Origin of the sequence: Streptomyces sp. NPDC048411 (assembly GCF_040704695.1) — a bacterium.
In the GTDB taxonomy this organism is placed as follows: domain Bacteria; phylum Actinomycetota; class Actinomycetes; order Streptomycetales; family Streptomycetaceae; genus Streptomyces.
The window spans coordinates 1-56,723 of sequence record NZ_JBEZKL010000014.1 but is presented as its reverse complement, the minus strand read 5'-3'; the positions used below and the strand labels follow the sequence as shown (position 1 = coordinate 56,723).

The 56,723-nt window shown below is 69.3% G+C and carries 51 protein-coding genes (1 of these 51 running past the window's edge); 14 read left to right on the top strand and 37 right to left on the bottom strand.

The window, feature by feature from the left end:
- The 11 genes from AB0915_RS08195 to AB0915_RS08145 all read right to left on the bottom strand — a co-directional run.
- Positions 1-12 carry the beginning of a diacylglycerol kinase gene (locus AB0915_RS08195; RefSeq protein WP_366690293.1) on the bottom strand. Its footprint begins 879 nt before the window's first position, so the window shows 12 of its 891 coding nt (coding positions 1-12); its start codon is at positions 10-12; its stop codon lies beyond the left edge, outside the window.
- Positions 13-30: 18 nt separating this feature from the next.
- A complete protein-coding gene (gene tatC, locus AB0915_RS08190) occupies positions 31-981 on the bottom strand; it encodes a twin-arginine translocase subunit TatC (protein ID WP_366690292.1) in 951 nt (316 codons plus the stop codon).
- 61 nt (positions 982-1,042) lie between these two features.
- Positions 1,043-1,333 carry a Sec-independent protein translocase subunit TatA gene (gene tatA / locus AB0915_RS08185; RefSeq protein WP_266987647.1) on the bottom strand — a complete coding sequence of 97 codons (291 nt, stop codon included), beginning with the start codon at positions 1,331-1,333 and terminating at the stop codon, positions 1,043-1,045.
- A gap of 248 nt (positions 1,334-1,581) precedes the next feature.
- A complete protein-coding gene (locus AB0915_RS08180; protein ID WP_037700534.1) occupies positions 1,582-1,779 on the bottom strand; it encodes a hypothetical protein in 198 nt (65 codons plus the stop codon).
- A gap of 51 nt (positions 1,780-1,830) precedes the next feature.
- Positions 1,831-2,109 carry a hypothetical protein gene (locus AB0915_RS08175; RefSeq protein ID WP_366690291.1) on the bottom strand — a complete coding sequence of 93 codons (279 nt, stop codon included), beginning with the start codon at positions 2,107-2,109 and terminating at the stop codon, positions 1,831-1,833.
- Between the two features lie 6 nt (positions 2,110-2,115).
- Entirely contained in the window at positions 2,116-3,084 is a 969-nt protein-coding gene (locus AB0915_RS08170) for a WYL domain-containing protein (RefSeq protein ID WP_366690290.1), read from the bottom strand.
- 15 nt (positions 3,085-3,099) lie between these two features.
- Entirely contained in the window at positions 3,100-4,053 is a 954-nt protein-coding gene (locus AB0915_RS08165; protein ID WP_366690289.1) for a WYL domain-containing protein, read from the bottom strand.
- 197 nt (positions 4,054-4,250) lie between these two features.
- Positions 4,251-4,622 carry an FKBP-type peptidyl-prolyl cis-trans isomerase gene (locus AB0915_RS08160; protein ID WP_345513039.1) on the bottom strand — a complete coding sequence of 124 codons (372 nt, stop codon included), beginning with the start codon at positions 4,620-4,622 and terminating at the stop codon, positions 4,251-4,253.
- A 43-nt stretch (positions 4,623-4,665) separates the two neighbouring features.
- Positions 4,666-5,613, bottom strand: coding sequence for an FKBP-type peptidyl-prolyl cis-trans isomerase (locus AB0915_RS08155; RefSeq protein WP_366690288.1), 948 nt, complete (start codon positions 5,611-5,613; stop codon positions 4,666-4,668).
- Positions 5,614-5,739: 126 nt separating this feature from the next.
- Entirely contained in the window at positions 5,740-7,101 is a 1,362-nt protein-coding gene (gene pafA / locus AB0915_RS08150) for a Pup--protein ligase (protein WP_366690287.1), read from the bottom strand.
- A gap of 9 nt (positions 7,102-7,110) precedes the next feature.
- On the bottom strand, positions 7,111-8,370 hold the full coding sequence (locus tag AB0915_RS08145; protein WP_366690286.1) for an MFS transporter: 1,260 nt from the start codon (positions 8,368-8,370) through the stop codon (positions 7,111-7,113).
- Between the two features lie 141 nt (positions 8,371-8,511).
- Here AB0915_RS08145 and AB0915_RS08140 point away from each other — a divergent pair, with 141 nt between their 5' ends.
- Complete coding sequence (locus AB0915_RS08140; protein WP_366690285.1) at positions 8,512-9,543, top strand: LacI family DNA-binding transcriptional regulator; 1,032 nt, start codon at positions 8,512-8,514, stop codon at positions 9,541-9,543.
- Between the two features lie 55 nt (positions 9,544-9,598).
- Here AB0915_RS08140 and prcA read toward each other — a convergent pair whose 3' ends face one another.
- The 6 genes from prcA to arc form a co-directional block, all read right to left on the bottom strand.
- Positions 9,599-10,426 (bottom strand): proteasome subunit alpha, encoded by an 828-nt coding sequence (gene prcA, locus AB0915_RS08135; RefSeq protein WP_366690284.1) that lies wholly within the window; start codon positions 10,424-10,426, stop codon positions 9,599-9,601.
- Between the two features lie 58 nt (positions 10,427-10,484).
- On the bottom strand, positions 10,485-11,330 hold the full coding sequence (gene prcB, locus AB0915_RS08130; protein ID WP_366690283.1) for a proteasome subunit beta: 846 nt from the start codon (positions 11,328-11,330) through the stop codon (positions 10,485-10,487).
- On the bottom strand, positions 11,282-11,875 hold the full coding sequence (locus AB0915_RS08125) for an endonuclease VII domain-containing protein (protein ID WP_366690282.1): 594 nt from the start codon (positions 11,873-11,875) through the stop codon (positions 11,282-11,284). Before AB0915_RS08125 ends, prcB begins: the two co-directional genes overlap by 49 nt.
- Complete coding sequence (locus AB0915_RS08120; protein ID WP_037701567.1) at positions 11,875-12,093, bottom strand: ubiquitin-like protein Pup; 219 nt, start codon at positions 12,091-12,093, stop codon at positions 11,875-11,877. Before AB0915_RS08120 ends, AB0915_RS08125 begins: the two co-directional genes overlap by 1 nt.
- A gap of 121 nt (positions 12,094-12,214) precedes the next feature.
- A complete protein-coding gene (dop, locus tag AB0915_RS08115) occupies positions 12,215-13,726 on the bottom strand; it encodes a depupylase/deamidase Dop (protein WP_366690281.1) in 1,512 nt (503 codons plus the stop codon).
- Between the two features lie 235 nt (positions 13,727-13,961).
- Positions 13,962-15,728 carry a proteasome ATPase gene (gene arc / locus AB0915_RS08110; protein WP_366690280.1) on the bottom strand — a complete coding sequence of 589 codons (1,767 nt, stop codon included), beginning with the start codon at positions 15,726-15,728 and terminating at the stop codon, positions 13,962-13,964.
- A gap of 241 nt (positions 15,729-15,969) precedes the next feature.
- Here arc and AB0915_RS08105 point away from each other — a divergent pair, with 241 nt between their 5' ends.
- Positions 15,970-16,281, top strand: a complete 312-nt coding sequence (locus AB0915_RS08105) for a ferredoxin (protein ID WP_327247296.1) — start codon at positions 15,970-15,972, stop codon at positions 16,279-16,281.
- Positions 16,282-16,320: 39 nt separating this feature from the next.
- On the opposite strand, the gene AB0915_RS08100 is transcribed toward AB0915_RS08105, so the two are convergent.
- The 3 genes from AB0915_RS08100 to AB0915_RS08090 form a co-directional block, all read right to left on the bottom strand.
- Positions 16,321-16,902: a hypothetical protein gene (locus AB0915_RS08100; RefSeq protein ID WP_366690279.1), complete on the bottom strand. Its 582-nt coding sequence runs from the start codon at positions 16,900-16,902 to the stop codon at positions 16,321-16,323.
- A gap of 244 nt (positions 16,903-17,146) precedes the next feature.
- Entirely contained in the window at positions 17,147-18,055 is a 909-nt protein-coding gene (locus AB0915_RS08095; RefSeq protein ID WP_037700492.1) for a tRNA (adenine-N1)-methyltransferase, read from the bottom strand.
- A 113-nt stretch (positions 18,056-18,168) separates the two neighbouring features.
- The gene (locus tag AB0915_RS08090) at positions 18,169-19,416 is read right to left on the bottom strand and encodes a site-2 protease family protein (protein ID WP_366690323.1); all 1,248 of its coding nucleotides are present in this window, start codon (positions 19,414-19,416) and stop codon (positions 18,169-18,171) included.
- 203 nt (positions 19,417-19,619) lie between these two features.
- Between AB0915_RS08090 and AB0915_RS08085 the strand changes: the two genes are divergently transcribed.
- Both AB0915_RS08085 and AB0915_RS08080 read left to right on the top strand, forming a co-directional pair.
- Positions 19,620-20,465 carry a PD-(D/E)XK nuclease family protein gene (locus tag AB0915_RS08085; RefSeq protein WP_366690322.1) on the top strand — a complete coding sequence of 282 codons (846 nt, stop codon included), beginning with the start codon at positions 19,620-19,622 and terminating at the stop codon, positions 20,463-20,465.
- Positions 20,466-20,474: 9 nt separating this feature from the next.
- Positions 20,475-21,146, top strand: a complete 672-nt coding sequence (locus AB0915_RS08080; RefSeq protein WP_148833656.1) for a response regulator transcription factor — start codon at positions 20,475-20,477, stop codon at positions 21,144-21,146.
- A gap of 46 nt (positions 21,147-21,192) precedes the next feature.
- Here AB0915_RS08080 and AB0915_RS08075 read toward each other — a convergent pair whose 3' ends face one another.
- From AB0915_RS08075 to metH, 3 genes are all read right to left on the bottom strand, one after another.
- Positions 21,193-22,794 carry an ABC transporter substrate-binding protein gene (locus tag AB0915_RS08075; RefSeq protein ID WP_366690278.1) on the bottom strand — a complete coding sequence of 534 codons (1,602 nt, stop codon included), beginning with the start codon at positions 22,792-22,794 and terminating at the stop codon, positions 21,193-21,195.
- A gap of 361 nt (positions 22,795-23,155) precedes the next feature.
- Complete coding sequence (locus AB0915_RS08070; protein ID WP_366690277.1) at positions 23,156-23,857, bottom strand: HAD family phosphatase; 702 nt, start codon at positions 23,855-23,857, stop codon at positions 23,156-23,158.
- Between the two features lie 119 nt (positions 23,858-23,976).
- Entirely contained in the window at positions 23,977-27,489 is a 3,513-nt protein-coding gene (metH, locus tag AB0915_RS08065) for a methionine synthase (RefSeq protein WP_366690276.1), read from the bottom strand.
- 239 nt (positions 27,490-27,728) lie between these two features.
- Here metH and AB0915_RS08060 point away from each other — a divergent pair, with 239 nt between their 5' ends.
- From AB0915_RS08060 to AB0915_RS08040, 5 genes are all read left to right on the top strand, one after another.
- Positions 27,729-28,493 (top strand): IclR family transcriptional regulator, encoded by a 765-nt coding sequence (locus tag AB0915_RS08060; RefSeq protein ID WP_366690275.1) that lies wholly within the window; start codon positions 27,729-27,731, stop codon positions 28,491-28,493.
- 231 nt (positions 28,494-28,724) lie between these two features.
- Positions 28,725-29,516 carry an MIP/aquaporin family protein gene (locus AB0915_RS08055; RefSeq protein WP_366690274.1) on the top strand — a complete coding sequence of 264 codons (792 nt, stop codon included), beginning with the start codon at positions 28,725-28,727 and terminating at the stop codon, positions 29,514-29,516.
- 55 nt (positions 29,517-29,571) lie between these two features.
- Complete coding sequence (glpK, locus tag AB0915_RS08050) at positions 29,572-31,107, top strand: glycerol kinase GlpK (protein WP_366690273.1); 1,536 nt, start codon at positions 29,572-29,574, stop codon at positions 31,105-31,107.
- Positions 31,108-31,112: 5 nt separating this feature from the next.
- Positions 31,113-32,723, top strand: a complete 1,611-nt coding sequence (locus AB0915_RS08045; protein WP_366690272.1) for a glycerol-3-phosphate dehydrogenase/oxidase — start codon at positions 31,113-31,115, stop codon at positions 32,721-32,723.
- Between the two features lie 347 nt (positions 32,724-33,070).
- The gene (locus AB0915_RS08040; protein ID WP_037700470.1) at positions 33,071-33,742 is read left to right on the top strand and encodes a FadR/GntR family transcriptional regulator; all 672 of its coding nucleotides are present in this window, start codon (positions 33,071-33,073) and stop codon (positions 33,740-33,742) included.
- Positions 33,743-33,799: 57 nt separating this feature from the next.
- Here the strand turns inward: AB0915_RS08040 and AB0915_RS08035 are convergent, their stop codons facing one another.
- The 5 genes from AB0915_RS08035 to AB0915_RS08015 form a co-directional block, all read right to left on the bottom strand.
- Positions 33,800-34,852, bottom strand: a complete 1,053-nt coding sequence (locus AB0915_RS08035) for an ABC transporter permease (protein ID WP_366690271.1) — start codon at positions 34,850-34,852, stop codon at positions 33,800-33,802.
- Positions 34,849-36,372 (bottom strand): sugar ABC transporter ATP-binding protein, encoded by a 1,524-nt coding sequence (locus tag AB0915_RS08030; RefSeq protein WP_366690270.1) that lies wholly within the window; start codon positions 36,370-36,372, stop codon positions 34,849-34,851. The genes AB0915_RS08035 and AB0915_RS08030 overlap by 4 nt, the downstream gene beginning before the upstream one ends.
- Before the next feature lie 2 nt (positions 36,373-36,374).
- A complete protein-coding gene (locus tag AB0915_RS08025; RefSeq protein ID WP_366690269.1) occupies positions 36,375-37,415 on the bottom strand; it encodes a sugar ABC transporter substrate-binding protein in 1,041 nt (346 codons plus the stop codon).
- Between the two features lie 73 nt (positions 37,416-37,488).
- Entirely contained in the window at positions 37,489-38,268 is a 780-nt protein-coding gene (locus AB0915_RS08020; protein WP_366690268.1) for an SDR family oxidoreductase, read from the bottom strand.
- The gene (locus tag AB0915_RS08015; RefSeq protein ID WP_366690267.1) at positions 38,268-39,611 is read right to left on the bottom strand and encodes an L-fuconate dehydratase; all 1,344 of its coding nucleotides are present in this window, start codon (positions 39,609-39,611) and stop codon (positions 38,268-38,270) included. The genes AB0915_RS08020 and AB0915_RS08015 overlap by 1 nt, the downstream gene beginning before the upstream one ends.
- 420 nt (positions 39,612-40,031) lie before the next feature.
- Here AB0915_RS08015 and AB0915_RS08010 point away from each other — a divergent pair, with 420 nt between their 5' ends.
- Positions 40,032-41,081 carry a PAC2 family protein gene (locus AB0915_RS08010; RefSeq protein WP_366690266.1) on the top strand — a complete coding sequence of 350 codons (1,050 nt, stop codon included), beginning with the start codon at positions 40,032-40,034 and terminating at the stop codon, positions 41,079-41,081.
- Positions 41,082-41,139: 58 nt separating this feature from the next.
- Here AB0915_RS08010 and AB0915_RS08005 read toward each other — a convergent pair whose 3' ends face one another.
- The 5 genes from AB0915_RS08005 to AB0915_RS07985 all read right to left on the bottom strand — a co-directional run bounded on the left by AB0915_RS08005 (position 41,140) and on the right by AB0915_RS07985 (position 47,948).
- On the bottom strand, positions 41,140-44,184 hold the full coding sequence (locus AB0915_RS08005; protein WP_366690265.1) for an NPCBM/NEW2 domain-containing protein: 3,045 nt from the start codon (positions 44,182-44,184) through the stop codon (positions 41,140-41,142).
- A gap of 109 nt (positions 44,185-44,293) precedes the next feature.
- Positions 44,294-45,523, bottom strand: coding sequence for a cysteine--1-D-myo-inosityl 2-amino-2-deoxy-alpha-D-glucopyranoside ligase (gene mshC / locus AB0915_RS08000; protein ID WP_366690264.1), 1,230 nt, complete (start codon positions 45,521-45,523; stop codon positions 44,294-44,296).
- Positions 45,524-45,731: 208 nt separating this feature from the next.
- Positions 45,732-46,577: an SCO1664 family protein gene (locus AB0915_RS07995; protein ID WP_366690263.1), complete on the bottom strand. Its 846-nt coding sequence runs from the start codon at positions 46,575-46,577 to the stop codon at positions 45,732-45,734.
- Positions 46,541-47,131, bottom strand: a complete 591-nt coding sequence (locus tag AB0915_RS07990; protein ID WP_030918365.1) for a DUF3090 domain-containing protein — start codon at positions 47,129-47,131, stop codon at positions 46,541-46,543. Before AB0915_RS07990 ends, AB0915_RS07995 begins: the two co-directional genes overlap by 37 nt.
- A gap of 106 nt (positions 47,132-47,237) precedes the next feature.
- The gene (locus AB0915_RS07985; RefSeq protein WP_366690262.1) at positions 47,238-47,948 is read right to left on the bottom strand and encodes a histidine phosphatase family protein; all 711 of its coding nucleotides are present in this window, start codon (positions 47,946-47,948) and stop codon (positions 47,238-47,240) included.
- Between the two features lie 59 nt (positions 47,949-48,007).
- On the opposite strand from AB0915_RS07985, the gene corA reads away from it, so the two are divergent.
- Positions 48,008-49,003, top strand: coding sequence for a magnesium/cobalt transporter CorA (corA, locus tag AB0915_RS07980; protein WP_366690261.1), 996 nt, complete (start codon positions 48,008-48,010; stop codon positions 49,001-49,003).
- 188 nt (positions 49,004-49,191) lie between these two features.
- Here the strand turns inward: corA and AB0915_RS07975 are convergent, their stop codons facing one another.
- Positions 49,192-49,980, bottom strand: a complete 789-nt coding sequence (locus AB0915_RS07975) for a ferritin-like domain-containing protein (RefSeq protein ID WP_366690260.1) — start codon at positions 49,978-49,980, stop codon at positions 49,192-49,194.
- Positions 49,981-50,176: 196 nt separating this feature from the next.
- Complete coding sequence (locus AB0915_RS07970) at positions 50,177-51,226, bottom strand: LLM class F420-dependent oxidoreductase (protein ID WP_366690259.1); 1,050 nt, start codon at positions 51,224-51,226, stop codon at positions 50,177-50,179.
- 140 nt (positions 51,227-51,366) lie between these two features.
- On the opposite strand from AB0915_RS07970, the gene AB0915_RS07965 reads away from it, so the two are divergent.
- Together AB0915_RS07965 and AB0915_RS07960 are read left to right on the top strand one after the other, a co-directional pair.
- The gene (locus tag AB0915_RS07965; protein WP_366690258.1) at positions 51,367-52,350 is read left to right on the top strand and encodes an aldo/keto reductase; all 984 of its coding nucleotides are present in this window, start codon (positions 51,367-51,369) and stop codon (positions 52,348-52,350) included.
- On the top strand, positions 52,347-54,590 hold the full coding sequence (locus tag AB0915_RS07960; RefSeq protein WP_366690257.1) for an ATP-dependent RecD-like DNA helicase: 2,244 nt from the start codon (positions 52,347-52,349) through the stop codon (positions 54,588-54,590). Before AB0915_RS07965 ends, AB0915_RS07960 begins: the two co-directional genes overlap by 4 nt.
- A 233-nt stretch (positions 54,591-54,823) precedes the next feature.
- On the opposite strand, the gene AB0915_RS07955 is transcribed toward AB0915_RS07960, so the two are convergent.
- Positions 54,824-55,483 carry a hypothetical protein gene (locus AB0915_RS07955; protein ID WP_366690256.1) on the bottom strand — a complete coding sequence of 220 codons (660 nt, stop codon included), beginning with the start codon at positions 55,481-55,483 and terminating at the stop codon, positions 54,824-54,826.
- A 47-nt stretch (positions 55,484-55,530) separates the two neighbouring features.
- Here AB0915_RS07955 and AB0915_RS07950 point away from each other — a divergent pair, with 47 nt between their 5' ends.
- Positions 55,531-55,719 carry a DUF5703 family protein gene (locus tag AB0915_RS07950; RefSeq protein ID WP_358863119.1) on the top strand — a complete coding sequence of 63 codons (189 nt, stop codon included), beginning with the start codon at positions 55,531-55,533 and terminating at the stop codon, positions 55,717-55,719.
- Between the two features lie 70 nt (positions 55,720-55,789).
- Here AB0915_RS07950 and AB0915_RS07945 read toward each other — a convergent pair whose 3' ends face one another.
- The gene (locus AB0915_RS07945) at positions 55,790-56,557 is read right to left on the bottom strand and encodes a chaplin (RefSeq protein ID WP_366690255.1); all 768 of its coding nucleotides are present in this window, start codon (positions 56,555-56,557) and stop codon (positions 55,790-55,792) included.
- Positions 56,558-56,723: the final 166 nt, after the last annotated feature.

Here is a 56,723-nt window from a genome sequence, read left to right as displayed (position 1 = left end):
CTCGCTGGTCACCCGGGGGACCTTACAAGGTCAGGTGATGTCGTCGTAACCGTTCACCCGGTCACGGTCCGGCCCCGCTTGTGCGGGCAGCGACCCGCCCGACGACACCGACTCGACCTCACCGATGTCCTCGGGGGTCAGGTCCAGCTCCGACGCCTCGTCATCGGCGGGTCCCGCCGCCGCGCGCAGTGCCTTGCGGCGGTCGTTGAGGAGCGAGACCGCCGTGGCGCAGAAGTACAGGACCCAGATCGGCCCGGCGAGGGCCAGCATGGTGAGCGGGTCCGTACTGGGCGTGGCCACGGCGGCGAAGACCGTGATTCCCATGATCATCCCGCGCCACCAGCCGAGCATCCGCTTGCCGGTGATGACCCCGCCGAGGTTCAGCATGACGAGCAGCAGGGGCAGCTCGAAGGAAAGTCCGAAGACCACCACCATGCGCGTGATCAGGTCCAGCAGGTCATCGAGCGGCAGCTGGTTGTCCAGGCCGGCCGGCGAGAAGTCCAGCAGGACCTTGGCCATCGTGGGCAGCGTCTTGTACGCGAAGAAGCCACCGGCGAGGAAGAGCGGGAAGCCCGCGCCGACGAAGGCGAGCGAGTACTTCTTCTCGTGCTTGTGCAGACCGGGGGCGATGAACGCCCACAGCTGGTAGAGCCAGATCGGCGACGAAAGGACGAGACCCGCCATGAGGGAGACCTTGAGCGCAAGGGTGAACGGCGTCAGCAGACCGTTCAGGACGATGCGCGCGCAGGTTCCGTCCTCCTGCTTCGCGAGTTCGGCGAAGCTCGACTGGCAACCGACCGCCTTGAGCACCGGGTCGGTGAAGAACTCGATGATCCCCTTGTAGAAGAACGCGGCGACGATCGTGACGGCGACGATCGCCAGCAGAGCCTTCGCCAGCCTGTTACGCAGCTCACGCAGGTGCTCCACCAGGGGCATGCGGCCCTCTGGGTCCGTCTCCTGCTTGCGGGCAGACTTGAGCAACCCACGTCCTCATCTCGTGCAGCAGGCCGTCACCATGACGGCGCCTGCGTCGGCCCGGTTGTCAGCGGTTGGTCGAGTCGGTCGGCTCGGCAACCGGACGTGAGCTCGTCACATCGCCGGGCGCGGCCTTGATGGTGCGCGGGGCGGCCTGGTCCTGGGCGGCGTCGTTCGGCGGGTCCGCAGGGGTGGCCGTCGCGGCACCCTCGGACTTCATGGCCTTGGCCTCGCTCTTGAGGATGCGGGCCGACTTGCCGAGCGAGCGAGCCATGTCAGGAAGCTTCTTCGCGCCGAACAGCAGAACAATGACGACGAGGATCAGGATGATCTCGGGAGCGCCGAGCCTTCCGAACATATGCGTGTACCTTCTCACCGAGGCAGCAGGGGTGGGGCTGATCGAGCGTCGGACAGACGTCCGATCTTCGTACTGTCAGCGATCGTATCCCGCAGGAGTAAACGCAGGGCAATACCCATGCATCCTTGCGATTACGGCCCATGCCTCGCTCTCAGGGCCGCCACCAGCAGCGTACCCTCCGAACCCGAGAAACAAGAGGCCCCGCCCGCCCCGGTCGACCGGTCCAGCGCACAGCTCCCTCGTCCGTGTCAGCGCAACGCCTCGCCGGTGGCGGCGAGATCGGTTGCGGCCCGTTCGAGATCCTCGGCCGCCCGGTTGATGCGCCGAGTGGTATGGGTCACCTGTCGCCCCAGGCGCTGGGCCTCGACGAACACCTTGATGGCCAGTACGCCGAGGACGGCGATCCCGAGGAATCCCAGGGCGATGGCGAGCATGGGCCAGAACATGCGCAGAGCCTCGATGTTGTCTAGGTGTCGCAGGAGCCGGGTGTCGGTGTGTCAGGAGTTCTGAAAGCTGGTGTGGAGGCGCAGCGTCCGCACGCCCCCACCCGTGAGGAGTTCCACTATCCGCTCCCCGGCGGGCTTACGGACGGCGGCACCGCACTCGGGGCAGGTGAACGAGTAGAACGTGGTGCGACGGCTGGAGCCGATGGCGAGGCGCAGGGCACCCGCCGCGAGCTCGAAGCGCCCGCGGCAGTCCGGGCAGGCCGCCTTGAACCGTACGGACTCCGGTACCAGCACAGTTGAGATACCCGACATCACAGACATGTTGCTCATATCTCCTCAGGTATTCGTGCAGGCAGGGCCGTCGTAGGCGGCGAGCGCTGCCCGCGCCGCCTGCTGCGCGCTCCGCGCCAGCTCCGGTGGGGCGACGATGCGCCCTTCCCCGCCGAGCCGCAGCGCAAGCCTGCGCAGCGACGCCGGATCGGGCGTGCGCAAGGTGATCCGCAGTCCGCCGTCGGCCAGTTCCTCCGCACTGTCGTGCGGGTAGTACTCGGCGACCCACCGGCCGCCGGGCCCGACCTCGATCACCACCTCGGGGTCCTCGGCCGCCGGCTGCACCAGCCCCTCGGACAGGTCCCGCAGTTCCAGCTCCGGCGGTGCGGACGGCTCGTCCAGCAGCCGGATCTCGGCGACCCGGTCGAGCCGGAACGTACGCCGGTCCTCGGAGGACCTGCACCAGGCCTCCATGTACGTATGCCCCACGGCGAACAGCCGGATCGGGTCCACCTCGCGCTCGGTGAGCTCGTCGCGCGCGGGTGAGTAGTACCGCAGCCAGAGCCGGCGCCGCTCCGAGATCGCCCGGTCGACATCGGCGAAGACGCCGCCCTCGGACTCGAAAGTGACCGAGAGCCGGGAGCTCGCCGCCCCGACCTCACCGGCCGCCGTCTCCAGCTTGGCGGTGGCCCGCAGCAGCGCCTGCCGGTCGCTCTCCCGCAGCCCCGGCAGCGTCGCCACGGCGCGCGCCGCGACCAGCAGGGCCGTCGCCTCGTCCGCCGCGAGCCGCAGCGGCTCCGCCACGTCGTCCGGGTTGTGCCACCAGATCCGGTCGCCGTCGGTGTCGATGTCCAGCAGATCGCCGCCCCGGAAGCTCGTCCCGCACATGGGCAGGACGTCGAGGTCCGAGATCAGCTCGTCCTCGGTGATCCCGAATGCCCGGGCCACGTCCTGCACATGGGCGCCGGGGCGCTCCCTCAGATACGTCACGAGGGACAGCATCCGGCGCGTCTGGTCGATCGCGTTCGTCGCCATGAATACGGTCCCTCCTCAGTCCTTGGCCACGGCGCGCAGCCGGTCCACCACATCGGCCCGCAGATCCGCGGGTTCCTGCACGACGACGTCCGGGCCGAACTCGACGAGCCAGGCGTCGAGACCGTGTCCGTACGGAATCTCCAACTCGTCCCAGCCGTCGCCGAGTTCCCGCACCGATATCGCCCGCGAGCGCAGCGGGTATCCGGAGCCGGACCGCAACCGGATCAGCGCGGTCCGGGTCGCCGTCTCCCCCGCCCAGCTCTCGACGGTCTCCCGGACGGTCACCACGTCGGGCACCTCGGCGGTGAAAACCCCGGCCCGCGAACGGACCCGGCCGGTGATCCTGGAGAGGCGGAACACCCGCTCGGCACGACGGTCCCGGTCCCAGCCGGCCAGATACCAGTGACCGCGCCAGCACTCGAGCGTCCAGGGCTCGACCTGGCGCTGCTCCGGGCGGGCGGCGTTGGCCTTGCGGTAGTCGAAGGTGACCGGACGGCGGTCCCGGCACGCCAGCATCAACGGCTCGAACGCTGCCTCATGGACCGGGATACGCGGTTCGAGGGCGCTGTGCACCTCGTACGCGTCCTCGGCCTCCGGCATCCCGGCGGCCCGAAGCTTCTGCAGCGCGCCACTGGCCGCGCCCGCGAGCCGGGCCTGCTGCCACACCTTTGCCGCCAGGCCGAGCGCCGCGGCCTCCTCGGCGTCCAGCGTGATCGGCGGCAGCCGGTTGCTGTCCCGGCGGGCCAGATAGCCGATGTCGCCGTCCAGGTTCTCCACGGTCTCGATGACCAGACCGAGCTCGCGCAGATCATCCTTGTCCCGCTCGAACATCCGGTTGAAGGCGTCGTCGGAGCCCGCTTCCAGATAGGCCTCGATGGACCCGCGCAGCTCGCGCTTGCTGAGCGGGCGCCGGGTCCCCAGCAGGCACAGCGCCAGGTTCATCAGCCGCTCGGCCTTGGCAATCGCCATCGGCGCCCTTTCTCTACGTGCTCTACGACCCTCGACCGTACCGCTCCGGAGTGTCCGGACAAAAGCGAGGAGGGTGCCGGAGATCTCGGCGCCGCGGAAGCGGCCAAGATCTTCAGCACCCTCCTGGAGTCCACGCTCCACGGAACGAGGGCCCGTGCGGTCCCGCACGGGCCCTCGTGATGTGTCCGCGGGACGGATCAGACGGCGATCAGATCACAGACGAAGATCAGCGTCTCGCCGGGGGCGATACGGCCGCCGGCGCCGCGGTCACCGTACGCAAGGTGCGCGGGGATGGTCAGCTGGCGACGGCCGCCGACCTTCATGCCCTGCACGCCCTGGTCCCAGCCGGAGATGACCTGACCGACACCGAGCTGGAACTGCAGCGGGGTGCCGCGGTTCCACGAGGCGTCGAACTCCTCGCCGGTGGAAAAGGCCACGCCCACGTAGTGGACCTTGACCATGTCGCCGGCCTTGGCGACCGCACCGTCGCCCTCCCAGATGTCCTTGATCTCCAGGTCGGCCGGCGGCTCGCCGCCCGGGAAGTCGATCTCGGGCTTCTCGATGCTCACTGAACTGCTCCTCCACATGAATAACTGGGCAACCGGGACAGTCTTACATCTTTGCCAGCAGGTCCACGGCGAAGACCAGCGTGGAGTTGGCGGGGATGGACTGCTGAGCCTTGCCGCCGAAGGCCTGGTCCGGCGGGATGACCAGCAGGACACGGCTGCCGATCTTCTTGCCGATCAGCCCGTTCTTCAGACCCTTGAGGGTCACCTGGGCCAGCGGGAAGGTCTGGGTCTTGCCCGTGGCGTACGTGCTGTCGAACGTCTTTCCGTCCTTCCACAGCAGGCCCACATAATTCACGACGACGCTGTCGGTCTCCTTGATGACCTCACCCTTGGACTCCAGGATGTAGTTGGAGACCAGCTTCGTCGGCGGGTCGGTCTTCTCCGGGATCTTGACCGTCGGAGCCTTGCCGTCGGTGTTGGTACCCACCTTCGGCAGGTCGGCGTTGTCCTGGGCGACCGCGGTGCCCTTGGCGGACGCCGGGATCGTCGTCGCCTTCAGGATGTCCACGACGAAGACGAGAGTGGCGTTCGGCTTGATGTCGCCCTGGCCCTGCGCGCCATAACCGAGGTCCGGCGGAATGACGAGCTGGACGCGGCTGCCGACCTTCTTCCCGAGAAGCCCCTGGTCCCAGCCCTTGATGACCATGCCGGCACCGAGGGTCAGATCGAACGGCTGCTTACGGTCGAAGCTGTTGTCGAACGGCTTCGTGGAGTCCCACGCCTGCCCCAGGTAGTTGACCTGGATCGCGTCGCCGTTCTTCAGCGCCGCGCCCTTTCCCTCACTGACGACACGCGTCTTCAGATCCTTGGGAGGATCGCCTTCTCCCTTGGACAGAGTGGGCTTCTCACCGAACTTCGCACCCGCGGTGATCGCGGGAAATGCGTTATTCGAGGCGGAGGCTGAAGCGGAGGCGGATCCCTTGCCGTTGCCGCCACACGCCGCTGTCAACAGCAGCAGGGGGACAACGAGAAGGCCGGCAAGTCGGCGCACTGGTTCCTCAGATCTCAGACGGCACAGTTGATTGGGTCCCCGACACTCTAGGGCGTGCACAGGGCCCCGCACGAGGAACGTACGGGGCCCGAGTCGCACAGCAGCCGAGGCGCGTCCTGCGCCTGGTCACATACCCGCGATCAGCTTCTCCACTCGATCGTCCACGGAACGGAACGGGTCCTTGCACAACACCGTGCGCTGCGCCTGGTCGTTGAGCTTGAGGTGGACCCAGTCGACGGTGAAGTCCCGCCGCTGCTCCTGGGCCCTTCGGATGAAGTCACCGCGCAGCCGCGCCCGGGTGGTCTGCGGGGGCACGGACTTGCCCTCGAAGATCTTCAGGTCGTTGCAGATGCGGGCGGCCTGCCCCTTCCGCTCCAGCAGGTAGTACAGCCCGCGGCGCCGGTGGATGTCGTGGTAGGCGAGGTCTATCTGGGCGACCCGCGGATGCGACATCGTCATGTTGTGCTTGGCCCGGTACCGCTCGATGAGCTTGTACTTCATCACCCAGTCGATCTCGGTCCCGACCCGGTCGAGGTCCTCGGTCTCGACCGCGTCGAGCGTACGGCCCCACAGCTCCAGGACCTGTTCGACGGTGCCGGTGCGGATGCCGCGGCGGTCGACGAAGTCCACGGCCTTCTCGTAGTACTCCCGCTGCACCTCGATGGCGGACGCCTCGCGGCCGCTGGCGAGGCGCACCTTGCGCTGCCCGGTGATGTCGTGACTGACCTCACGGATCGCCCGGATCGGGTTCTCCAGCGTCAGATCACGCATCACCGTGCCCGCTTCGATCATGCGGAGTACCAGGTCCGTCGCGCCGACCTTGAGCAGCATCGTCGTCTCGGACATGTTGGAGTCACCGACGATGACATGGAGGCGGCGGTACCGCTCCGCGTCCGCGTGCGGTTCGTCACGGGTGTTGATGATCGGACGAGAGCGCGTCGTCGCGGAACTGACGCCCTCCCAGATGTGCTCGGCACGCTGGCTGACGCAGTAGACCGCGCCGCGCGGGGTCTGCAGCACCTTGCCCGCACCACAGATCAGCTGCCTCGTGACGAGGAAGGGAATGAGGATGTCCGCGAGCCGGGAGAATTCTCCGTGCCGCGCCACGAGGTAGTTCTCGTGGCACCCGTAGGAGTTTCCCGCCGAATCGGTGTTGTTCTTGAAGAGGTAGACGTCGCCCGCGATTCCCTCCTCGTGCAGGCGGCGTTCGGCGTCGACAAGCAGGCCTTCGAGAATGCGCTCGCCGGCCTTGTCGTGGGTGACCAGCTCGGTCAGATTGTCGCATTCGGGGGTTGCATATTCCGGATGCGATCCCACGTCGAGGTAGAGGCGGGCGCCGTTCCGCAGAAAGACATTGCTGCTGCGGCCCCATGACACGACACGGCGGAAGAGGTAGCGCGCCACTTCGTCAGGAGACAGTCGGCGCTGTCCCCTGAACGTGCACGTGACGCCGTACTCGTTCTCCAGCCCGAAAATGCGGCGGTCCATGACTGAACATTACGCCTGATGGCCCGAGCTGAAACCGGGTTGGACAGCACCGTTTCGATCGTTTTCCGATCGCTGCGCGGAAACGTCCGTACGCCCGGGAACTGCGAGGACCCTTCCCGTCGCCAGCAGAACCATCAGTGCGGCCACTCCACCGGCCCCCGCGACGGCGAAGCTCCACGCCGTACCGCCCAGCTCGACGGCCGGGCCCGCCAGGGCCGTTCCCGCCGCCGCGCCCACCCCGAACGTCGTCACGAGCCAGGAGAATGCCTCCGTCACCGTGCCCCGCGGAGCATGCCGGTCCACCACGATGAACGAACACGCGATCGCCGGCGCCAGGAACACCCCGGCGAGCGCGGCCAGGGCGGTCATCGCCACCACATCCGGTGTCAGCATCAGCGGCAGATAGCCGAGGGCCAGCAGCGCGACGATGACCCGCAGCCGGCGCTCCGGCGCTCCGGCCCACTGACGTGCCCCGTACGCCGCCCCGCCGATCAGCGCGCCGAGACCGAGCGCGGCCATCAGCCAGCCGTAGACCGCCTCCCGGCCGTGGTCGTCGGCGTACGCGACGCCCGCCACCGTGATCGAGCCCAGCGCGACCCCGACGAAGAAGAAGGAACCGAGAAGCGCCAGCAGCCCCGGCGAGCGGAGCGCACCCAGCCAGTGCGCCTCGCGGGGCGCCGAGCGCCAGGTACGGGAGGGCTCCGACACCACCACGGAGAGCGCGCCCAGCACTCCTATCGTGTTGATGACGAGCAGCGCGGCGGCGGGCGACCAGAGCGAGACCAGCACCGTCACCAGCAGCGGGCCCACGGTGAACATGACCTCCTGGGCCACGGCGTCCATGGCGTACGCCCGGTGCACCCGGTCCTCCCTCCCCAGGACCGTCGGCCACAGCGCCCGCAGACCGCCCTCCAGCGGCGGCGTGAACACCCCTGCCACGATCACGGCCCCGTACGCCAGCGGAAGCGATCCGAGGCCCACCAGAGCCAGCAGGGACATGCCCAGCGCGGAGACGGCGGACGCGGGGAGCTGGACGCGCGGCTGGCCGTACAGGTCCACCGCCCGGCCCAGCAGGGGCTGCCCGACCGCCGTGGCGAGGCCGTACACCGCCGCGAGCGCCCCCGCGAGGGTGTAGCTGCCGCCCTCGGCCCGGGTGAACAGGACGATCGCGATGTGGGCGGTGCCGCTCGGCAGGCGTCCCACCAGCGTGCCGATCAGCAGCCGCGCGGCATGCCGCGCCCGGAGGATGTCCAGATATCCCGCGGCCATGTCCGCCCCTCTCCGCCGGGCGCCTTCCGGACACCTGAGGTTTTACGTATAACGTCGAGGCTCATACGTACCATGTGCTCTGTCCTCAGGTCCACCTCACCGCCCGCACCAGCACCGCACCCGCCCAGTCCGGAGGCCCCCGTGACCAGCGCATCCCAGCCCGCCCCGGCCCGGCCCACCAGCCGCGACGTCGCGCGGGCCGCAGGCGTCTCCCAGGCCACCGTCTCGCTCGTCCTCGGCGGCAAATGGCGCGGCAGGGTCTCCGAGGCGACCGCCGCGCGCGTCCGCGCCGCCACCCAGGACCTCGGCTACCGGCCCAATCTCGCCGCCCGCAGCCTCCGCCTCGGCCGCACCAGGACCGCGCTGCTGGTCGTCCCGGCGCTCACCAACGAATTCTTCGCGCGGGTCTACACCGGCGCCGCCGCCGTCGCCGCCGCACACGACTTCGGGGTCGTCCTCTACCCCTCCCCCGACGGCACCGGTCCGGCCAGGGACCCCTTCGCCTCCGCCCGCGCCGCCCTCGACGGGGTCATCGCCTCGTCCATGGCCGCCGACGCCCTCGACGCCCTGCGCGGCGCCGGCCTGCCTCTGGTCATGCTGGACAGCGACCCCGCGGACACCGGCGTCGCGGCCCGGGTCAACCTCGACATCGCCGACGGCATGCGGCAGGTGACGGACCATCTCCTCACCCTCGGCCACCGCCGCTTCCTGCACCTGGCGTCGGCCATCGACTCCTGGACCTTCGCCGTTCGCGCCGGGGCCGTCCGCGACACCCTGCGAGGCGTGCCCGGCACCTCCGTACGGACCGTCCCGGCAGCGCTCGACGTACGGGCCGGCCGGGAAGCCACGGAACACGCTCTGGCCGCCCCCGGCCCCCGGCCGACCGCGATCATCTGCGACGATGACATCCTCGCCGCGGGCGCCTGCAAGGCCGCCCGCCGGCTCGGCCTGCGGGTCCCCGACGACCTCTCCGTCACCGGCTTCGACGACCTGGCTCTGGCGACCGCCGTCGAACCCGAACTCACCACCGTTCAGCTCCCCGCCGAGCAGGTCGGCGAGCGCGGCATGACCGCCCTCCTGTCCGTGCTCGACGGCTGCCCGGCCGAATCAGGCAGCCTGCCGGTGCAGCTGGTCGTCCGCGGCTCCTCCGGGCCCCCACCGTCCCGTTCATGACGATGCCCCGGCCCACCGCGAACGGTGGACCGGGGCACGGGAACATCCGGCAGGGCTACTCCTCGGACGACTCCGGGGACGCCGGCGGCTCCGCGGACTCGGCAGCCCCCGCCGACTTCGTGACATCGGTGGGAGCCTCGCCGTCCTCCAGGTCCGACGGGGCATCCGTCGGCGTGGCCCCGCCGTCGGCCTCCAGCAGCCGCGCCAGCTGCCGCCCGACGATCCGCTTGAACTTCCGCTGCTGAGGCCGCGTCCGGTCCAGGACCGCCACCTCGAGCCGCTCCGCGGGAATCTCCCGCTCGCTCCCGTTGGGATCACGGGACAGTGCCTGCACAGCCAGCTTGAGCGCCTCCGCCAGCGTCATTCCGTCACGGTGACGCTGGTCCAGGAACGTGCTGATCTGTTCCGCATTGCCGCCCACCGCGACCGAACCGTGCTCGTCCACGATCGAGCCGTCGTGCGGCAGCCGGTAGATCTGATCGCCCTCGGGCTCGACGCCCACCTCGGCGACCACCAACTCCACCTCGTACGGCTTCTCCGCCGCACTGGAGAAAATGGTGCCCAGGGTCTGCGCATAGACGTTGGCCAGCCCACGGGCCGTCACATCATCGCGGTCGTAGGTATATCCGCGAAGATCGGCGTAACGGACGCCGCCGATACGCAGATTCTCGTACTCGTTGTACTTACCGGCGGCAGCGAAACCGATCCGGTCATAGATCTCGCTGAACTTGTGCAGCGCACGGGACGGATTCTCGCCGACGAACACAATGCCGTCGGCGTACTGCAGCACAACCAGGCTGCGACCACGAGCAATGCCCTTCCGGGCGTATTCCGCCCGGTCGGCCATGGCCTGCTGAGGTGAGACATAGAACGGCGTCGACACCGGCTATCCGTCCCTTTCTGTCAGTGACGAGTGCATCGAAGAAGCCCCGGGATCCGGATCAGAGCAGCGCGGCGCGCGGGCCGTCGGGCTGTTCCATCCGGCGCTCCAGGATCGACCGCGCGATGTCGGAGGAATCCGCGTCGGTGAGCCTCCGGAAGCCCTCGTCGGTGATGACGGTGACAATCGGATAGATCCGCCGGGCCACATCGGGGCCGCCGGTCGCCGAGTCGTCGTCCGCGGCGTCGTACAGCGCCTGCACGACCAGGGTGAGCGCCTCCTGCTCCGTCAGGTCCTCGCGGTAGAGCTTCTTCATCGACCCGCGGGCAAAGATCGACCCGGAGCCGGTGGACGCGTAGCCCTGCTCCTCGGAACGGCCACCGGTGACGTCGTACGTGAAGATCCGGCCCTTCTCGCGGTCGACGTCGAAGCCGGCGAAGAGCGGAACCACGGCGAGACCCTGCATGGCCATGGCCAGATTGCTGCGGATCATCGTGGAGAGCCGGTTCGCCTTGCCCTCCAGGGAGAGCTGGGCCCCCTCGACCTTCTCGAAGTGCTCCAGTTCCAGCTGGAAGAGCTTGACCATCTCCACGGCGAGCCCGGCCGTACCGGCGATGCCCACCGCCGAGTACTCGTCGGCCGGGAAGACCTTCTCGATGTCGCGCTGCGCGATCATGTTGCCCATGGTCGCCCGCCGGTCACCGGCGAGCACCACACCACCGGCGAACGTCGCGGCGACGATGGTCGTCCCGTGCGGCGCCTCGATCACCCCCTGCAGGGGCGGCAGCTGCCGTTTGCCCGGGAGCATCTCGGGAGAATGGTCGGACAGGAAGTCCATGAACGAAGAGGATCCCGGCGTCAGGAAGGCAGCTGGTAGACGCCCGGTGCTACGAGTGTTGGCTTCCACGCGTTTCCCTCCAGGTATGCGATGGCCCTGCGCAAGGTGTCAGGATCATCCCCCATCTTGCCGATGGCCGAATTGCAGTTGAAGCACAGTACGCCCCGGACCCTACCCGTCTCGTGACAGTGATCAACATGCACGGCGGGGGCAGCCAGACAGATCGTGCAGATGCCCATCTGCGACGAGATCATCTCATCGCGCTCGGCTTCGGTCATGCCGTACTGACGCTTCAGGTGGCCCGCACGCGCCTGAACGGCCCTGCACGCTTTGCAGCGCGTCGACAGGCCGTCGGAGGCGGATTCATTGCGGTGCCACCCGCTGCGGGGCTTCACCTCACCACAGGTCCTGCAATGCTTGTGCCCGTCCGGCACATCCACCTTGACGCGGACCGTCTTACCGTGTGCCTCCTGGCGGCGCTTGTAGTAGTCGGCAGCGCATTCGCGGCAAGTCGTCTGCAGCCCGTCGGCCCGAGACTTGTTTGCCGCGAATGCGCTGGCAGGGCGTTCCTGCTGGCATGTCGAGCACTTCTTACAGATGTCCAACTTGGACATCATTGCCCGCCTTTTTGCACAAATGACCGCACGAAGTCCTCGGCGTTCTCCTCCAAGACGTCGTCGATTTCGTCCAGAACCGAGTCGACATCGTCGCTCAGCTTCTCCTGCCGCTCCTTGAGGTCGTCGGCAGCCTGCGCGTCCTGCGCCTGCTCCTCGACCTCCTCGGTGGAGCGTGTCGCCTTCTGCTGTCCGCCGCCGGTGTCCTTGGTCGCCATGTAGCTCACCCCGCTCGGTTCGAAGCACTTGATCAGACCCTACCCACGAGGTCCGACATTGGCCCGGTAGTTCCCTACAACGCCCGGGGACCATCTCGATGATTCCCAGTCGGCGGCTGTTTCAGCCGCCCGAGAGCACTCGGACCAGCTCCTCCGCCGTGCGACAGCGGTCCAGGAGCTCCTTGACGTGGTTACGGGTCCCCCGGAGCGGTTCCAGGGTGGGGACCCGCTGCAGCGAGTCATGGCCCGGCAGATCGAAGATGACCGAGTCCCAGGAGGCCGCGGCGACGTCGTCCGCGTACTGCTCCAGGCAGCGACCGCGGAAGTACGCCCTGGTGTCCTCAGGGGGCTTCGTACGGGCCTCCTCGACTTCGCGCTCGTCCAGCAGGCGTTTCATCTTCCCGCGGGCCGCGAGACGGTTGTAGAGGCCCTTCTCGGGCCTCACATCGGCGTACTGGAGGTCCACCAGGTGCAGCCGGGCCGCGTCCCAGTCCAGGCCGTCGCGGCGGCGGTAGCCCTCCATGAGCTCCCGCTTGGCGATCCAGTCGAGCTCGCCCGACAGGCTCATCGGATCGTTCTCCAGGCGGTTGAGGGTGTCCTCCCAGCGGATCAGGATGTCCTTGGTCTGCTCGTCGGCGTCCGCCCCGTACCGCTCCTCGACGTATTTGCGGCCCAGCTCGAAGTACTCCATCTGGAGCTGTACCGCGGTGAGTGTCCGGCCACTACGGAGCGTGATCGGATGCTGCAGGGTCGGGTCGTGGGAGACCTGGTGCAGGGTGCGCACCGGCTGGTCGACGGCGAGATCGACGTTGATGAAGCCGTCCTCGATCATGGACAGGACGAGCGCCGTGGTGCCGAGCTTGAGATAGGTGGAGATCTCCGACAGATTCGCATCGCCGATGATCACATGGAGTCGGCGGTACTTCTCGGCGTCGGAGTGGGGTTCGTCGCGGGTGTTGATGATGGGGCGCTTGAGGGTCGTTTCGAGACCGACCTCGACTTCGAAGTAGTCCGCCCGTTGGCTGATCTGGAAGCCGTGCTCGTGGCCGTCCTGGCCGATTCCCACGCGGCCCGCGCCGGTGACGACCTGGCGGGAGACGAAGAACGGGGTCAGGTGGCGCACGATGTCGGAGAACGGGGTCTCCCGCTTCATCAGGTAGTTCTCGTGCGTGCCGTACGAGGCACCCTTGTTGTCGGTGTTGTTCTTGTAGAGGTGGATGGGCTGGGCGCCGGGGAGCTGGGCCGCGCGCTCGGCGGCCTCGGCCATGACGCGTTCGCCGGCCTTGTCCCAGAGGACGGCGTCCCGCGGGTTGGTGACCTCCGGCGAGCTGTACTCGGGGTGTGCATGGTCGACGTAGAGCCGGGCACCGTTGGTGAGGATGACATTGGCGAGGCCGATGTCCTCGTCGGTGAGCTGGCTGGAGTCGGCGGTTTCGCGGGCGAGGTCGAAGCCTCGCGCGTCGCGCAGCGGATTCTCCTCCTCGAAGTCCCAGCGGGCGCGTCGCGCCCGGTGCATCGCCGCCGCGTACGCGTTGACGATCTGGGACGAGGTGAGCATGGCATTGGCGTTGGGGTGCCCGGGCACGGAGATGCCGTACTCCGTCTCGATGCCCATTACTCGCCGTACGGTCATGCGGCCCTCCTTGCCCGGCGGCGTTCCCTTCCGGGATCGGCGCTCAAGTACCGCTGCTTGTCCGGTGCGTGTGCGGTGCCCGTCCCCGCACTGCGCGACTGGCGGTACGGAAGAGCCTAGAGCGCCTCTGCGCTGGTGGGGAGATCAATTACGTCATTGCTCCGGTGTCGTGGGAGCTGTCCGGAAAGCAACCGGCTGCGGATGCCCGGCCGGGCATCCGCAGCGGGTCTGCGTTCTACAGGTACTGCCCGGTGTTTGCCACCGTGTCGATGGAGCGACCGGTGTCTGCGCCCTGCTTTCCGGTGACAAGGGTACGGATGAAGACGATCCGCTCGCCCTTCTTGCCGGAGATCCTGGCCCAGTCGTCGGGGTTGGTGGTGTTGGGAAGGTCCTCGTTCTCCTTGAACTCGTCCACACACGCCTGGAGGAGATGGGAGACGCGAAGGCCCTTCTGGCCTTGGTCGAGGAAGGCCTTGATGGCCATCTTCTTGGCCCGGTCGACGATGTTCTGGATCATCGCGCCGGAATTGAAGTCCTTGAAGTACAGGACTTCCTTGTCGCCGTTGGCGTACGTGACTTCGAGGAAGCGGTTCTCCTCGGACTCGGTGTACATCCGCTCGACGACGGACTGGATCATGGCGTGAGCTGCGGCTTCCTTGGAACCCGCGTGCTCGGCGAGATCGTCGGCGTGCAGCGGCAGAGAAGGCGTGAGGTACTTCCCGAAGATGTCCTTCGCTGCCTCCGCGTCCGGACGCTCGATCTTGATCTTCACATCGAGACGGCCGGGCCGCAGGATCGCGGGGTCGATCATGTCCTCGCGGTTGGAGGCGCCGATCACGATGACGTTCTCCAGGCCCTCCACTCCGTCGATCTCGGCGAGCAGCTGGGGGACGATGGTGTTCTCCACGTCCGAGCTGACACCGGATCCGCGGGTGCGGAAGAGGGATTCCATCTCGTCGAAGAAGACGATGACGGGGGTACCCTCGCCGGCCTTTTCGCGGGCCCGCTGGAAGACGAGACGGATGTGCCGCTCGGTCTCACCGACATATTTGTTGAGGAGCTCCGGACCCTTGATGTTGAGGAAGTAGCTCTTTCCGGCTGGCTGGCCGGTGACTTCCGCGACCTTCTTGGCCAGGGAGTTGGCGACGGCCTTGGCGATGAGTGTCTTGCCGCAGCCGGGCGGACCGTAGAGCAGGATGCCCTTCGGCGGCCGCAGTTCGTGCTCCTTGAAGAGGTCGGGGTGGAGGTAGGGCAGCTCGACTGCGTCCCGGATCAGCTCGATCTGCTCGCCCAGGCCGCCGATCTTGCCGTAGTCGATGTCCGGAACCTCTTCGAGGACGAGCTCCTCGACCTCGCTCTTCGGGACCACTTCGTAGACGTAACCGGACCTGGGTTCGAGCAGGAGCGCATCGCCGGGCCGGATGTTGATGTCGAGGAGCGGTTCGGCGAGCCGTACCACTCGTTCCTCGTCGGTGTGCCCGATGACCAGGGCGCGCTCGCCGTCCTCGAGGATCTCCTTGAGGGTGACGATGTCCCCGGCCCGCTCGAATTCCATGGCCTCGACCACGTTGAGCGCTTCGTTGAGCATGACTTCCTGGCCGCGCCGGAGGTCGTCGATCTCGACACTGGGACTGACGTTCACCCGGAGCTTGCGGCCCCCGGTGAAGATGTCGCAGGTGCCGTCCTCGTTGCCCTGCAGGAAGACTCCGAAGCCGGCCGGCGGCTGTGCGAGCCGGTCGACTTCCTCCTTGAGGGCCACGATCTGGTCGCGGGCCTCGCGCAGGGTGTTGGCGAGCCGTTCGTTCTGTGCGGACACGCCTGCGAGGTTCGTCTGCAACTCGACGATCCGCTCTTCGAGAATCCTCGTATGGCGCGGAGAGTCGGCGAGCTTACGTCGCAGGACGGCGATTTCCTGCTCAAGATAGGCGACCTGGCCGGCTGGGTCTTCGGACCCCCGCCCGGGCCGGATGCCGCGGTTGATGTCGTCGTCGTGGGCTGCCACGGTCCTCACCTCCTCCAAGGGGAGCTGGACGCTTCCTGACCCTACCTGGGTGGGTGATGATTGAAACCCCTAGATCACAAAGACTGCGGGGTGTGTCCGATCTTCACCCTTGCGCTCTCCCTCACGCCAGGGGAATACCCACCGTTCAACATCGGAAAGCGGCCGGTTGTATCGTCGAACCGGTCAACACCCGTCAGGGCTGGCTATTTTTGGTTCGGATACGCAGGGAACGGCAGGAAAAATGACCGTGCAGCAGGACGCTCCCACCGGAAGCGACACGCAGGACCTGGAGGTCTGGATCGACCAGGACCTCTGCACGGGAGACGGGATCTGCGTCCAGTACGCGCCCGAGGTCTTCGAGCTGGACATCGACGGTCTGGCGTACGTGAAGAGCGGCGACGACGAGCTGCTGCAGGACAAGGGGGCGACGACGCCCGTTCCGCTTCCGCTGCTTCAGGACGTGGTCGATTCGGCCAAGGAGTGCCCGGGCGACTGCATTCATGTACGTCGTGTTTCGGACAGGGTCGAGGTCTACGGCCCCGACGCAGCCTGATCCGCCGGCTCCGGCCCGCCGGGTACGGGGAGTGACCGGTCAGGCGCTGTTCGCTTCGCTCTCCGCGGCGCGGACGAAGGCGCCGTTGCGCCACTGCCAGGTCACCTTTTCCTGCTGGTCGGGACAGCAGCGCGGGATCTCGGGCGAGGAGTAGCCGAGGAGTGTGGCGGAGATGATTCCGTCACGCACGGTGAAGTCGCCGATGCTCATCTTCTGGGCGGGGTCCACCAGGGTCGCAACGACCCGGGGTGCGGCCCCGCTTCCCTGTGTGAGGACATAGACGCCGCTCGGCGGGGTGCCGGATCCGGCCGCGCAGTGGACCACGGCGACGGTTTCCGGCCGGTCGTCGCCGTCGAGGTCACCGGGAACCTGCTTGGCGACGGTGCTTCCCACCGTCCCGCAGTCCAGCGGGAAGGTCGCCCGGGCCGGATCGGGGGCGGCCGCGGGCGCGGTGCCGTGCTGCGTGGCGGTGCGGTTCGGGGGCGAGGCCGAGGCGGTGGTGGCATCGGGCTGGAGCATGCCCGCTGCCGCGACGACGGCGGCCATGGCGGTCGCGGTCACGAGCCACTGCATCGGCCTGGTGTCGGTGTGCGCGAGGTCCGGGAGCTCGGAGGTCTGCACGCGGGATGTCTCCTGTGGTTCCTGTGGTGCGGCGATGCCGGGAAGGCGGGCGTCAGCCGTGGCGTGGGGGTGGCCAGCATCGTGCCACACCTCACAGGGTGGTGGAACGGTGGGGTCGGTACGGAATCGGATTCCGTGCGCAGCCCCGTGCCGGCAGCCTCCGCACGGGCAACGAATGGGCGCCGCCGCGGAGTTCCCGGGTCGGTCCGGGAACTCCGCGGCGGCGCCGGTGCGTTGTGCGGGGTCAGCCGCGGGAGGAGGAGCCGCTCTGGCTGCCGGGACCGTCGTAGTCCTCACCGTACGCGCCCTTGGCGGGCCGGCGGCGGCGCAGCGGGGCCTCCACACCGTCGGCCAGGCGGCGCGCGGTGACGAGGAAGCCGGTGTGGCCGATCATGCGGTGGTCCGGGCGGACCGCGAGACCCTCGACGTGCCAGTTGCGGATCATCGATTCCCAGGGCTGTGGTTCGGCGAAGCAGCCGATCTCACGGATGGACTCGACGGTCCGGGCGAGCTGGGTGGTGGTCGCGACGTAGGCGCAGAGGATGCCGCCGGGGACGAGCGCCTTGGAGACGGCCTCCAGGCATTCCCAGGGGGCGAGCATGTCGAGGATGACCCGGTCGACATCGGTGTCGGAGAGGTTGTCCTGGAGGTCGCCGACGGTGAGCTGCCACGCGGGGTGCGGCTCGCCGAAGTAGCGCTCGACGTTTTGCTGGGCGATCTCCGCGAAGTCCTCGCGGCGCTCGTACGAGTGCAGCATGCCCTGGTCGCCGATGGCGCGGAGCAGGAAGGTGGAGAGCGAGCCGGAGCCGACGCCGGCTTCCACGACGCGGGCGCCGGGGAAGATGTCGGCGAACGCCAGGATCTGCCCCGCGTCCTTGGGGTAGACCACGGCGGCGCCGCGGGGCATGGACAGGACGTAGTCGGGGAGCAGGGGGCGCAGCGCGAGGTAGGCGACGTTTCCCGTGGTTCGGACCACACTGCCCTCGGGAGCACCGATCAGCTCGTCGTGCGGGAAAGAACCCTTGTGGGTGTGGAAGTTCTTTCCGGCTTCGAGCGTGAAGGTGTAGTGGCGTCCCTTGGGGTCGGTGAGCTGGACCTGGTCCCCGACCTTGAAGGGCCCGCGTCGGCGGGCGGCACCGGTCGGTTCAGACATGTGACCAGCGTACCGGTGTTTCCAGGGGCTCCGACCGCGCAGGAGAGCCCGGCCAGCCCGGCCGGACAGTCAGTCCTCACGACCTCCCCCACGATGGGGAGTGGGGGAGGCCGTCAGGCGGCGGGGCGGGCCATGGCGGCGACGAAGGCGCGTTCGACGTCGGCGGTGGAGAGGACTCCGTAGATCTCGCCGGTCTCTTCGAGAACCAGGTATTCGGTGGCGGGGTTGGCCTTCAGGGTGTCGAGGAGTTCTTCGCCGGTGAGTTCGGCGGAGACCATCATTCCGGCGGTCAGATCCTGGGCGAGGGCGCTGACGGCGACCCAGGGGCGGCGGTGTTCGGGGATGGAGACGATGGCGGCCTCGCGGACGACGGCCTTCGGGTCGCCGTGTCCGTCGACGACGACGAGGGCGCGGGCACCTGCCTCGTTGGCGCGGCGGAGCGCTTCGGAGAGGGGGGTGGCGGCTTCCACGGGGACGGCGCGGCGGGTGAGGGTTCGGGCGCGCAGGTCGGGGAGGTGTTCGCGCAGGCGGGCCATGCGGAGGCTGTTGCCCGCTCCGGTCCAGATGATGGCGGCGAGGATCGCGGCGAGCAGGGCGTTGGTGACGGTGTCCATGCCGCTGACGTCGTCGGGGTTGTTCCCGAGCCCGCCGATGCGGGTGAGGACCGGGAGCCCGATGAGGACGGCGACGGCGAGAGCGCGCCCGACCCAGGCGGCGGCGACGGTGCCGCTCATGGCGCGGCCGGTGATCTTCCAGACGACGGCACGGAGCATCCGGCCGCCGTCGAGCGGGAGGCCGGGCAGCAGGTTGAAGGCGGCGACGATGAGGTTGGAGATCATCAGTCCGGCGAGCAGGACGCCGGGGACGGTGCCGGGTTCGACGAACTTCATGGCGACATAGAAGACGCCGGCGAGTACCAGGGAGAGCAGGGGACCGACGAAGGCGAGTACGAATTCGCGGCCGGGAGTCTCGGACTCCCTCTCGATCTCGGAGACGCCGCCGAAGAACTGCAGCTGGATGCGGCGCACGGGGAGCTTGTAGCGGAGCGCGGCGACCGTGTGCGCGAGTTCGTGGACGAGCACGGAGGCGTAGAAGGCGATCGCGAAGAAGAGGGAGACCAGATAGCGGACCGCGCCGAGTTCCGGCAGGACGCGCTCGAGCTGGCCGCCGAAGACCCAGGTGATGAGCGCCGCGACAAGGAACCAGCTGGGCGCGACGTATACCGGCACGCCGAAGGGGCGGCCCATCAGGATCCCGCCGCCCGGCTCCCGGGGACGTTGCGGTTTGCCGTTCTCGGGCGCGGCGGGGTCCGTTCCGCCGGCGCCGGGCTGCGGCTGCCCGCTGTCGCCGCTCTCGTCCACGGGGTCCCTTCGGTCGGTGCCTTTCGGCACGATCATGCAGTGTGCGAGGGTCTGTCGTCGATGGTATGCCGCCTATGGCTTCCCGCCCTATCGCGGGGAGGCCGCGAGTGTCAGTGGCGGGTCGTAGGGTCTTCGTCATGACTTCCGTGCCCCGGCCGCCGCAGCCGCCTTCGTCCCTGTCGCCGTCGCGGGCGAGCGATTTCATGCAGTGTCCGCTGCTGTACCGGTTCCGGGTGATCGACAGGCTGCCGGAGAAACCCAGTGAGGCGGCTACCCGGGGCACGCTGGTGCACGCGGTGCTGGAGCGGCTCTTCGACGCACCGGCGGCGGAGCGTACGGCCGGCCGGGCGACGGCGATGGTTCCCGGCCAGTGGGACCGGCTGCTGGAGTCGAAGCCGGAGCTGTCGGAGCTGTTCGCGGAGGATGCGGAGGGCGTGCGGCTGGCGCGCTGGCTGTCGGAGGCGGAGAGCCTGGTGGAGCGGTGGTTCTCGCTGGAGGATCCGACGCGCCTGGAGCCGGCCGAGCGGGAGATGTTCGTCGAGACGGAGCTGGAGTCGGGGCTGCGGCTGCGCGGGGTGATCGACCGGATCGATGTGGCACCGACGGGTGAGGTCCGGATCGTCGACTACAAGACGGGGAAGGCGCCGCGGCCGGAGTATGCGGAGGGCGCGTTGTTCCAGATGAAGTTCTACGCCCTGGTGATCTGGCGGCTGAAGGGTGTGGTGCCGCGCCGGCTGCAACTGGTCTATCTGGGCAGCGGCGACGTCATGACGTACGACCCGGTCGTGGCGGATCTGGAGCGGGTGGAGCGGAAGCTGCTCGCGCTGTGGGACGCGATCCGGCTGGCCACGGAGACGGGCGAGTGGCGGCCGCGGCCGACGAAGCTGTGCGGCTGGTGCGACCACCAGGCGGTCTGTCCGGAATTCGGCGGGACTCCCCCGGTCTATCCGCTGCCGGTCCGCCCGGCCGTTCCGGTCCAGGGTGTGCAGGGCAGAATGGACCCGGTCCAGGCCGAGGCCGCCCGGCCGGCGGCCGTTGAAGGAGCTTGAGGAGATCTGGTGGCAATCCGCGTCCTACTGGTCGACGACCAGCCGCTGCTGCGCACGGGCTTCCGGATGATTCTTGAGGCGGAGGGGGATCTGGCGGTCGTGGGCGAGGCCGGTGACGGTCTCCAGGCTCTCGATCAGGTGCGGGCACTGCAGCCCGATGTGGTGCTGATGGACATCCGCATGCCGCGGATGGACGGGGTCGAGGCGACGCGTCAGATCACCGGGCCGGGACGGGACGGCCCGGCGAAGGTGCTGGTACTGACCACGTTCGATCTCGACGAGTACGTGGTGGAGGCGTTGCGCGCCGGCGCCAGTGGCTTCCTGCTGAAGGACGCTCCGGCCAATGAGCTGGTGCAGGCGATCCGGGTGGTCGCGGCAGGCGAGGCGATGCTGGCCCCGAGCATCACGCGCAGGCTGCTGGACAAGTACGCGGATCATCTGCCGTCGGGCGAGGATCCCGTGCCGGACACCCTGCACACGCTGACGGATCGTGAGGTGGAGGTGCTGAAGCTGGTGGCGCGCGGTCTGTCGAATGCGGAGATCGCCGCCGATCTGTTCGTCAGCGAGACGACGGTCAAGACGCATGTGGGCCACGTGCTGACGAAGCTGGGGCTGCGCGACCGGGTGCAGGCCGCGGTGTACGCGTACGAGAGCGGACTGGTGCGCCCCGGCGCCCAGTGACCCGGCACGGTTCGGCCGGGACCGGGCACCGGAGCGGCGCCGTGGTTCAGGCGGCGCTGCGGCCGAGCTCCCAGAACTGGAGGTCGGCGGAGGAGTTGACGGACCACTCGACGCCGGTGAGGCCGTCGCGGGAGGCAATGTACTGCTTCCCCTGCCAGACCGGGAGCACAGGAACGTCGGTGGCGACGAGGTCCTGGAGCTTCTGGAAGGTCTTGGAGGCGGCGGCGCGGTCGGCGGCACGGCGGGACTGCGGGATCAGTGTGTTCTGGGCCAGCGCGGACTTGTAGGGCGAGTTGAGGAAGTTGTCCTTGTCGAGGAACGGCGCCGTGTAGTTGTCCGGGTCCGGGAAGTCAGGGAGCCAGCCCAGGCCGTAGACGGCGTAGTCGCCGCGCTTCTGTGCCGCTCGGTACTTCGCCCAGGGGGTGCCCCGGGTGGTGACGTCGAACAGCCCGGTGTCGTTCAGCTGCTTCTTCAGCGTCTTGAACTCGTCGGCGGTGGCCGGACCGTAGTAGTCGGTCGTGTAGTGCAGGGTGAACTTCACCGGGGTCTTGATGCCGGCGGCCCGCAGAAGGGCGGCGGCCTTGCCGGTGCTGGGCTCGCCGTACTTGTTGTAGAACGAGCTGGTGTGCCCGGTGATGCTGGACGGGATCAGCGAGTAGAGCGGCTCGGCGGTGGTGCCGTAGACCTGGCCGGCGATCTGGCCGCGGTCGATGACCTGGGCGATGGCCTGGCGGACGGCCTTGTTCTGCACCGCGGGGTCGGTGGTGTCGAAGCCCAGGTAGCTGATGGCGAGGCCGGGCATCTCGGTGAGTTTGATGCCGTCCTTCGGCTTCTCCAGCATCTGCTTGACCTGGCCGGGCGACATGGCGCGGGTCATCATGTCGATCTTCTTGTCGTCGAGTGCCTTGCCCATCGCCGTGGCGTCGGGGAAGAGGTCGAGTTCGACCTTGTCGTTGAGGACCTTCAGATCGCCCTTGTACTTCGGGTTCCTGGTGAAGACGACCTTGTCGACCCGGTTGTTCCTGACTTCCGGCTTCATCGTGTAGGGGCCGGAGCCATCGACCTGGAAGCCTTCACGCGGGGACTTCGCCGGGTACTTGCTCTTCGGCACGATGCCGGCGGCCGGGGTGGCGAGCTTGTAGGGGAAGGTCGCGTCCGGCGCCTTCAGGTGGAAGATGACTTCGTTCTCGTCGCGGGTCTCGATCGTGTCGATGTTGGCGAGCAGGCCGACGGGTCCGTTGTCGGAGTCGATGCCGATGACCCGGTTGATGGAGTACTTGACGTCCTCGGCGGTGACGGGCTTGCCGCTCGCGAAGGTAAGACCGCTGCGCAGCCTGCAGCGGTAGCTCTCGTTCTGCCGGTCGGTGAACGTACAGCTCTCGGCGGCCTCGGGGACGGGCTCGCCGCCGCCGCGCGGGACGTGGGTCAGCGTCTGCACGGTCTGCCGCAGGACGTTCCAGACGCCTGCTTCGTAGCCGATGGCGGGGTCGAGCGGCGCGGGGTTGTCCTCGGTGGCGACGAACTGGTCCGTGGTGCCGACAACGATGGCGGCGTTGCCATCGCTCCCGCCGTCCGTCGCGCCGCAGGCGGCGAGTACGGGGGCGAGCAGGCCGACGACGGCCGGCAGCACCAGAGTCTTGCGGTTCATCTTGGACGTTCTCCCTCATCCGGCCATGGAGAAAACGACATTAGTAGGCGCCGCGGGTAATCCCTGACCGGCGGCGCCCCATGCGTAATCGAATGGTGAAGGAATTGTCGCCGAGCTGATTTCCCGGGCGGGGAAGGTTCCGTGCAGGACCCCACGAATCAGGACAGTGGGGCGGATCAAAACGGACAGCTCGGGCGATCTCGAGAGAGACCATAAGTCTTCGAGGTGACAGAGCTCACCCCTGAGTCATTCTCCGCCTTGGCATGCACCCAATTTTTCCCTACGCATGCGTGACGAAACGCATACACGGCCACGCCGAGAGCTTTTCTATTCATTCACAGAAATACTCTCGGTACGGGGATCAATGCGTTCCCGTGACCAGGCCGCGGAGAAATGCGAGATCGACTTCTTCGAGGGAGCCCACCACGACCCGGCCCGACGCGGGTGTGATCGGCGCGACGGACGGTACGGCGACGACCCAGCAGCCGGCGGCCTCTGCCGCGGCGACACCGGTCGCGGTGTCCTCGATGACCGCACAGCGCTCGGGGGCCGCCCCGAAGCCGGAGGCGGCGGTGAGGTAGGGCTCCGGGTGCGGCTTCGTCCGGGCGACCTCGTCACCTGCGACGGTGAGCGAGAAGTGGTGGTGGCCGACCGAGTCCAGCACCCGGTCGATGATGCGCCGGTGCGAGGCGGAGACCAGGGCGGTCGGGACCTCGTGCGCCACCAGTTCGGCGAGCAGCCGTGCGGCGCCCGGCATCAGTGGCACACCGCGGTCGATGCGCTCCTCGAAGCGGTCGTTGAGCAGCACGGTGAGCTCCGGGAGGGTGATGTCCGCACCGGTGACGTCGATGAGATACCCGGCGCTGCGGGTCATCGGCCCGCCGACGACCACGTCCTTCCACGCCTCGTCCAGCCGGTATCCGAGGTCGGCGAAGACCGCCACCTCGGCCTCCCACCAGAAACCCTCGGTATCGACCAGGGTGCCGTCCATGTCCAGGAAGACTGCCTGCAGGGCGGCGCCTTCAGCCGTACGGATCAAGGACGCGGGGACCGTACTGGTCATGCGGCACACCTTCCATGAGGGACGAGAAGGCCGGCCGCCATTTCCAGGGAAAGGGCGGCCGGCCTGCACTGGACCGACCAGTGTACGACTCGTCCCGCTACGGCGCGTCGGACATTTCCTTACCGCGCGTTGAAGTACTTCGCCTCCGGGTGGTGGATGACGATCGCGTCCGTGGACTGCTCCGGGTGGAGCTGGAACTCCTCGGAGAGGTGGACACCGATCCGCTCGGGCTGCAGCAGGTCGGCGATCTTCGCCCGGTCCTCCAGGTCGGGGCAGGCCCCGTAGCCGAGGGAGAAGCGTGCGCCGCGGTACTTCAGCGCGAACATGTCCTCGACTGCGGCCGGGTCCTCGCCGCCGAAGCCGAGCTCGGAACGGACCCGGGCGTGCCAGTACTCGGCGAGGGCCTCGGCGAGCTGGACGGAGAGACCGTGCAGCTCCAGGTAGTCGCGGTAGGAATTGGCCTCGAAGAGCTTGGCGGTCTCGCCGCCGATCTTCGAGCCGACGGTGACGACCTGGAGGCCGATCACGTCCGTCTCACCGGTCTCCTCCGGGCGGAAGAAGTCCGCGAGGCAGAGGCGGCGGCCGCGGCGCTGGCGCGGGAAGGTGAAGCGGGTGCGCTCGGAACCGTCCTCGTGCAGCAGGATCAGGTCGTCGCCCTTGGAGACGCACGGGAAGTAGCCGTAGACCACGGCGGCTTCCAGCAGGTTCTCCGTGTGCAGCTTGTCGAGCCAGCCGCGCAGGTGCGGGCGGCCCTCGGTCTCCACGAGCTCCTCGTACGTCGGTCCGTCACCGGCGCGGGCCTGCTTGAGGCCCCACTGGCCCTTGAAGAGCGCACCCTCGTCGAGCCAGGAGGCGTACTCCTTGAGCTGGATGCCCTTGACGACACGGGTGCCCCAGAACGGCGGTTCGGGGACCCGGTTGTCAGTGGCGACATCGGACCGTACGCCGTCCTCGGGCTCCTCGACCTCCAGCACGGCGGTCTCCCGCTTGGGGACGCGGCGCTGCTTGAGCTCGGGGAGGGCGGCGCCGGGGACGCCGCGCTTGACCGCGACCAGGGCGTCCATCAGGCGCAGGCCCTCGAACGCGTCGCGGGCGTAGCGGACCTCGCCCTCGTAGATCTCGTGGAGGTCCTGCTCGACATAGGCCCTGGTGAGAGCCGCGCCGCCGAGGATCACCGGATATTCGGCGGCCAGCTTGCGCTGGTTCAGCTCCTCCAGGTTCTCCTTCATGATCACGGTGGACTTCACCAGGAGACCGGACATCCCGATGACATCGGCGCGGTGCTCCTCCGCGGCTTCGAGGATCGCGGAGACCGGCTGCTTGATGCCGATGTTGACGACGTTGAAGCCGTTGTTGGACAGGATGATGTCGACGAGGTTCTTGCCGATGTCATGGACGTCGCCGCGGACGGTGGCCAGCACGATCGTGCCCTTGCCCTCCGCGTCGGACTTCTCCATGTGCGGTTCCAGGTAGGCCACGGCGGACTTCATGACCTCGGCGGACTGGAGCACGAACGGCAACTGCATCTGACCGGAGCCGAACAGCTCGCCGACGACCTTCATGCCCTCGAGCAGCGTGTCGTTGACGATGTCGAGAGCCGGACGGGCCTGCAGTGCCTCGTCGAGGTCGGTCTCCAGGCCGTTCTTCTCCCCGTCGATGATGCGGCGCTGGAGGCGCTCGTCGAGCGGCAGCGCGAGAAGCTCCTCGGCCTTGCCGGCCTTCATCGACTTCATGTTGACGCCCTCGAAGAGCTCCATGAGCCGCTGCAGCGGGTCGTAGCCTTCGGCGCGGCGGTCGTAGATGAGGTCGAGTGCGACCTTGACCTGCTCCTCCTCCAGGCGCGCGATCGGCAGGATCTTCGAGGCGTGCACGATGGCGGAGTCGAGACCGGCCTTGACGCACTCGTCGAGGAAGACGGAGTTCAGGACGACCCTGGCGGCCGGGTTGAGGCCGAAGGAGATGTTCGACAGCCCGAGTGTGGTCTGGACCTCGGGATGGCGCCGCTTCAGTTCGCGGATGGCGCCGATGGTGGCGACGCCGTCCTTGCGGGACTCCTCCTGCCCGGTGCAGATGGTGAAGGTCAGTGTGTCGATGAGGATGTCCGACTCATGGATGCCCCAGTTGCCGGTCAGGTCCTCGATCAGCCGCTCGGCGACGGCGACCTTGTGCTCGACGGTGCGGGCCTGGCCGTCCTCGTCGATCGTGAGAGCGATCAGCGCGGCGCCGTGCTCGGCGGCCAGTCGCGTGACCTTGGCGAAGCGCGACTCGGGTCCGTCGCCGTCCTCGTAGTTGACGGAATTGAGAACCGCCCGGCCGCCGAGCTTCTCCAGACCGGCCCGCAGGACCGGCAGTTCGGTGGAGTCGAGCACGATCGGGAGCGTGGAGGCGGTGGCGAAGCGTCCGGCCAGTTCCTCCATGTCCGCGACACCGTCCCGGCCGACGTAGTCGACGCAGAGGTCGAGCATGTGCGCGCCCTCCCGGATCTGGTCACGCGCCATCTCCACGCAGTCGTCCCAGCGGGCCTCCAGCATGGCCTCGCGGAACTTCTTGGATCCGTTGGCGTTCGTACGCTCGCCGATGGCGAGGTACGAGGTGTCCTGGCGGAACGGGACGGTCTGGTACAGCGAGGCGGCGCCGGGCTCGGGGCGCGGGTCGCGCGGGGTGAGGGCGGCGCCGCGGACGCGTTCGACGACCTGGCGCAAGTGCTCCGGAGTCGTACCGCAGCAGCCGCCGACCAGCGAGAGGCCGTACTCCTGGACGAACGTCTCCTGCGCGTCGGCCAGTCCGTCGGGACCGAGCGGGAAGTGCGCGCCGTCCCTGGTGAGCACCGGCAGTCCGGCGTTGGGCATGCAGAGCAACGGGATACGGGAGTGACGCGTGAGGTAGCGCAGGTGCTCGCTCATCTCCGCCGGGCCCGTCGAGCAGTTCAGGCCGATCATGTCGACGCCGAGCGGTTCGAGCGCGGTCAGCGCCGCGCCGATCTCCGAGCCGAGCAGCATGGTGCCGGTCGTCTCGAACGCCAGCGAGCACAGCAGCGGGAGGTCGCTGCCCATCGCCTCCAGCGCCCGCCGCGCACCCAGTACCGCGGCCTTGGTCTGGAGAAGGTCCTGCGTCGTCTCGACGATGAGCGCGTCCGCGCCGCCGGCGATCAGTCCTTCGGCGTTCTGCTGGAAACCGTCGCGGAGCACGGTGTACGACGCATGGCCCAGCGTCGGCAGCTTGGTGCCGGGGCCCATGGAGCCGAGCACCCAGCGCTGCTGCCCGGTGGAGGCAGTGAACTCGTCGGCCACCTCGCGGGCGATGCGCGCGCCGGACTCGGACAGTTCATGGATGCGCCCGGGAATGTCGTACTCGCCCAGGGCGGAGGCGTTGGCACCGAAGGTGTTCGTCTCGACGCAGTCCACGCCGACCGCGAAGTACTCCTCGTGCACCGAGCGCACGATGTCCGGGCGGGTGACGTTGAGGATCTCGTTGCAGCCCTCGAGGTGCTGGAAGTCCTCAAGGGTGGGGTCCTGCGCCTGGAGCATGGTGCCCATGGCACCGTCGGCCACCACCACGCGGGTGGCGAGTGCCTCGCGGAGGGCTTCGGCTCGGTTCCGGCTGTCGGCGGAAGGGTTCGGCGACGGGGCCATGGATGTACTCCCAGGGATGCGACGGCTGTCGGCTTTGCGGCCTCGGTGGAGGCCGCACCCCGTCAGGGTAGCCGGGCGCCGCCTTCGAGCGTCACCGTGTCCCACGGAACGGACGGCATGCTGTGCGGGGGAATGTCCGGGGCGGTGCGGCGGAGCGGGATCGCCGAACGACCGAGCAATAGTCGGCATCGACCGATAGTGTTCAGCATTGTCGAACCATAGTGGAGGAGTACGGCGTCATGGCCAAGAACATCCAGTCGCTCGAACGGGCGGCGGCGATGCTGCGTCTGCTGGCGGGCGGCGAACGACGGCTGGGACTGTCCGACATCGCCTCCTCCCTGGGCCTGGCCAAGGGCACCGCGCACGGCATTCTGCGCACGCTGCAGCACGAGGGCTTCGTGGAGCAGGACACGGCTTCGGGGCGCTATCAGCTGGGCGCCGAGCTGCTGCGCCTGGGCAACAGCTATCTGGACGTCCACGAGCTGCGGGCGCGCGCCCTGGTCTGGACGGACGACCTGGCCCGCTCCAGTGGCGAGAGTGCCCACCTGGGGGTCCTGCACCAGCAGGGCGTCCTGATCGTGCACCACGTCTTCCGCCCCGACGACAGCAGACAGGTCCTGGAGGTCGGGGCCATGCAGCCGCTGCACTCCACCGCGCTGGGCAAGGTGCTCGCGGCGTACGACCCGGTGGCGCACACCGAGGCGGTCGAGGCCGAGCGGCAGCCTTTCACCCCACGCACCGTGACCGACCTGGAGGAGTTCGAGTCGGTGCTCTCGCTGACCCGGGCGCGCGGCTGGGCGGCCGACGTGGAGGAGACGTGGGAGGGGGTGGCCGCGGTGGCCGCGCCGATCCACGACCGGCGCCGGATGCCGGTCGGCGCGGTTGCGGTGACCGGAGCGGTGGAACGCGTGTGCTCCGGGGGCGAGCTCCGCCCGGAGCTGGTCGCGGCAGTACGGGACTGCGCCCGGGCGGTTTCCCGGGATCTCGGCGCCGGGCGCTTCTGACCGTACCGGCGGATCATCGGTAACGATCGGATCAAGGGCCCAGGAACTCTTGACGCTTCATTCACCAGGGGGAAACACTGCCGTTCATCGGTCGGCATTGTCGAACACTTAACGGCAATACACGCTAAGGTGTGACAGTGCCAAGGGCCGGTCACGCCCTCATCTGAGGGCACGGACCACCGGAGCGACCCGGGGTTCGGCTTCCCTGGACGAAGGACAAAGGAGTCACGGGTGTCCAGCTCCGACATCTTTATCGGCGAGACCATCGGTACCGCCGTACTCATCCTGCTCGGCGGCGGTGTCTGTGCCGCCGTCACTCTCAAGCACTCCAAGGCGCAGAACGCCGGCTGGCTCGCCATCACCTTCGGGTGGGGCTTCGCGGTGCTGACCGCCGCGTATCTGGCCGGCGGGGTGTCGGGGGCACACCTCAACCCCGCGGTCACCATCGGCCTTGCGATCAAGGGCAGCACCGCATGGAGCGACGTACCGCTGTACCTCGGCTCCCAGCTGCTCGGCGCGATGATCGGCGCGGTGCTGGTCTGGCTGACGTACTACGGGCAGTTCCGGACCCATCTGACCGACCCGGCGACCCTGTACAGCCAGCCGAGTGAAGAGGGCATGGTCGACCAGGCCGCCGCCCCGAAGGCCGGCCCGGTGCTGGGCATCTTCTCGACGGGCCCGGAGATCCGGAACGCCGTCCAGAACGTGATCACCGAAGTCATCGCCACCGTCGTGCTCGTCCTGGCGATCCTCACGCAGGGTCTGAACAACAACGGTGACGGCCTCGGCACGCTCGGCGCGCTGATCACCTCCCTGGTCGTCGTCGCCATCGGTCTCTCGCTCGGCGGCCCGACCGGTTACGCAATCAACCCGGTTCGCGACCTAGGGCCGCGTATCGTGCACGCGCTGCTGCCGCTGCCGAACAAGGGCGGCTCCGACTGGGGCTACGCCTGGGTCCCGGTCGTCGGCCCCCTCATCGGCGGTGCGATCGCGGGCGGGCTCTACAACGTCGCCTTCGCGTGAGCCGTAGAGCTCAGAGTCGTCACCCTCAGATCTCACAGACCTCCAGGAGCACACCGTGACCGACGCACACACCACCGGCCCGTTCATCGCGGCCATCGACCAGGGCACCACCTCCAGCCGCTGCATCGTCTTCGACAAGGACGGCCGGATCGTCTCCGTCGACCAGAAGGAGCACGAGCAGATCTTCCCGAAGCCCGGCTGGGTCGAGCACAACGCGACCGAGATCTGGGAGAACGTCCAGGAGGTCGTCGCCGGCGCCATCGTCAAAGCGGGCATCAGCGCCGCCGACGTCAAGGCGATCGGCATCACCAACCAGCGCGAGACCACGGTGCTCTGGGACAAGAACACCGGTGAGCCCGTCCACAACGCGATCGTCTGGCAGGACACCCGCACCGACGTGCTCTGCAAGGAGCTCGGCCGCAATGTCGGCCAGGACCGGTTCCGCCGCGAGACCGGGCTGCCACTCGCCTCGTACTTCTCCGGACCCAAGGTCCGCTGGCTGCTCGACAACGTCGAGGGACTGCGCGAGCGCGCCGAGCGCGGCGACATCCTCTTCGGCACCATGGACTCCTGGGTCATCTGGAACCTGACCGGCGGCGCCGACGGCGGCGTGCACGTCACCGACGTCACCAACGCCTCGCGCACCCTCCTGATGAACCTGCGCGAGTTGACGTGGGACCAGCGGATCCTCCAGTCGATGGAGATCCCCGCCACCGTGCTGCCGGAGATCCGGTCCTCCGCCGAGGTGTACGGCATCGCCAAGGACGGCATCCTGGCCGGCGTCCCGGTCGCGTCCGCGCTCGGCGACCAGCAGGCAGCCCTCTTCGGCCAGACCTGCTTCTCCGAGGGCGAGGCCAAGTCCACGTACGGCACGGGCACCTTCATGCTGATGAACACCGGCGAGACGCCCGTCAACTCGTACAACGGACTGCTGACGACCGTCGGCTACCGGATCGGCGACCAGAAGCCGGTCTACGCCCTGGAAGGTTCCATCGCCGTCACCGGTTCGCTCGTGCAGTGGATGCGCGACCAGATGGGTCTGATCAAGTCCGCCGCCGAGATCGAGACGCTGGCCTCGTCGGTCGAGGACAACGGCGGCGCGTACTTCGTGCCCGCCTTCTCCGGTCTCTTCGCCCCGTACTGGCGCTCCGACGCCCGCGGTGTCATCGCCGGACTCACCAGGTACGTCACCAAGGCGCACATCGCCCGTGCCGTCCTCGAGGCCACCGCCTGGCAGACCCGCGAGATCACCGACGCCATGACCAAGGACTCCGGCGTCGAGCTGGCCGCCCTCAAGGTCGACGGCGGTATGACCTCCAACAACTTGCTGATGCAGACGCTCGCCGACTTCCTGGACGCGCCCGTGGTGCGGCCCATGGTCGCCGAGACGACCTGCCTCGGCGCCGCCTACGCCGCCGGTCTCGCCGTCGGCTTCTGGCCGGACACCGACGCGCTGCGCGCCAACTGGCGCCGGGCCGCCGAGTGGACCCCCCGCATGGACGCGGACATCCGCGAACGTGAGTACAAGAGCTGGCTCAAGGCCGTGGAACGTTCCATGGGCTGGCTCGACGACAACACTGCCGAGGAGTAATCGACATGACCACCCTGCAGAGCGTCCCGGCACTCGGGACGCATCCGGCCTCCGGCTCCCTTCCGAGCCGCGCCGAGACTCGGGAGCAGCTCTCCAAGGCGACGTACGACCTCCTGGTGATCGGTGGCGGAATCCTGGGCATCTCCACCGCCTGGCACGCCGCGCAGTCCGGGCTGCGGGTGGCCCTGGTGGACGCCGGCGACTTCGCCGGCGCCACCTCCTCCGCTTCCTCCAAGCTGCTCCACGGCGGTCTGCGCTACCTGCAGACCGGCGCGGTGAAGCTGGTCGCGGAGAACCACTTCGAGCGCCGTGCGGTGTCCCGCCAGGTGGCTCCGCACCTGGCCAATCCGCTCACCTTCTACCTGCCGGTCTACAAGGGCGGCCCGCACGGCGCGGCCAAGCTCGGCGCGGGTGTGTTCGCGTACTCGGCGCTGTCCGCGTTCGGTGACGGCGTCGGCCATGTGATCAGCCCGGCGAAGGCGCAGCGCGATGTGCCGGAGCTGCGCACGGACAATCTGAAGGCCGTCGCGGTCTACGGCGACGACCAGATGAACGACGCCCGGATGGCGCTGATGACGGTCCGCGCGGCCGTCGACGCGGGTGCGGTCGTCCTCAACCATGCCGCGGTCACCGGGCTGCGGTTCACCAAGGGCCGGGTGACGGGCGCCGACCTCGAGGACCGTACGGACGGCACGGAGTTCGGCGTCACCGCCCGGCTGGTGCTGAACGCCACCGGCCCGTGGGTCGACCACCTGCGGAAGATGGAGGACCCGAACGCGGCGCCTTCGATACGCCTGTCCAAGGGCGCGCACCTCGTACTGAAGCGCACCCGCCCCTGGAAGGCCGCGCTGGCCACTCCGATCGACAAGTACCGCATCACGTTCGCCCTGCCGTGGGAGGACATGCTGCTGCTCGGCACGACGGACGAGGAGTACGAGGGCGATCCGGCGGATGTCGCGGTCAACGAGAAGGACACCGCGCAGATCCTCGACGAGGCGGCGTTCTCGATCAAGGACCAGCAGCTGTCCCGCGATCTGATCACGTACTCCTTCGCGGGTCTGCGGGTGCTGCCGGGCGGTCCCGGCGACACCTCCAAGGCCAAGCGCGAGACGGTCGTGACGGAGGGCCGCGGTGGGATGCTCTCGGTCGCGGGCGGCAAGTGGACAACCTTCCGCCACATCGGCCGTACGGTGATGAACAAGCTGGCCTCGCTCCCCGGGCACCCGCTGGCCGATGACATGGAGCCCATGGCGCATCTGCCGAAGAAGCTCCCGCTGCCCGGTATCGCCAACCCGAACGCGGTCGCGCACCGGCTGCTGATCGACGGCGGAACGCCCGGCCCGCGGATGTCCGCCGACACCGCCCGGCACCTCGCCACGCACTACGGCTCGCTCTCCTTCGACATCGCGCGGCTGGCGAACGAGAACCCGGCGCTGGCCGAGCGCATCCACCCGGACGCGCCGGAGATCTGGGCACAGGTCGCCTACGCGCGTGACCACGAGTGGGCGGAGACGGCCGACGACGTGCTGCGCCGCCGCACAACGCTGACGATCCGGGGCCTGGCCACGGACGAGATCCGGACCAGGGTCGAGGGAATGCTGGCCGACAAGGGCTGACCGGCACCGGCAAGGGCCGAGGCACACGCGGGCGGGGGCGGTTCCCACGGGGGGAGCCGCCCCCGCCCGCGTAACCGCTGTGACCTGGGGCGCCGGTGGACGTGCCCTACACCGCATCGAGCGGGTTGGGGCCGAGCCACCCCGAACAGATCGGGACGCTGCAGCGCTTCGCGGAGGAAGTCGCTCCGGTGGTACGGCACGAGGCTGCCTCGACGCTCGGGAACGGAGCGATCGATCAGCTCCTCTGGCAGACGGGGTTCTTCCGTCTGATCCGACCCCCATAATGAAGGGATACATCGGATGTCTTGTGCCGGGGTCTGATCCCGTCCGAATCCAGGAGGACCGTCATGGCTGTCACCGACGAGGCGATCGAGAAGATCAAGGGAATGATCGTCTCGGGTGCGCTGCGGCCAGGCGACCGGCTGCCCAAGGAGAGCGAACTCGCGGCGGAGCTCGGGCTCTCCCGCAACTCGCTGCGGGAGGCCGTCCGCGCCCTGTCGCTGATCCGCATCCTCGACGTCCGGCAGGGCGACGGCACGTACGTCACCAGCCTCGACCCGCAGCTGCTGCTGGAGGCGTTGAGCTTCGTCGTGGACTTCCACCGCGACGACACGGTGCTGGAGTTCCTGGCGGTCCGCCGGATCCTGGAGCCCGCGGCGACGGCGATGGCGGCGACGCGGATCAGCGAGGCGCAGCTGGATGTGCTGAGCTCCCAGCTGGACGCGCTGGGCGCGCAGCCGTCGGTGGAGGAGCTGGTCGCCTGCGACCTGGAGTTCCACCGCGGCATCGTGCAGTCGTCCGGTAATTCGGTGCTCTGCTCGCTGCTCGACGGTCTCTCCGGGCCGACGACGCGGGCCCGTGTCTGGCGCGGACTGACGCAGGAGGACGCGGTCAGCCGGACGCTGCACGAGCACCGGGCGATCGTGTCGGCGCTGCGGGACCGGGACGCGGAGGCTGCGCGGGCCTGGGCGACGGTGCATGTGGCGAGCGTGGAGCAGTGGCTGAGGTCGACGCTGTGACATGTGTACGGGCCGGTGCGCGGAGGGTTCCGCGCACCGGCCCGTACGGACCCCGGTTCAGTCCTGCTTCTCGCCGCTCGCGAAGCGCGAGATGACCAGGGCGACGATGATGATGGCGCCGTTGAGGAACTGGTTCCACAGCGCCGGGACGCCGCCGAGGGTCATCACATTGACCACCAGCTGCAGCGTCAGTACGCCGGTCAGCGCACCGAACAGCGTGCCACGACCACCCTTGAGGCTGATGCCGCCGATGACCGCCGCGGCGAACACCTGGAAGATCCAGCCGTTGCCCTGGGTCGCGGCGACCGCCCCGTAGTGGCCGGTGTAGAGGATGCCCGCGAAGGCCGCCAGCAGACCGCCGATGGCGAGCACGATCCAGGTGACCCGGTCGACCCGGATGCCCGCGGCCCGCGCCGCTTCCGGGTTGCCCCCGATCGCGTACAGCGAACGTCCGTGGCGCAGCCAGGCCAGCGCCGCGCCGCCGATCGCGAAGAGCACGAGGCAGATCCAGACCGCGGCCGGTGCGCCGAGCCATTCGCTCTTGCCGAGGTAGCGGAACGACTCCGGGACGTCGGTGATGGACTTGCCCTCGGTGATGCCGATGTGGAGTCCGCGCAGCATGGTGAGCATGCCGAGCGTGGCGATGAAGCCGTTGACCCGCAGTTTCAGCATCAGGAAGCCGTTGATCGCACCGATCGCGAGCCCCACCAGCAGGCAGAGCGGGATCGCCGACCAGGCGGGCAGCAGGCCAAGGCCGGCGAAGCGGCCGCCCTCGGTGGGCAGCACCAGCCACATGGCGACGACGGGCGCGATGCCGATCGTCGACTCCAGCGACAGGTCCATCCGTCCGCAGATGAGGATCAGGGCCTGGCCGAGGACCAGCAGGCTGAGTTCGGAGGACTGCTGGACGACGCTGATCAGGTTGTCGGAGGTGAGAAAGACCGGCGAGACGATGAAGCCGATCACCATCAGCACCAGGATCACCGGCACCAGCGAGAAGTCGCTCCACCGGATCAGCTTGAGCCGGCTCAGCGGGCTGTCGCCGCCGAACCCGCCCCCCAGTCCCCCGTTGATGTCGTCGGCCGTCGTCGGCCGTATCGTGCCGGTCATTCCCTTTCCCCCACACCTTCCATGGCGGCGACGAGTTCCCCGTCGGTCCACCCGCTTCCGAACGCCCCGACCACGCGCCCGTGGAACAGGGCGAGCACCCGGTCGCAGACCCGCAGGTCGTCCAGCTCGTCCGAGACGACGACTGCGGCATTGCCCTCGTCGGCGACCCGCCGGACGACGCCGAGCAGCGAGTCCTTGGACTTGACGTCCACACCCGCGGTGGGCCGGACCGCGACGAGCACGCTCGGCTTGCGGGCCAGTGCGCGGGCGACCACCACCTTCTGCTGGTTGCCGCCCGACAGCCCGGCGACGGGCTGTTCGGGTCCCTGTGTCTTGATGTCCAGCGACTCGATCATCGACCGTGCGAACTCCCTGGTGCGGGAGGGCAGTACGGTCCCCCACGGGCCGAGCTGGTCGGTGACCGTGAGGGTGGCGTTCTCGGCGACGCTGCGGCCCAGGACGAGGCCCTGGTCGTGCCGGTCCTCGGGGATGTATCCGATCCCGGCGTCCAGCGCGTGCGGCACGCTGCCGGACGGCACCGTTCTCCCGTGTACGTAGACCGTGCCGCCGCCGGCCTTCCGCATCCCCGCGAGCGTCTCACCGAGCGCGGTGTTGCCGCTCGCCGCGGATCCGGCGAGACCGAGCACCTCGCCGGGGCGGACCTGGAGGTCCAGCGGCTCGAACTGGCCCTCCAGGGAGAGCCCTTCGGTGCGCAGAACGGGCTCAGCCGACGCGTCCCGTACCGCTGCCCTGTCACCGCCCGCGTGCCAGGCGGCGGGTCCGCTGCCCTTCTCGCCCGTCATCGCCGTGACCAGTTCGGTCTTGGTGAGGTCGGCGACCGGGGCGGTCAGGACGTGGCGGGCGTCACGGTAGACGGTGACCGCGGTGCACAGGTCGTACACCTCCTGCAGGTGGTGGGAGATGAACAGGAACGCCACTCCCTGGCTCTGCAGTTCCCTGAGCTTGTCGAAGAGCCGCCCGATGCCACGGGCGTCGAGCTGGGCGGTCGGTTCGTCGAGGATGATCAGCCGGGCGCCGAAGGACAGCGCCCGGGCGATCTCGACGAACTGCCGCTGCTCCACGGCCAGATCCCTGGCCCGGGTGTTGGGGTCGACCTCGACCCCGTACTCGGCGAGGAGCTGCTCCGCGCGCCTGCGGAGCCTCCCCCAGCTGATCCACCGCGACTCGTCGTCCAGCCGGCCGAGGAAGAGGTTCTCGGCGACGGTCAGATCGGGGACGACCATGGACTTCTGGTAGACGCACGCGACCTTCGACTGCCAGGCTGTGGTGTCCCCGAAGGCGGGCGCGGGCTCCCCGCCGAAGCGGACCGTGCCCGCGTCCGCCTTGTGCAGCCCCGTCAGGACGCTGACCAGCGTGGACTTTCCCGCGCCGTTACGGCCGACGAGGGCATGGGACTCCCCGGGCTGCACGGTGAGCTGCACACCGTCGAGCGCCACGGTGGGCCCGAAGCGTTTGACGACGCCTTCCGCCTGTACGGCAGGTGGTGGTTCCTGGTCCATGGCTAGCTCTTCTTCTCCAGCTGATTGGCCCACAGCTTCGGGTCGTCGACGTTGTCCTTGGTCACCAGGGGCGCGGGAAGCTGGTCCTCGAAGCCGTTCGGGATCTTGATGATGTTCGAGTCGTGGTCGGTCGGTCCCTCCTTGAAGGTCTTACCGTCCAGTGCCGCCTTGGCGTAGTACAGCGCGTACTTCGCGTACAGGTCGGCGGGCTGCGAGATCGTCGCGTCGATCTTGCCCGCCCTGATGGCGTCGAACTCCTCCGGGATGCCGTCGTTGGAGATGATCGTGATGTGGCCCGCCGTACCGGCCGGCTTCAGCAGCTTCTTCTGCTCCAGCAGCGCGAGGGTCGGCTGCAGGAAGACACCGCCGGCCTGCATGTAGATGCCGTTGATGTCGGGGTTCGCGGCGAGAGTGGACTGGAGCTTGGCGGACGCGACGTCGCCCTTCCAGTCGGTGGCCAGCTCGAAGACCTTGATGCCCGGGTAGTCCTTGTCCATGCAGGCCTTGAACGCCTCGGACCGGTCGCGGCCGTTGATCGAGGACAGGTCGCCCTGGAACTCGACGACCTTGCCCTTGCCCTTCAGCTGCTCGCCGAGGTACTTGCAGGCGTTGGTTCCGTACGCCTTGTTGTCGGCGCGGACGACCATGTAGACGTTGCCCTTGTCGGGGCGGGTGTCGACGCTGATGACCGGGATCTTCTTGTCGTTCAGCGAGTTCAGCGACTCGGCGATGGCGCCGGTGTCCTGCGGGGCCATCACGACGGCCTTGGCGCCCTGGTCGGTGAACGTCTGGACATTGGCGACGAGCTTGCCGATGTCGTTCTGCGAGTTGGTCAGCGGCAGTGCCTTGACCTCACCCGACTTGACGCCCTGCTCGACGTAGTTCTGGTACGAGTTCCAGAAGTCGCTGTCGCTGCGCGGCAGGTCGATACCGACCTTCCCGGCGCCCGCGCCGCCATCGGTGGACTCGCGGTTGCAGCCCGCGAGGGCAGTGACGGCCAGCAGCACGGCGCAGGCTGCCGCACTCGTCGTACGCACTCTCATTGATGTCCCGTCCTTTGTGGAGTACTGGCTCGGTGCTCGATTGGGTGGTGCGGCTCGTGCTCGGTGGGGTGGATCAGTTGCCGGCGGGCCGCAGGCGCAGGCCCTGCATGCCGCCGTCGACCGCGAGCGCCGTGCCCGTGACGGAGGCGGCGGCGGGGCTGGCGAGGTAGACGATCGCGGCGGCGACCTCGTCGGCCGACACGAGTCGTCCCAGCGGCTGGCGGGCGTTGAGTGCGGCGCGTTCGGCGGCCGGGTCGTCGGCCTGGCCGAGGAGCCGGCCGATCCACGGGGTGTCCGCGGTGCCAGGGTTGACGCAGTTGACGCGAACACCTTCGCGGACGTGATCGGCGGCCATGGCGAGGGTCAGCGAGAGCACCGCGCCCTTGCTGGCGCTGTACAGGGCGCGCTGCGGCAGTCCGGCGGTCGCCGCGATGGAACAGGTGTGGGTGATCGAGACGGCGCCGGGCCGGTCGGCCGCCGCACGCCGCAGATGGGGCAGGGCGTGCCGGGCGGTGCGGACCATGCCGAGGACATTGATGTCCAGGACCCGGGTCCACTCGTCGTCGGCGTTGTCCTCGACGGTGCCGATCGAGCCGATGCCCGCGTTGGACACGACGGTGTGCAGCGAGCCCAGTTCGGCGGCTGCCCGGTCGACCGCCTCGCGCACGGCGTCGTCGTCGGTGACGTCCGCCTTCACGGCGAGGGCGCCCTCGGGGGCGCCCGCGGTCTCCCGGTCGAGCACGGCCACGCGCGCGCCGCGTTCCAGCAGCAGCGTCGCGACGGAGGCCCCGATACCGGAGGCGCCGCCCGTCACCAGGGCGGACATCCCGTCGAAGTCGCTTGTGGCGGTCATCAGTTGGCCTCCTCGGGCGTGCGGCGGGCCTGCCATACGGGGCCCTCCGGGTAACGGTGTGCGGCGATCGAGTCGGGGAGCATCCGGGCGGAGAATCCCGGGGAGGTCGGGGCGACGTAGCGGCCCCCTTCGATCACGATGGGGTCGGCGAAGTGTTCGTGGAGGTGGTCGACGTACTCGATCACGCGGTTCTCCCAGCTGCAGGAGACCGCCACGTAGTCGAACATCGACAGATGCTGCACCAGCTCGCACAGTCCGACACCGCCCGCGTGCGGGCAGACCGGTACGCCGAACTTGGCGGCGAGCAGCAGGATCGCCAGGTTCTCGTTGACGCCCGCGACGCGCGCCGCGTCGATCTGGACGAAGTCGACGGCGCCGGCCTGAAGCAGCTGCTTGAACACGACGCGATTGGCGACGTGTTCACCGGTGGCGACCTTGACCGGCTGCCCGGCCCGGACTGCGGCGTGCCCGAGGATGTCGTCGGGGCTGGTCGGCTCCTCGATCCAGTGCGGGTCGAACGGCGCGAGCGCGGTCATCCACTCCACCGCGTCGGCAACGTCCCACCGCTGGTTGGCGTCGACGGCGATCCTGATGTCCGGTCCGACGGCCTCGCGGGCCAGGGAGAGCCGGCGCACGTCGTCGCCGAGGTCTCCGCCGACCTTCAGCTTGATCTGGGTGAAGCCGTCCGCGACGGCCTCCTTCGCCAGTCGGACCAGCTTGTCGTCGGCGTAGCCGAGCCAGCCGGGCGACGTGGTGTACGCGGGGTAGCCCTCGGCACGCAGCCGTTCGGCTCGCCCGGCGCGGCCCGGTTCGGCCGTCCGGAGGATCTCGAGGGCCTCATCCGGGGTGAGGACGTCGGTGAGATAGCGGAAATCGACGAGGGAGACGAGCTCCTCCGGAGTCATTTCGGCAAGGAACTGCCAGACGGGTCTGCCCGCCTGCTTCGCGGCCAGGTCCCAGGCGGCGTTGACGACCGCGCCCGCCGCCATGTGCATCACGCCCTTCTCCGGGCCGAGCCAGCGCAGTTGCGAGTCATGGGTGAGCTCGTGGTACAGCGCGCCGAGATCGGCGGCGGTACGGGGGGCCGGGCGGCCGACCACGTACGGGCGCAGCGCGTCGATCGCGGCCGCCATCACCTCGTTGCCGCGCCCGATGGTGAAGCAGAAGCCATGACCCTCGATACCGGCTCCGTCGTCGTCCGAGCCGTCCGGGGCATCCGTACGCAGTACGACATAGGCGGCGGAGTAGTCGGGATCGGGGTTCATGGCGTCCGAGCCGTCCAGTTGCTCCGAGGTCGGGAAACGGATGTCGTGGACCTCGAAGTCCGTGACGGTCTGGCTCATGTGCGCCCCCAGGGGAATAACATCGGACCTCTGTTCCGGTCATCCGATGTATAGCGCCATGAAGGCGCCAACGTCCAGAGTTGAGCCGAAATTGACCGGACACAGCTCGGATGAATTCGGAGGCCGGCGCCCCGGTTGGGCCGGTGATGCACCCCCCTGGGGCCAGGCTCACCCGGCCATGGACAGGGACTGCGGCGATGATGCCCCGACGCCGTAACGGCCTCCCCCGCGAGAGGGAGTGGGGCAGTGAGCGGCGTTGTGCGGCTTCGATGGCAAGGCGGAGGACGGAGTCGCCGCGGAGCGCCGGTGACCGACGACAACGCCACCAGCGGAACCGCAGGGCGCCGGGAGCCCACTCCCTGCCGCGGGGGAGGCCGTAAGGTTGGTTCGTACGCAAGGGAACTTCGGAAGGAGGCCTGGGTGATCGAGCTCGCGGGGGTTCCCGAGCTGATCGACCCGGTCATGGTGGCCGCGTTCGAGGGGTGGAACGACGCAGGTGACGCCGCCTCCACAGCGGTCGCGCACCTGGACCGGGAGTGGAAGGGCGAGGTGTTCGCGGCGCTCGACGCCGAGGACTACTACGACTTCCAGGTCAACCGGCCGACGGTCTGGCTGGACGGCGGGGTACGCAAGATCACCTGGCCCACTACGCGGCTCTCCGTGGTCCGTATCGGCGGGGACAAACCCCGCGATCTCGTCCTGGTCCGCGGTATCGAGCCGTCGATGCGCTGGCGCTCGTTCTGCAACGAGATCCTGGGCTTCGCCCACGAGCTGGGCGTCGAGATGGTGGTGGTGCTGGGCGCGCTGCTCGGCGACACCCCGCACACCCGCCCGGTGCCGGTCAGCGGAGTCACCTCCGACCCGGATCTGGCACGGACCATGGATCTGGAGGAGACCCGGTACGAGGGACCAACGGGCATCGTCGGCATCCTTCAGGAGGCGTGCACGCATGCGGGTGTGCCCGCGGTGAGCCTCTGGGCGGCCGTGCCGCACTACGTGTCGCAGCCGCCCAACCCGAAGGCCACCATGGCGCTGCTGAACCGCCTGGAGGACCTGCTCGGACTGCGCATCCCGCTGGGCGAACTGCCTGAGGACGCGCGGGCCTGGCAGCTCGGGGTCGATCAACTGGCCGCCGAGGACAGCGAAGTGGCGGAGTACGTGCAGACGCTGGAGGAGGCCCGGGACACCGCGGAGCTTCCCGAGGCGACGGGCGAAGCCATCGCCCGGGAGTTCGAGCGGTATCTGCGGCGCCGGGACATCGGCCCGGGCTCCGGACCGGGTCAGGCGCCGGGCGGGCATGCGACGGAGGGCGGCGACGCCTCGTATCTGCGCGACACGTCGAGCGGCCGCACCAGGCCGCCCAAGCCGTCGCGGCCGGAGACGGGGACATCACCGGGAACCTCTGGTGAGCCCGCTCAGGAGCAACCCTCCGGCGACGACAACGACTCCGAAGATTCATCGGAGGACTGACGGCGGTGCGCCGGGCGGGCACTCGACCCGCCCGGCGCATCACTGCCCAACCGGCTTCTCAGGAGCAGCTGAAGCGCGCCGCGGCCCAGTCGCCGTGGTCACCGGTCTTGGATCCGTTGGTGTCGGTGACCTTCAGATGCACATGGCGCGCACCGGTGACGTCCACATCGACCGGCACGGTGGCCGATGCCCCGGTCACCCTCGGCGAGGTCCACAGCACCTTGCCGTCCGCCTCGACGGAGAACGCCACTTCGCCGTAGCCGTTGATCTCGTCGTCGATCCCGGCGTCCGCGGTGAACGTGGTGCAGCGTCCGCCGAGATAGACCTCGATGTCGGAGTCGGCGTGGCTGCCGATCCCCTTCGCGTAGGTCTTCCCGGCGAGGGTGAGAGTGTGTCCGTCGGTCGCGCCCGACTCGCCGTTACTGCGGTCGCGTTCGGCCGGGCCGTAGCCGTTGGTCGACTTCAGCCACACCATGTCGCTCGCCCAGGTGTCGGCGGTCGGCGGCTCGGGCATCACCGCGGCCGCGAACCGCTGGACGGTGGTACGGGATTCGCCCGCCGCCCGGTAACGGGCGAGCGCGGTGATCCGGGCCTCGCCTGTGGCGTCCTTCGCCGGGGTGACCGCCACCTCGACCCGCCGGGTGGTGCCCGCCGGGATCCGGTCCACGGTGTTCGCCGGGGTGACCTGCCAGCCCTCAGGGACGTCCAGGCTGACCGCGGCGTCCGTCACATCGGCGCTGCCCGCGGTGACATCGACGGCCACCGTGCCCGCGACGCCCGCCCCGACCTCCTGCCCGTCCGGCGCGGAGACGACGGCCGTGGCGGCCGCGTTCTTCCCGCCGACGGCGCTGGTGTCCTCCAACTTCACACTGAACTTCTTGCCGGTGGAGAGCGGCGCTGTCTTGATCTTCACGACTCCGCCGCGGTCGTCCCGGTCGTACCACCAGCCCTGCTTCGCGTTCTTGTACGCGGCCGCGGAACCCAGCCGGGGCAGCTTGCCGTCGAGCTTCACCGCGCTCGGCGCGGACCCGGTGTGCACGCTGAACTCGTACGGCCGCCTGCTCTGCTTTCCGGTGAAGTCCCCCTTGCTCGCACCGATGTTCACAGTGATATCGCCCGCGCCCCGGACGGGTGCGTCGACGTCCGCCCGCTGGGTGGCGTACCTGCCGTCACGGTGCTGCCGGGTGACACCGTCGTCCTCGTAGAGCGTGAAGGAGGACGCACCCTGCGGGTAGATGTCCCAGGCCAGCGAGGAGTCGGCGGTCCGGTCCTGGTACGAGCGGATGCCCGGCCACATCGGCACACTGGCTCCGGCCTTCACGAAGAGCGGCAGGGTGTCGAGCGGGGCGCTGTAGTTGTCGACGGTGGTGGGCCCCTGATAGGTGCGGCCGCTCCAGTAGTCGATCCAGGTGCCCTTCGGCAGATAGATCCCGTCGCGGTGGGTGCTGTCCTGGTAGACGGGTGCGACCAGGAAGTCCTCGCCGGACATGAACTCGTACTTCGCCGCGTCCGTCGCGGCCTTCGGGTCGTCCGGATATTCGAGGACGAGCGGGCGGACCATGCCGACGCCGGTCTTGGTCGCCTCGTGCGCGTACGAGTACTGGTACGGCAGCAGCGACTCCTTGAGCTTGAGGTAGTCGCGGTTGATGGAGGTGTAGGGCTCGCCGTAACGGAAGGGCTGCTTGTCGCTGGCCGCCCAGCCGTCCATCGTCATCGTGGTGCCCAGGAACATCTTCCACTGGAGGTCACGGGTGTACGTCTTGGCGCTGCCGCCGAAGATGCCGTCGACGTCGCCCGTCGTGTAGGCGAGTCCAGACATCGTGGCACCCGCGTAGGTCGGGATCTGCCAGCGGATGTAGTCCCAGGTGCCGGACTGGTCACCGGACCACTGGACGCCGCAGCGCTGCGCGCCCGCCCAGCTCTCCGGGGCGTAGGTGAAGCCGCGGGCGTCGCTGTTGTCCTCGATGCCCTTGTAGGCGTCCTTGCAGCCGTCCAGCGCGAACTTGTAGCCCGCGCCGACCCAGGCGACGTCCAGCTTGGCGACCCGCTGGCCCGCCTTGACCTGGTCGGCGATCTTGTCGATGCCGTCCTCGGTCCACAGGCCGAGCTGCATGCCGCGGTCCTGGAGACCCTTGGTGGTCTCGGCGAGGTCCTCGTGGCCGCAGCCGTAACCGTCGTTGACCAGCATCCAGCCGTTCGGCATGTCGTGCTCGACGTAACCGTCGGCGACCTTCAGGGCATCCAGGGTGTGGCGCTCACCGCGGTTGGCATTGTGCAGGTAGCAGTCGGAGTCGCCGATCTCCATCCCGTACACGGGCGGCAGGAAGGGCTTGCCGGTGAGCTTCGTGTACTGCCCGATGACGTCCTTGGCGTCGTCGCCGGCGAAGTAGTAGGCGTCGAAGCGCTGTTCCTTCGCGCTGGTGGTCACCGGGTCGGTGAACGCGTAGGTGTTGGGCGCGTAGGTGTTGCGGAAGACGCCGTACCCGGCGGAGGAGAGGTAGAACGGCACGGAGTTGGGGTGACCGCCGTCGTTCCAGTTGTAGTCGACGCCGACCTCGACGGTCTTGTCGCGGTGCGAGGTGTTGCCGCGCCCGTTCTGCATGCCTGCACCGTAGAACTGCTCGTCGGCGCCGCGGGCCAGCGTCTGGGTGGTGCGCTTCCCGTCCCAGCTCAGCCCCTTGGCCTCGGACCAGACGAGGCTGCCGTCCGCCCGGTGGAGCTCGAAGCGCAGCGGCGACTTGTAGGCGCGCAGCGTGACGCTGTCGGTGGACAGCTCGTACCGGTCGCTCTTCTCGTTCCACCGGGTGTGCGGCGGGGCGCCCTGCGGCAGGACGATCTCGTCGCCGGTCGGGTCGGAGAACGTACCGTCCGGGGCCAGTTCGATACGGAAGGTCTCGTCGGTGACGAAGCTGACCCGGGCCTCGGCGGAGCCGGCTCTGAGGTGGTAGACGGACCCGTCGGCGGAGAAGCCGCTCAGATCACCGACCGTCGTGGCCTCGGGCGCGGCGGGTTCGGCCTGTGCGCTGCCGGGTCCCGCAAACACGGCGGCCAGTCCCAGCAGAGCTGCAACTGCCACCATCCTGATGCGCGTTGATGATTGCATAGGGAGCTTTTAGCGCAACAGCGAGCATTTGACCATGGATAAAACGGGACCGGCCCCGAACTTCGTAGAGAAGTCCGAGGCCGGCCAACAGGCGGAGAAAGACGGGTTGTTACAGCGCGACACCCAGCAGTGCGTCGACGGTGCGCGAGACGAGGCCCGGTGCACCCTCGTCCGTACCGCCCTCGGCGTTCTGGCGCTCGACCCAGCGGTCCACGGCAGCCAGAGCGGCCGGTGCGTCCAGGTCGTCGGCGAGGGCCTCACGGACCTCTTCGACGAGGGCGTCGGCGGACAGTCCGTCGGGCCGGGAGACGGCGGAACGCCACCGTGCGAGCCGCTGGACGGCGTCGGCGAGCACCTGGTCGGTCCACTCCCAGTCCGACCGGTAGTGGTGCGAGAGCAGCGCCAGCCGGATCGCGGCCGGATCCACGCCGTCGCGGCGCAGCGTCGACACGAAGACCAGGTTGCCCCGGGACTTGGACATCTTCTCGCCGTCCAGAGCGACCATGCCGGCGTGCACGTACGCCTGGGCGAACGGGTGCTCGCCGGTCAGCACCTGGGCATGCGAGGCGCCCATCTCGTGGTGCGGGAAGGCGAGGTCGGACCCGCCTCCCTGGACGTCGAAGCCCATGCCGAGGTGGTCCAGGGCGATGGCCACGCACTCGATGTGCCAGCCGGGCCGGCCGGCACCGAGCGAGGCACCGTCCCAGCTCGGCTCACCCTCGCGGGCGGCCATCCAGAGCATCGGGTCGAGCGGGTTCTTCTTCCCCGGGCGCTCCGGGTCGCCCCCGCGCTCTGCGGAGAGCAGCCGCATCGCCTCGGCGTCCAGGTTGGACACCTCGCCGAAGTGCGGGTCGGTCTCGACGGAGAAGTACACGTCTCCGTCGAGCTCGTAGGCGGCACCGGCGTCCCGGAGCCGTTCGACGAGTGGGACGATGCCGGGTATCGCCTCCACCGCGCCGATGTAGTGCTTCGGCGGAAGCATGCGCAGGGCGGTCATGTCCTCGCGGAAGAGGGCTGTCTCGCGTTCGGCGAGCTCGGTCCAGTCCTGACCGTCGCGCACGGCCCGCTCCAGCAGCGGATCGTCCACGTCGGTCACATTCTGGACATAGTGAACCTGCCGCTTGGTGTCGAGCCACACGCGCTGAACGAGGTCGAACGCGTTGTAGGTCGCCGCATGACCCATGTGGGTCGCGTCGTACGGCGTGATGCCGCAGACGTAGATGCGGGCGACGGGACCGGGGTCAAGAGTGATCCGTCCGCCGGTCGCGGTGTCGTGGATCCGAAGGTCGCGGCCCTTGCCAGGCAGGGCGGGGACCTCAGAAGCGGGCCAGGCATGCATGTCATGAGCGTAACCGGACGTTGCTTCCGGATACGAACCGGATACGGGATCCTGGCCGAAGAGACGGTCTTGCGCTTCCGCGGTGACCGCTCCCGCACCCCGCCGCTTCCCGGAACCGCGGCTCTGCCCCGGCCCGCGGCCTCCGCCGCCGGACGGCCTGTGCGAGGCTCACAGGCCCCCTCGGACGGCGGTAACGGCCCCCGGCCCGTCACACCGGTGGCCAGGGGATCGCGGGCCACCCGCCACTCGGCCCCGGGTGCCGCCCCGTCATCCGCAGCGCCTCCACCCGCCCCCGCAACGCATCGATCTCCACCGCAGTGATCAGCTCCGCCAGTCGGGTGACCAGCGCCGTCCCCGGCGCCAGCTCTTCCGCCAGCCGGTCCAGCACGTCGACGGCCTCGGCCGTCAGCGGTTCCCCCGCCCACCCCCAGAGCAGTGTCCGCAGCTTGTCGTCCGCGTTGAACGTCACTCCGTGGTCGATGCCGTACAGCCGGCCGTCCGTCGCCGGCAGCAGGTGCCCGCCCTTCCGGTCGGCGTTGTTGATCACCGCGTCGAGGACTGCCAGCCGCCGCAGCCGCGGATCGTCCGCGTGCACCAGCAGAGCCGTCCTCCCCTCGCCCACGTCGGCCTGGGCGACGGCCTTCCACCCGTCCCCCGGCTCCTCGTCCTCGACGAGCGCCAACAGCGGAGGCTCACCGTCCGCGGATGCCTCCGAGGGCGCCTCGATCCACAGCTGGCACATCCCCTCCCCGTACGGCCCGTCCCGCAGCACGGTCGGCGGCACCAGCCCCCATCCCGTCACCTCGGAGATCTCGTACGCGGCGACCTCGCGCCCGGCGAGCGTGCCGTCGGGGAAGTCCCACAACGGCTGTTCCCCGGCGACGGGCTTGTATACGCAGGTGCGCTCCTCGCCCTCGTACGCGACCGTGCAGTAGAGCACCGCATTGGACGCGTCACGGATCTGACCGCGGACGGTGAGCTGTCCCTCGGTGAGCAGGGTGATCAGCCGGGTGTCCGTCAGGCTCCCCGTCGGTATCCGTTCTGGCGCGGGCACACGTGTCCTTCCGGGTCGAGCGGCAGGCTGCACAGCGGGCACGGCGGACGTCCGGCGTTCACGACGTCCAGGGCGCGCTTGGCGAACGCCCGCGCCTGCGCGCCGCTGAGCCGGACCCGGAGCATCGGTGGACCGTTCTCCTCGTCCTGCAGCATCCGTTCCTCGGCCTCCGCGAGATCGTCGTCGGAGTCCGCGTCGAGCTCGACCAGGGCCTGTGCCTCGACGATCATGCGCTGTTCCTCGCCGTCCCAGGCGAGAGCCATCGTCCCGACCCGGAACTCCTCCTCGACGGGCACGTCGAGCGGAGCGGTGTCGGTGACGTCCATCGGGGCCACTGCGGGCACCGGCGAGTTCCCGCCGGTCCTCCGCACGACCTCGTCGAGCAGTTCGTCGATCCGCTCGGCAAGCGCGGCGACCTGGGTCTTCTCCAGGGCCACGCTGGTGACACGTCCGCCTGAGGAAGCCTGCAGGAAGAACGTACGGCGTCCAGGCAGCCCGACCGTACCGGCCACGAAACGGTCCGGGGGGTCGTAGAGGAACACCTGACGGGACACGTCCTGTCTCCCTTGAGAATTGACGGCAAATGAGGGGCGGCCGGGTTCCGGGAGGGTCCCGGAGGGAAGGGCGCCTACGGCGCGTCCACCCTACTGCGCGGAGCGATCACGGCGCCCCAGCGCCGCCACCGACCACCGCATCCGTACCTGCTTCCGTATCCGTGGCCGCGCCGGCGCTCGCCTCGCGCGGCTCCAGCGACGCGAAGTCCCCGGTGTCGCCCAGTCGCAGCAGGAAGGGCCGCAGCCGTGTGTAGCGGATCGCGGTGACCGAGCAGGGTTCGGCCTGGATCCGCTGGAAGAGGTCGAGATGCATCCCGAGCGCGTCGGCGACGACGGACTTGATGATGTCGCCGTGCGAGCACATCACGTACACCGCGCCGTCACCGTGCTCGGCCTCGATCCGGGCGTTCCACTCCCGTACGGCCTCGACGGCGCGCGCCTGCATCGCCCGCATCGACTCACCGCCGGGAAAGGCCACCGCTGAGGGGTGCTGCTGCACGACGGACATCAGGGGCTCGTCGGTGAGTTCCGCGAGTTTGCGCCCCGCCCAGTCGCCGTAGTCGCATTCACTGATCCGCTCCTCGGTGTGCAGCGGCAGCCCCGGCCGGGCGTCGAGCAGCGGCTGCAGAGTCTCCCGGCAGCGCTGCAGCGGGCTGCTGACGGCGGCGGCGAGGGGCACGGAGGCCAGCCGCTCGACGAGCGCGGCGGCCTGCGCGACGCCGCGCTCGTCGAGCGCGACACCGGGGGTCCGGCCGGCGAGGACCCCGGCCGTGTTGGCGGTGGAGCGTCCGTGGCGTACGAGGATCAGGGTGGGCATACGGGCCAGCGTAGGCCGATGTCCCCGAGGAGATGCGTCGGGGACCGGAGCAGGGAAGAATGCGCGCCGTGATTGTGGATTGCGCGATTTATCGGGATGGGCGACGTACCGACGGACCTGCCGACTTCTCCGACGCCCTCGACGAGGCACGGGCCACCGGGGACGCGTTTCTCTGGATCGGGCTGCACGAGCCCACGGAGAAGGAGTTCGACCTCGTCAGCAGCGAGTTCGGGCTGCATCCACTGGCCGTGGAGGACGCGCTGAGCGCGCACCAGCGGCCGAAGCTGGAGGTGTACGACGACTCCCTCTTCGTGGTCATCAAGCCGGTGGTGTACGAACCCGAGGACGACACCGTCACCACCGACGAGCTGATGGTCTTCATAGGTGATTCGTTCGTCGTGACGGTCCGGCACGGGGAGGGCGCGCCGCTCGCCGAGGTACGCCGTCGGCTGGAGGCCGATCCCGAGGTGCTCAAGCACGGCCCCACCTCGGTCCTGTACGCGGTCAGCGACGCCGTCGTCGACCACTACATCGATGTGGCCGCGGAACTCCAGGTCGACCTGGAGGAACTGGAGACCGAGGTGTTCTCACCGAGCAGCACCATCGACACCAAGAACATCGCGTCGCGCATCTACACCTTCAAGCGGCAGGTGCTGGAGTTCCGCCGGGCCACCGGCCCGCTGAACGCGCCCATGGTCCGGCTGGCAGGCGCCACCGTGCCGTTCGTCGACGAGCACTCGCAGCCGTTCTTCCGCGACGTGAGCGACCATCTGACACGCGCCAACGAGCACGTGGAGGGGCTGGACCGGCTGCTCTCCGACATCCTCTCCGCGCATCTGGCGCAGACGGGGCTGCGGCAGAACGACGACATGCGGAAGATCTCGGCGTGGGCCGCCATGGCGGCCGTACCGACGATGGTGGCAGGGATCTACGGCATGAACTTCGAGCACATGCCGGAGCTGCGCTGGGCGTGGACCTACCCGACGGTGATCGGGCTGATGGGCTGCGCGGTCTTCGGCCTGCACCGCCTGTTCAGGCACCACGGCTGGCTCTGACGTCGGGCTGCCCGCCGAAGGCGCGGCTCAGACCGACCGGCACATGGGGGGTGGCAGAAGGAGCGGGGCTGGGTGCGGGCAGCTGCAAGGCGGAGGAGGGAGGCAACGCGGAGTGTTGTTGACTGGCGACAACGCCGCAGGTGCGCGTGCCCAGCCCCGCGACGCCGCCTCCCATGTGCCGGACGGTCTTAGGCGTACTCGGGCGCCGGTACCGCCGGGCCGCCCAGCGCGTCGCGCCGCTCGGGCGGTTCCAGGCTGACCATGCGCCGCCAGCCGACGAGCCGTTCGTACACGTAGACGCCGTGGATCCCCGCGGCGAGCACCACCCTCCTGGCCCTGGACCAGCCCAGGATGCGGCCCATGTGGGCCATCACAGCGAGGCTGACATCGCGGTACACCCGGATCTCGGCGAGGGCGCACTCGCGCAGGACCCGCTGGATCGTCCGGCCGTGTCCGGCGCGGGCGAGGCGGAGCAGCTCTTCGTGGCAGTACGCCAGGTGGTTGTCCTCGTCGTTCAAGATCATCTTCACCGCACGGCCCACGTCGGGGTGGTCGGCGAAATACTTGTGGAGCGTCTTCATCTGTTCGGAGGCGCGCTGCTCGGTGACTCGGCTGTGCGCCAGATACGTGACGATGTCGAGCTCGGAGAGCGGCTCGTCACGTATCAGCTGCTCGTGGGCGAGGCCGATGCCGTGCTTCTCCAGCAGCATCGTGTAATCCGTCTCGTGCGGCACCTCGGCCGGCCGCAGCCCGCGCTTCTTCAGCAGGGCGTGGAAGATCCGGCCGTGCTTGTCCTCGTCGGCGCCGTGCCGGACGATCTTGGGAACGAGGGCGCGCTGGCTCTCGGGGGCCAGGGCCGCGATACGGCCGTTCTCCCAGCCGCCCTGACTCTCGCCACCTGCGGCGATCGAACAGAAGAGCCGGAACGACTCGTCGTTGTCGAGAATCTCCTGGAACAGGTTCTTTGCCGAGAGCATCGCTGGCGCCTCCGTACCGGTGTCCGCAGAAGCAAATTCAAATGCGGCACGGGAGAGCAGGCAACAGGAGGCATCTCCGGCAGGGCCGAACGGGTGCCGCGTAACCGATGGGGGCCGGGCGCGTTGTGCTGCGTAACGGCCGTGGCGGGGAGGACCCCCGAGCCCCCACCACGGCCGTAGTGCTGCCCGCGAGCGGTTACGCCAGGCCGGACCGCTCCAGCGCGTCCGTGCCGGCGCGCAGCGCGGCGATCCGCTCCTCGCGGGTGAAACCGGCCGGAGCGAGGGTCAGGGTCGTGACACCGGCGGCGGCGTAGGCCTGCATGCGCTCCGCGATGCGATCGACCGAACCGAGCAGCGTGGTCTGGTCGATCAGCTGGTGCGGTACGGCGGCGGCGGCGCCGGTCTTGTCACCGGACAGGTATGCGTCCTGGATCTCGGCGGCTTCCTTCTCGTACCCCATGCGCTGGGCGAGCTGGTTGTAGAAGTTCTGCTTGCGGCTGCCCATGCCGCCGACGTACAGCGCGGTGTACGGGCGGAACATGTCGGCGAGTGCGTTGATGTCGTCACCGACGGCGAGCGGCAGCGTCGGGCAGACGTCGAAGCCGTCCATGGTCTTCCCGGCCTTCTCGCGGCCCGCCCGCAGGTGCTTCACCGCGGTGTCCTCGAGATGGTCGGCGGACGGGAAGATCAGCAGCGCGCCGTCGGCGATCTCGCCGGTCTGCTCCAGGTTCTTCGGGCCGATCGCGGCGATGTAGAGCGGAATGTGCTCGCGCTGCGGGTGGACGGTGAGCTTGATGGGCTTGCCGGGACCGTCCGGCAGCGGAAGCGTCCAGTGCTCGCCCTCGTACGAGAGCCGCTCGCGGGACATCGCCCGGCGGACGATCTCCACGTACTCCCGGGTGCGGGCCAGCGGCTTGTCGAACTTGACGCCGTACCAGCCCTCGGAGACCTGCGGTCCCGACACACCGAGGCCGAGACGGAACCGGCCGCCGGAGAGCGAGTCGAGGGTGGCAGCGGTCATCGCCGTCATGGCGGGCTGGCGGGCCGGGATCTGCATGATCGCGGAGCCGACGTCGATGGACTCGGTCTGGGCGGCGACCCAGGTGAGCACGGTCGGCGCGTCGGAGCCGTACGCCTCGGCCGCCCAGCAGACGTCGTAGCCGAGCCGGTCGGCCTCCTGGGCGACGGCGAGGTTGTCGCCGTCCATTCCCGCGCCCCAGTAGCCGAGATTGATGCCGAGCCGCATAGCCGCTCCCCTTACTGATCAGTAACGTCCCTGTGGTCCGGACTCTAGCGCGCACCACCCGGATCCGGCAGGGGCGACTTGACCCCGGGTTGTCCACAGGCTTCCTCCCCGTGGGGCTCTGGCCAGTAATCTCAGCGCCCATGGAGCAGAGGCATCTCGGCCGCACCGGCCTTCGAGTGTCCCGGATCGGGCTCGGCACCCTCACCTGGGGCCGGGACACCGACGAGCACGACGCCGCCGAACAGCTGAAGGCCTTCTGGGAGGCGGGCGGCACGCTGGTCGACACGGCCGATGTGTACGGCGGCGGGGAGGCCGAATATCTGCTGGGGCGGCTCGTCGAAGGTCTGGTGCCGCGGCGCGATCTGGTCATCGCGACGAAGGCGGGCAGCGTGGCCGACCCGTACCACCGCTTCGACGGCTCGCGTGGTCATCTGCTGGCCGCACTGGACGCCTCGCTGGAACGGCTCGGTACGGACTACGTGGATCTGTGGCAGCTCCACGCCTTCGACCCGGTGACTCCGCTGGAGGAGACCCTTCAGACGCTGGAGCTGGCGGTGTCCACCGGGCGCGCACGGTACGTCGGGGTGTCGAACTTCTGCGGCTGGCAGCTCGCCAAGGCGGCGACCTGGCAGCTCGCCTCGCCCGGGGCGCGCACCCGGCTGGCCAGTACGCAGATGGAGTACTCACTGCTGCAGCGGGGCGTGGAGCGCGAGGTGCTGCCCGCCGCACTCGATCTGGGCGTGGGGCTGTTGCCGTCGTCGCCCCTGGGCCGCGGGGTGCTGACCGGCAAGTACCGCACGGGCACCCCGGCCGACTCGCGCGGCGCCTCCGAACTGCTGGCCCCGTTCGTCGAGCCGTATCTCGACGACCCGGCGAGCCGCATCGTGGACGCGGTGGCGACGGCGGCCGACGGGCTGGCCACGACGGCGCTGCAGGTGGCTCTCGCCTGGGTGCGGGACCGTCCCGGAGTGGTGGCCCCGATCGTCGGCGCGCGCAACGCACGGCAGCTCACGGAGGCATTGTCAGTGGAGGCGCTTAGTCTTCCTGACGAGATCTGCCAGGCGCTCGACGATGTGTCGGCGCCCGTGCACCGCTATCCCGACCAGGACTGGAGCACGCTGTGACTGCGCTTCCCCGGGGGGAATCCCCCGGCCCCTCGGCCGCCGACGACGACACCGACGTCGCCGGCTCCGCTGCCGCCGAACCCGCCCCGCCCGCCGAGGACGTGGCCGAGGACGTGGAGGCCGACGCGAGCGAGGCGGAGGAGGCGGACGGGACAGCGGAGCCGGCTGCCCCAAAGGGAGCCGACAAGACGGATGCGGTCGGCGTGACGGACGCCGGCGCGGAGTCCGCTGCCGCCGCGCTCTCGGAGGCCGAGGCCGAGCTGGCCGCCCAGCGGGAGCTGCGGGAGCGGATCGAGAAGCGCAAGGCCGAGAAGCAGGGCCCGATCGCTGCGGGCGCCAAGCTGAGCGGGCAGGCCGCCGACCTGCTGGCAGCGGTGCGTGCCGTGGAGAGCGGCGAGAAGCCCGGCGCCGCGTTCTTCGACTCGCCCGCACCGGCACCGCGCCGCGCCGCTCCCGCGCCGGTACGCCCCCGGGAACCCGAGCCGGTGTTCGCACCGCAGGGTGCCTCTCCGGAGGCCGTGGCCGCGGTGACGGCCGTCCTGGCAGAGGGCGGGGCACCCGAAACCCTGGCGGTCCCGGCGGCGGAGACGCTCGGCGCGCAGGCGGCCGACGTGCTGCGCGCGGACCCGTGGCAGCTGCTGGCCGTACCCACCGTCCGGCCCGAGCAGGCGGACGGCTTCGCAAGGGCCCTGCTGGGCGCCGCGTGCGGTCCGGACGACGAGCGGCGGACGGCGGCGCTGGTCGGCTGGCTACTGGAGCGCGCCGCACTGCAGGGCCACACCGCGCTGGACACGACGGCGGTGCGTGCCGCGCTCGCCGAGCGTGCGGTGACCGACCCGGAGGCGGCCGTGCAGCACGCCCTCGCCGAGGGCGTCGTGCTGGCCTTCCAGGACGGTCCGGACGACCAGGAAGCGGACGGGGATGCAGAGCCCGGGGACGAGGCGGCGGACGGGGCCGGGCAGGAGCCGGCCCCGGTGCTGCTCGGTCTCGAGCGGTACGCGCTGGCCGAGGAGAGCCTCGCCGACGGCCTGGCCCGGCTGGCCAACGCCTGCGAGAAGGACGCCGACTGGTCGGAGGCGGCCGCGGCCGCCGGTTCCCCGTCGGCGGCCGAGCTGATCCGTGCGGTCGCGGCCGGTGGCCTGGTCGCGCACACGGGCGGCGACGCGGCGCGGGCGGAACCCGCCGCGCTGATCGTCGCAGCCCGCGCCCTCGGATTGCGGGCCCTCGGCGCCACCCACAGCGTGGACGGCAGACGGCGGCTGGCCGAGGCGCTCGACGAGCCGTCGGCGGCCGTCACCCTCGCCGGGCTGCTCTCCGGCGCGGAGGGCCCCGGCCGGGACGCGGACGGGGCGATCGCCGTCGATCTGCTGGTCGTGCTGGACGCCCCGCAACTGGACGTGGAAACCGCCGCGATTCTGGTGGAGTCCCTCCCCGACGGCGCCCGGCTGGTGCTCAGCGGCGACCCGGGCGTGCTGGGCTCGGCAGGTGCGGGGCGGGTGTTCGCGGACGTCCTGGCCGCCCGCGCCTGCCCGCAGGTCGTATCCCGCACGCCGGATCCCGGTCCGATCGGCGAGCTGGTCTCCGGGATCGGAATCGGCGAGCTGAACCAGGTGGCGGCCCCCGGCAAGGAGGTGGTGATCGTCCCCGTGCAGGACGCCGGCGAGGCGGTGCACCGCACCGTCCAACTGGTCGCCGACTCGGTGCCGCGTGCGATCGGCGTCCCGTCGGCCGACACCCAGGTGATCACTGTCGGGCACGGCGGCTCGGCGGGCACCCGCGCGCTGAACGCGGCACTCAAGCATCGTCTCAACCCCGGTCCCGGCCGGTTCGGCGGCTTCGACCCGGGGGACCGGGTCGTACACGTCCCGACGCCCGGCAGGACCGTGCCCGGGACGGTCGTCTCGGCCGACGCCGAGGGACTGCATCTGGACTGTGCGGGCACGCCGGTCGTCGTACCGCAGGAGCGGGTGGAGCCGTCCGTGCGCCACGGCTGGGCCCTCAGCGCCCACCAGGCGGCCGGGATGCGCTGGCCCGCGGTCGTCGTCGTGCTGCCCGGTGACGCGGCTCAGGGGCTGAGCCGGGCCTGGGTGTACACCGCGTTCAGCCGCGGCGAGCGGCATCTCTCCGTGGTGCACGGGGTGGATCAGGCGCTGCCGCGCGCGGTGGCCCTGCCTCCGTCCCAGAACCGCACGACCCGGCTGCGCGCCCTGCTGGAGGCGCAGCAGACGGCCGCCACCTGACGGCCTGCCCCGCGAGAGGAGTGGATCAGCGAACGGAGTCGCAGGGCGTCGGGAGCCCACTCCCTGTCGCGGGGGGCGGCCGTAAGGGGTCCCGAAATCCCTGACGGCACAGCCCTTGGGCGCTGTCGTCGAACTGCCGTCGTCGCCCGAAGGGCGGCCGCGCGGCGTCCGGTGCGTCGCCGGTGCCCTGGGCGGGGCACCGGCGACGGCTTCCTGTCACCAACAGCACACGGTCAGGAGCTGTCGGCCGCCAGGTCGTCCAGCTCCTCGTCGAGTTCGTCCTCGTCGAAGACGGAACTGACGTCGAAGCGGCACACCACCAGTTGAGGGTCGGCCTCGTCGAACGGGGCACTGAGCCACTCCCCCGGCTCGGGAAGCTCTTCCGCCGCGGCGACCCAGAGCGTGGAGTCTCCTTCTTCCAGGCCGAACTCCTGGTGCCGGGAGGCGATCTCGTCCGGTTCGTACTCACCGAAGAGCACGCCGAGCGCCGCATGGACACTGGCGCCGACCACGGCGCCGGTCCCGTTGGCGCGGCCGTCCGGGTCCGGGTTGGCGATCTGCTGCGCCTGGGCGAGCAGCCGGGAGGGCTCCACCACCGCGTAGTCGCGGCGGATCAGCACGCTGAGCGCCTTCGGCTCCTCGGGACCGCTGTACGGCGGCAGGGAGTCGTCGGCGCCGGGGATCTCGAATGGAGTGACCTCGTCGTAGCGGTCGTAGAGGAGTTCGTCGTAGACCTCGGCCGCAGCGGCCAGTGCATTGAACGCTTCGTAGACGGCGGGGTCGTCGTCCCCGGACCGGCGCTCGACCGCCGCGAGGTGATGGTCGAGCGCGGCTTTGACCGCATCGGCGGCGGCGCGTACCTCGGCAGCGGTGGGCTGCGCAGCATCAGACATAGTGCAGACGCTATCCGTAGACGGCCTCTGCCCGCACAATAGATGCGATGCCGGAATACGAATTTGTCGATGTGTACGTACCACGCGGGGTCTCCCGGAAGGAAACCGCCCGCCTGCTGACCGACCATGCCGAGTACGGCCACTGGGAGTTGGACCGATTGACGCTGCGCCGCGACGGCAGCCGCAGGGTGCGTCTGCGTCGGCGGATCATTCGCCAGATACGCGCCACCTGGTGAGACGAGCGGGCCCCGCATCCGCGGGGCCCGCTCGTCTCCGTCCGGCCTGTTCCGGTGCTGCAGCCCGTTGTTATGCGGCCATACGGGAGCGGCGGTACAGCACCGTACCCGCGCCCGCCAGCAGCAGACCCGCGCCCGCGGGGAGCAGCAGGTCGAGCCCGCCCGCTCCGGTGTGGGCGAGCTGGGGCTCGGGCGCGTTCGGCACGCCTCGCGGTCCGGGTACTTCGGGCTTCTCGGGGGTGAGCGGGATGACCGGAACGTCCACCGGGGGCGTACTCACGGGGTCGTTCTCGCACGTGCTGCCGGTTGCGGAGCCGAGCAGTCCGCCGATGGTGACACTGCTCCCGCAGGCATTCACGGGGACGTCGACGGGGATCTGGATGGTGTTGCCCGAGAGGATGCCGGGCGACCCGTTCGCGTACCCCTCGGCCGTGGCGCCGCTGACGCTTCCGTTGCCCCCGGCCCGGTGCTTGCCTGTTCCGGCGCGGTACTCGCGGGTCAGGTCGCCCATGCCGCGGTCGGCCGCTGCGTGGCGGCCCGATGCTTGCGCACCCGAGCCGTGCCGCCCCGAGGCACTGTTCCCCGAACTGTTTCCCAAACCGTTTCCACAAGCGTTTCCGGCCGCTGGATTGAGCAGTCCGACAACACTCACGGAGTTACCGCATACGTTGACCGGGATGTCGACCGGGATCTCCACCGAATTCCCCGACAGCAACCCCGGGGAATTCGACGCGTCGCCGACCGCTCCCGCGTCGGCGTGTGCGTATCCGCCACTCAGCGCGAGCACCCCGCCCGCTGCCGCCATGGTCATCAGGCCTTTACGCGTGACCTGTCGCATAGGTTGTTCCCTGCCTTCTACCTTCCGGATTACCCCCGGACGTGACCGTGCGGGGGCGGAATGCCCAGCGGCCCCGGAGCGCATGGCGTGCCCCGGATCGCCGAGGGTCTGGCAGCCCTCGACGGCGACCTCGTCCTCATGGGCGACTTCAACGACGGCACCGAGG

Excerpts from the sequence above, each read along its gene's own strand:
- tatA (WP_266987647.1), bottom strand. The coding sequence starts at position 1,333 with ATGTTCGGAAGGCTCGGCGCTCCCGAGATCATCCTGATCCTCGTCGTC.
- AB0915_RS08180 (WP_037700534.1), bottom strand. The coding sequence starts at position 1,779 with ATGTTCTGGCCCATGCTCGCCATCGCCCTGGGATTCCTCGGGATCGCC.
- AB0915_RS08175 (WP_366690291.1), bottom strand. The coding sequence starts at position 2,109 with ATGAGCAACATGTCTGTGATGTCGGGTATCTCAACTGTGCTGGTACCG.
- AB0915_RS08170 (WP_366690290.1), bottom strand. The coding sequence starts at position 3,084 with ATGGCGACGAACGCGATCGACCAGACGCGCCGGATGCTGTCCCTCGTG.
- AB0915_RS08165 (WP_366690289.1), bottom strand. The coding sequence starts at position 4,053 with ATGGCGATTGCCAAGGCCGAGCGGCTGATGAACCTGGCGCTGTGCCTG.
- pafA (WP_366690287.1), bottom strand. The coding sequence starts at position 7,101 with ATGGACCGCCGCATTTTCGGGCTGGAGAACGAGTACGGCGTCACGTGC.
- AB0915_RS08145 (WP_366690286.1), bottom strand. The coding sequence starts at position 8,370 with ATGGCCGCGGGATATCTGGACATCCTCCGGGCGCGGCATGCCGCGCGG.
- AB0915_RS08125 (WP_366690282.1), bottom strand. The coding sequence starts at position 11,875 with ATGTCCAAGTTGGACATCTGTAAGAAGTGCTCGACATGCCAGCAGGAA.
- AB0915_RS08120 (WP_037701567.1), bottom strand. The coding sequence starts at position 12,093 with ATGGCGACCAAGGACACCGGCGGCGGACAGCAGAAGGCGACACGCTCC.
- dop (WP_366690281.1), bottom strand. The coding sequence starts at position 13,726 with ATGACCGTACGGCGAGTAATGGGCATCGAGACGGAGTACGGCATCTCC.
- AB0915_RS08105 (WP_327247296.1), top strand. The coding sequence starts at position 15,970 with ATGACCGTGCAGCAGGACGCTCCCACCGGAAGCGACACGCAGGACCTG.
- AB0915_RS08095 (WP_037700492.1), bottom strand. The coding sequence starts at position 18,055 with ATGTCTGAACCGACCGGTGCCGCCCGCCGACGCGGGCCCTTCAAGGTC.
- AB0915_RS08085 (WP_366690322.1), top strand. The coding sequence starts at position 19,620 with ATGCAGTGTCCGCTGCTGTACCGGTTCCGGGTGATCGACAGGCTGCCG.
- AB0915_RS08075 (WP_366690278.1), bottom strand. The coding sequence starts at position 22,794 with ATGAACCGCAAGACTCTGGTGCTGCCGGCCGTCGTCGGCCTGCTCGCC.
- AB0915_RS08070 (WP_366690277.1), bottom strand. The coding sequence starts at position 23,857 with ATGACCAGTACGGTCCCCGCGTCCTTGATCCGTACGGCTGAAGGCGCC.
- metH (WP_366690276.1), bottom strand. The coding sequence starts at position 27,489 with ATGGCCCCGTCGCCGAACCCTTCCGCCGACAGCCGGAACCGAGCCGAA.
- AB0915_RS08060 (WP_366690275.1), top strand. The coding sequence starts at position 27,729 with ATGGCCAAGAACATCCAGTCGCTCGAACGGGCGGCGGCGATGCTGCGT.
- AB0915_RS08045 (WP_366690272.1), top strand. The coding sequence starts at position 31,113 with ATGACCACCCTGCAGAGCGTCCCGGCACTCGGGACGCATCCGGCCTCC.
- AB0915_RS08040 (WP_037700470.1), top strand. The coding sequence starts at position 33,071 with ATGGCTGTCACCGACGAGGCGATCGAGAAGATCAAGGGAATGATCGTC.
- AB0915_RS08035 (WP_366690271.1), bottom strand. The coding sequence starts at position 34,852 with ATGACCGGCACGATACGGCCGACGACGGCCGACGACATCAACGGGGGA.
- AB0915_RS08030 (WP_366690270.1), bottom strand. The coding sequence starts at position 36,372 with ATGGACCAGGAACCACCACCTGCCGTACAGGCGGAAGGCGTCGTCAAA.
- AB0915_RS08025 (WP_366690269.1), bottom strand. The coding sequence starts at position 37,415 with ATGAGAGTGCGTACGACGAGTGCGGCAGCCTGCGCCGTGCTGCTGGCC.
- AB0915_RS08020 (WP_366690268.1), bottom strand. The coding sequence starts at position 38,268 with ATGACCGCCACAAGCGACTTCGACGGGATGTCCGCCCTGGTGACGGGC.
- AB0915_RS08015 (WP_366690267.1), bottom strand. The coding sequence starts at position 39,611 with ATGAGCCAGACCGTCACGGACTTCGAGGTCCACGACATCCGTTTCCCG.
- AB0915_RS08005 (WP_366690265.1), bottom strand. The coding sequence starts at position 44,184 with ATGCAATCATCAACGCGCATCAGGATGGTGGCAGTTGCAGCTCTGCTG.
- mshC (WP_366690264.1), bottom strand. The coding sequence starts at position 45,523 with ATGCATGCCTGGCCCGCTTCTGAGGTCCCCGCCCTGCCTGGCAAGGGC.
- AB0915_RS07985 (WP_366690262.1), bottom strand. The coding sequence starts at position 47,948 with ATGCCCACCCTGATCCTCGTACGCCACGGACGCTCCACCGCCAACACG.
- corA (WP_366690261.1), top strand. The coding sequence starts at position 48,008 with ATGCGCGCCGTGATTGTGGATTGCGCGATTTATCGGGATGGGCGACGT.
- AB0915_RS07975 (WP_366690260.1), bottom strand. The coding sequence starts at position 49,980 with ATGCTCTCGGCAAAGAACCTGTTCCAGGAGATTCTCGACAACGACGAG.
- AB0915_RS07970 (WP_366690259.1), bottom strand. The coding sequence starts at position 51,226 with ATGCGGCTCGGCATCAATCTCGGCTACTGGGGCGCGGGAATGGACGGC.
- AB0915_RS07965 (WP_366690258.1), top strand. The coding sequence starts at position 51,367 with ATGGAGCAGAGGCATCTCGGCCGCACCGGCCTTCGAGTGTCCCGGATC.
- AB0915_RS07955 (WP_366690256.1), bottom strand. The coding sequence starts at position 55,483 with ATGTCTGATGCTGCGCAGCCCACCGCTGCCGAGGTACGCGCCGCCGCC.
- AB0915_RS07950 (WP_358863119.1), top strand. The coding sequence starts at position 55,531 with ATGCCGGAATACGAATTTGTCGATGTGTACGTACCACGCGGGGTCTCC.
- AB0915_RS07945 (WP_366690255.1), bottom strand. The coding sequence starts at position 56,557 with ATGCGACAGGTCACGCGTAAAGGCCTGATGACCATGGCGGCAGCGGGC.